Origin of the sequence: Vibrio sp. 10N.247.311.12 (assembly GCF_041467515.1) — a bacterium.
GTDB classification, from domain to species: domain Bacteria; phylum Pseudomonadota; class Gammaproteobacteria; order Enterobacterales; family Vibrionaceae; genus Vibrio; species Vibrio crassostreae_C.
The window spans coordinates 1-45,740 of record NZ_JBFSUV010000044.1 but is presented as its reverse complement, the minus strand read 5'-3'; the positions used below and the strand labels follow the sequence as shown (position 1 = coordinate 45,740).

Sequence of the window (45,740 nt, the reverse complement as noted above, 5' to 3'; positions counted from 1 at the left end):
TCTCGCTGAAGCCTTGTGGCGTCTGCCGTGTCAGTGAGGCGGCATTATAGAGATGTTCATCACATTGGCAAGTGTTTATTAAAGAAAGATGCAAAAATAACGATTACATGGCGAATAAACACTCAAAGTCTTATTTGTGCAAGTTTAACTACAGAGTACTTACAAAATAACCACAGACTTATCCACAATTGCTCTGATTTTCATCCTAGAAAACAAAAAAGCTGCCTCATGGCAGCTTTTTAAATGGCAACGAGTCTAAATCCCAGAACCATATTGCTCTCCATCATCTTCATGGAGACCACATTCGCGTTTCAACCCATTAAAACGAGTTTCCTCTTCAGTCATACCCGGTTCCCACTTCTTAGTTGTATGTGTATCTCCAACAGAAAGGTAACCCTGCTCTCGAAGCGGGTGATAACCGAGACCATGCTCTTCTAGGTAATAGTGAACATCTTTATTCGTCCAATCGATTACCGGCAAAAATTTAAACACACCATTTTGGATAGATAAGATTGGCAAATTTGCACGCGATTGAGATTGCTCTCTTCTTAAACCGGAAAACCATGTCCCAGCCTCGAGCTCATCCAACGCTCTTCTCATCGGTTCAACTTTATTAAGCTTGTTGTACTTCTCTATCCCTTCTATACCTTGATCCCAAAGTTTTCCATATTGCGCTTCTTGCCAATTAGGGCTCTGTTGGGCGCGAAAGACTTGAAGGTTTAGAGTCAACTTCTGACTTAACTCATCAATAAAGCGATAGGTCTCCGGAAATAGATACCCTGTGTCAGTCAAAATAACCGGAATATCTGGTTTTGCTTGGGTCACTAGGTGCAACATCAATGCTGCTTGGATTCCGAAACTAGAAGACACAACATGTGTCCCTTCTAAATTATCTAAAGCCCACTTAACTCTTTCTAATGCGGTTAGCTGCTCTAACTCTGCGTTGATTTGTCCAAGACGAAGTATTTGCTCCGTCTTAGTCAATGCGAGTAGCTCTGCTAACTTCAGTTTTGAAGCGACAGAATTATGCATGCAGATCCCTCTTTGAAATTATCACCTCTTCGATGATGCCAGCTCGGATTGTAAAATCACCGAACCCTTCATTGTCGTTACGTTCCGTAGCCCAACGTCCCACCAGCGAATCAATCTCTTCTAAGATCTGAGCTGAAGTGATGTTCTCTTTATACATCTTAGGGATACGAGTTCCGGCTTTGTTGCCACCTAAGTGCATGTTGTAACGCCCCGGAGCCTTGCCGACTAAACCAAGCTCAGCCAACATTGCACGACCACAACCGTTTGGACAACCTGTGATTCGAAGGATGATGTTATCTTCTTCTGGTAATCCATGTTTTTTCAGAATGTCTTCAACATCCGTTACAAACTCAGGAAGAAAGCGCTCAGCTTCTGCCATTGCTAAAGGACATGTTGGGAAAGCCACACACGCCATTGAGTTTTTACGTTGCTCTGAAACAGCATCATCCATCAAGCCATATTGACGCGCCAGTTTTTCAATCTTGGCCTTTTGACTCGTCGACACACCCGCAACAATTAGGTTTTGGTTTGCAGTCATGCGGAAGTCACCTTTGTGGATCTTCGCTATTTCAGCAACACCTGTTTTCAGAGCTTTACCCGGAAAATCAAGTAAACGACCATTCTCGATGAATAACGCCAAGTGGTGCTTACCATCAATGCCTTCCGCCCAACCAATGCGATCACCACGGCCAGTAAACTCATAAGGACGGCTTTCAGAAAATTCTACGCCTGCACGCTTTTCTACTTCTGCTTTGAATACATCAATACCAACACGGTCTAGTGTGTATTTGGTTTTTGCATTCTTACGGTTTGAACGGTTACCCCAGTCACGCTGAGTCGTTACCACCGCCGCTGCTACATCTAACGTTTTATCTAATGGCACAAAACCAAAGTCGTCAGCTTTACGTGCATAAGTAGAGGTATCACCATGTGTCATAGCAAGACCGCCACCGACTAACACATTAAAGCCCACCAGCTTTCCGTCTTTAGCAATCGCGATGAAGTTAAGATCATTCGCATGCACGTCCACGTCATTTTGTGGAGGAATGACAACTGTCGTCTTGAACTTACGCGGTAAGTAGTTACTACCTAGAATAGGTTCTTCATCTGTTGTTTCTAGCTTTTCACCATCTAACCAAATCTCTGCGTAAGCACGAGTCTTAGGTAATAGATGTTCACTGATTTTTTTTGCCCACTCATAAGCTTCTTGGTGGAGCTCAGATTCAACCGGGTTTGTCGTACACAAAACATTTCGGTTTACGTCACCCGCTGTCGCAATCGAATCAATACCGATATTGTTTAGGGTTTGGTGCATTAACTTAATGTTCGGCTTCAACACACCATGAAACTGGAAAGTTTGACGGGTTGTAAGACGGATAGAACCGTAAGAGGTACTTTCATCTGCAAACTTATCAATCGCCAACCACTGTTTAGGAGTAATAATGCCACCTGGCATACGAGCACGTAGCATTACATTATGCAAAGGTTCTAGTTTTTGCTTTGCACGCTCGTTACGAATATCACGATCATCTTGCTGATACATACCGTGGAAGCGGATCAACTGAAAGTTATCAGCAGTAAAGCCACCCGTAATTCTATCTTGAAGATCTTGTTCAATCGTACCGCGAAGATTTTTACTTTCACGCTTAAGACGTTCATTGTCAGCCAAAGGTCCAAGTACTTGACCTAGCACTTCTTGCTCTATTACTTGCTTGCTCATTAGTACACATCCCTTTGGTAACGTTTCGCTTTACGTAAATCATTAATATATTGTTCAGCTTGCTCGCGGCTCTGGTTGCCATGCTTTTCCGCTATCGAAACTAACGCTTCATGAACATCTTTAGCCATTCGAGTCGCATCGCCACAGACATAGAGGTACGCGCCCTCTTGCAGCCATTGCCACACCTGCTCTGCTTGTTCGATTAAACGGTCCTGAACATAAACCTTTTCTTTTTGGTCACGGCTAAAGGCAACATCGAGCTTAGTTAGCGCGCCAGACTTGAGGTACTTTTGCCATTCAACTTGGTATAAGAAATCTTGAGTAAAGGTACGGTCACCAAAGAACAACCAGCTTTTTCCTTCAGCATCATTGTTTTCACGCTCTTGAACAAAACTGCGGAACGGTGCGATACCGGTACCCGGGCCGACCATGATGATTGGTGTATTGTCGTCTTGTGGTAATTTGAAGTTATTGTTGTTCTCAACAAACACCTTCACTTCACCACCCTCTTCAAGACGTTGAGCTAAGAAGCTAGAAGCTCCGCCTAAACGAGACTCTTCGCCTTTTTGGTATTCAACCAAACCAACCGTCAAGTGAACTTCTTCATCTACTTCTGCTTGGCTTGATGCAATAGAATAGAGACGCGGTGTCAGCTTACGTAACAGGCCAATTAACTCATCAGCCGATAGCTTAGTTTTCTTCTCAGCTAAAACATCGACAACTTGAGTATTACCCGCGTATTCACGAAGCTTGTCTTTATCTTCCACCAGCTTGATTAACTTCTTGCTGCCCGATAACTCAGCAAACTTAGTCACAAGTTGAGGGTTTGAAGTGGTAATCTCAAATTTACTCACTAGCGCACTATGGATAGATAGATTCTCACCATCGACATCGACACTTTCGATACCCGATAACCCAACCTTAGAAAGAATCTGATTTGCGAGTTCTGAACTGTTTTCATACCATACGCCTAGCGCATCGCCGGGTTGGTAGGTAATGCCCGACTCATCAAGATCAATCTCGATATGACGAACATCTTTACCCGAGTCACGACCCGTGATCTTTTGACTGGTTAATAGTGTCGCTGTATATGGATTTTGTTTGGTGTATTGCGAATGACCGGCAGCTGCTTGGCCTACTGGTAACTGAACGATATCAGCCTCGGCACCTGTCGATAGCGTCTCTTTTACTTGCTCTAATGCTTTAGCGCGCCATTCCGTTGCTGATTCTTCGTAATCAACATCACAATCAAGGCGATCGACAAACGATTTCGCACCAAGCTTAGCGAGGAAGTTATCGAAGTCTTTAGCCGTTTGGCAGAAGAACTCATAGCTTGAGTCACCTAAACCAATCACACCGTATTGTAGGTTTGATAATTTTGGCGCTTTCTTCGATTGAAGGAATTCATGCAACTCAATCGCGTTATCAGGGGCTTCGCCCTCACCATTGGTTGAAGCGACGAAAATGACGTGTGTCTCTTTGGCTAAGTTCTTACCTTTATAATCACTCGCATCGAAAAGCTCGACGGCGATACCTAAGGCTTTTGCTTCTGCCTCGAGCGATTCAGCGACGCCTTTAGCATTACCGGTTTGAGAAGCGAAGATAATGCTGAGCTTACCCGCTGGCTTAGCCGCTACTGCAGCGGCCGCTTGAGCGATTGGCGCAGCAGCACCGACAGGCTGAGCTTGGCTCACTCCCCAAAGGTAACCACTGACCCATGCCAGTTGCTGTGAAGACAGTTCAGAAACAGTTTGCTGAAGATGACCCAATTGTTGGTCATTAAGTGGTGCTGCTAGCCCAGGTAACTCATTAGCCCCAGACTGTGCATTATTATTTTGTGAAGACTCTTTCTTATTTAAAGACATGGTCACGACATCCCTAATCATTGCGTGACGATAGATTAACCACTCCTTTTAATAACAAGAAAGAATAGAAAAGTATGTTTTATAACTTTTTGGAAGTAAAAACCGATTGAAACGTAAATTGTCTTACTGGTTTTCAATGCGTACTTGCTGAAAGCCAACCGCCATTGCCGACTTAGATGCCAAGTCTAAATCCGCGTAATGACATTCTTCACCATGAACATCAGTAAGCAGAACGAAGCCACCACCCATATGACGAAACTCCACAACCCAAGACCCTTCTTGAATTGAGGGCTCTATGATGGCTTCAACTAACAGGTTTTCTCTATATAAATTTCTCAATTCATTGAGTGTCATATTCCATCCCTTGCTTTGACCTCACTACATAGACCTTATAAGAATAGACGCAAATTGGCTCTCTGTATTAAGGATGGTCGAAAGTGATGAATGTGCTAACTAATTCCAGAAAGATATATACTCAAGTAACCAATAGATATAAAAAAACGCCACTTAATAAAGTGGCGTTCTTAAAATTCGTTCTAAATTTGCTTTATATGGCCTAGAAGCGCACTTCAGCACCAGCAAACCAACCATCGACCATGACAAAGCTCTTGCCTAGTTCTGAGCTAAAGAACTCATCCGAATCTAAATCGATAACACGGTAACCACCACGCAGGGCAATTTCAGATTCTAATACTGGAATTCGGTACTGAACACCCGCCATCAAGTCAGTGCTCTTAATACCACTGCTATCACCAAACTCCATCGTACCAATGATATCGAAGTTGGTGTCAGGAACGTTGATCTCTGCGTTGCCGTAGAAGCTCCAAGTGAATTCATCAAAGCTTGTTTGAGCGCCACCCGTTTTCGGTTCGATGTAATTCGAGTTTGAATACTGAGTAAACGTCACACCCGCATCGAAGTTCATCAGCTTGTGATCTAACAACGTGTAATAGAAGGTGTAATCGTACTTATCGAAAGCCAATGAATCTGCATCAACAGAAGTATAGCGAAAGCTAGCGTTTGGTAGCATCGGGGCATTATGCTCAAATGCGAAATACAACGAAGGTGAGTTAGAGTCATCATCTTGTCTAACTTCGTTTAGCTTTGTACTTCCCCACCACATATCGGCACCGACTTTAGCCGTGTAAGAAAACTCTTCTTCAGCAGACACTGCTGAACTTAAAGATAGCATTCCCACTAAAGCAATTAATGGCATTTTATTCATTTGAGATAGCTCCAATTCCATATCGTTGTGCTAATTGTATGCACATTCATAGATTATTGGGGAAAATTCTATCACACATCTTAAATTCTCAAACGATAAACCGCTGACGTTCAAAGATTTGACGACACCATGATCTTAGTAACGTCTTTGGTTAGAACTGTGTACAAAGTTTTTGAAAAACCACACACCGATTGCAATCACGATCAACCAAGGCAGTAACTTAAACACGACCCCCATCATACCTAAGACCAACATGACTAATAACGCTACTCCGGTTGCAGCCAATACCGTCATAAACGTGATACCAGTGACAAGTAGAGTTGCGACGAAAATAAGAACAAAGATTAATTCAAACATAATGGTCTCCCTAATGAGTTAATGACCTATCTTTCCTACTTTCTAACATTGCAGCTTCCATACCAAGTGTGCCAAACCAATAAAACCCTTATTTATCAGATAAATAAAAAGCCACACATCTTCATGCGTGGCTTTTCAGAAACTTACAGTGGTAAATTTAGCCTCTAATGGCGAATTTAACCTTAAGTTTTTAACTTAGAGGGAGCTTAAACATTTAGCTCTTTAGGGATCTTAGCCAATGCTGTTTGCATCACTTCAATACCTGCACCTTTCTTATGTGCGTTTTCACTGATGTAGCGACGCCATTGTCTTGCACCAGGCATGCTTTGAAACAAACCAAGCATGTGACGAGAGATGTGACCTAAACTTGCGCCATTTGAAAGTTCACGCTCGATGTACGGGTACATCTCTTCGACAACCTGTGAGCGCTTCTTAATTGGTGTGTCTAAACCAAAGATCTGTTGATCAACTTCAGCCAAAATAAATGGGCTATGGTAAGCCTCACGACCAATCATCACACCATCAAGGTGTTGCAAGTGCTCCTTAGTTTGCTCAAGAGTCGTAATGCCACCATTCACGGCAATCACCAGATCAGAGAAATCTTTCTTGATTTGGTATGCACGATCGTAATCTAGCGGTGGGATCTCACGGTTCTCTTTCGGGCTAAGGCCACTCAACCACGCTTTACGCGCGTGAATAGTAAATTGCTCACAGCCACCTTTTTCAGAAACCGTCGAAACAAACTTAGTTAGAAACTCATAAGAGTCTTGGTCATCGATACCGATACGCGTTTTCACGGTAATTGGAATATCAGTGACTTCTTTCATCGCCGACACACAATCTGCCACCAACTCGGGCTCAGCCATCAAGCATGCACCAAATCGACCATTCTGAACTCGGTCTGAAGGGCAACCTACGTTAAGATTCACTTCATCATAACCGCGTTCACCAGCAAGCTTGGCACAAGCAGCAAGATCAACCGGGTTTGAACCACCGAGTTGAAGTGCAAGAGGATGTTCTTGCTCGTTATATTCTAGGAAGTCGCCCTTACCATGTAAGATCGCGCCCGTTGTTACCATTTCCGTGTACAGAAGAGTCTGCTGAGAAAGCAAACGGTGAAAGTAACGACAGTGGCGGTCAGTCCAATCGAGCATGGGTGCAACAGAAAGTCGGTTACTAGCGTATTTACTGGTTTTATTAGTGTTTGTCATGATTCAGTCTCAATTAATACTGTACAAACATACAGTGAATTACCTAGAATTAAACGGAATTACTTCCTGTAGTACCCCTCAAGTACCCCTTTAGGAGTTGGACAATGGCAAGTTATACCATCGAGACCAGAAAGCTAAAAAGCGGTGAACCAAGGTTCAAGGTAACAATCATCGTTAAAAAGAATTCGCGCATTATACACAGGGAAAGCAAAACTCTAAAAAAGAAAGCACTCGCTAAAGCTTTCGGTAAAAAAAGGGTAGCTGAACTAGAGGCTCAAGGGGTACTCAATCAGCCAAAAACAGTCCCCCTTTCGGTACTCCTCGATTTGTTCATGGCCGAGCGTGACCTTTGGGACAATACAGGCCGCACCAAACGCTATGTGATTAAGATGCTTAGAGATTGCGATATCGCCCAAGTTGAAAGTAATCAGCTACGAACTAGCGACTTAATCGAGCACTGTAAAAACAGAAGAGGCGCAGGAGCCAAACCCGCAACGATTTATCATGATATTGCTTACCTACGTTCTGTAATGAAAAAGTCTAAGCCTGTCTTCAACATCGACACCAATCACCAGATTTTTGATGAAGCCGTCCCTGTTCTTATTGATATGGGGTTAGTCGGTAAAAGTCAGAAACGAACACGCCGCCCGACTTCTGAAGAACTCAAACGCTTAAAGCTTGGATTAGAACAACGTGAATCTTTCCGGCCAAATGGCACAACTCGAATCCCATTCACCGATATTCTTGAGTTCAGCATTCTTACTTGTATGCGAATTGGTGAAGTCTGCAAGCTTCGCTGGGAAGATCTCAACCAAGAACATAAAACGATACTCGTTAGAGATAGAAAAGACCCAAGGAAGAAAGAAGGTAATCATATGATTGTACCGTTGCTTGGTGAGTCATTTGAGATCGCACTGAAACAACCAGACAAAGGCGAACTTATTTTCCCGTACAACTCACGAAGTGTTAGTGCAGGCTTTCAGCGAGTAAGAAATGAATTGGGTATTGAAGACTTGAGATACCACGATTTAAGAAGAGAGGGAGCTAGTAGGTTGTTTGAAAAAGGCTACTCTATTGAAGAAGTAGCGCAGGTTACAGGACATAGGAATTTAAATATCTTATGGCAGGTTTACACTCAGCTGTTTCCGCATAAATTACATACAAAACATCTAAAGTAAGGTTGATTTCACTTTGTTATCTTACGGTAAAATAACGTACAAATTAGTTGACTTTTTATCCTATGCAGACGAGAATCCATTTTGTACGGAGAGTGACCGTACAAAATTTTATTCATAAAATAGTTAACCAAATAGATAATATTCCATTTAGGTATATACATATAGTTGGAGTTTCCGCTGCGCGTTAAGGCGCAAGGAGTAAAAGATGAGTGCATTAAAAAAAGAGAGAGTTGAATTTCGCCTATCTGAAAGTGAAAAAAGCGCTTTAGAAGAAGCAGCGCTACTTTCAAATACTACAGTTAGTAAATTTGTATCAGAAACAACAGTAGCTAGAGCTCAAGAAGTTATTAGCGAGAGAAAAAGGTTACAAATACAAGCAAAGCAATGGGATTCTGTCATGGAAGCGTTAGAAAATCCTGCAGACCCTACAGAGCTGATGCAAGAAATTATCGGAATGTCATTGGAGGAAACTTGGACGGTAAAGATCAAAAATTAGAAGTCGAACGCTTTGATCCTGAAGCAACGTATGATTTTACGCAATTTGATTGTGGTGTGTGTTCGTTAAATGAATATTTAACGAAGAACTTAGCTAAAGAACACGAACGAAGGGTTTCAATCCCGCACCTATGTGTCACACAAGGTGAAGAAGGACAACCGAAAAGAGTTGTCGGTTATTTCACTTTAGCTAGCAGTTCGTTTGAAAAGAAACACATATCAAACAAAGAAAGACGTAAATTCCCCTATAGTTCAGTTCCTTGCATACTGCTAAGTAAAATAGCAGTATGTAAGTCTGTTCAAGGGCAGGGTCTAGGCAAGTGGCTTCTTGGTCGAGCAATCCGTCAAGCATTCCTTTCCTCAAGAGATGTAGGTGTATACGCATTATTTCTTCATGCCAGAGAAGGGCGAGAAGAGTTCTATATAAAAGCGGGGATGATCCGCTCAAAAGAACAACCTAATATGTTTATCTACTCTTTGAAGCAATATGAGAACAGTTTGAAGAAAAAACTGCTAAATTCATAAGCTTAATTAACTTCTCAGATAAGCGACCTATAATAAGGTCGCTTTTTCATGCTTGTAATCATGTTGAAGTTCAAACTTTATTTTGTTCTTTCAAGCCGAATTAATCTCTCATCCATCTTTTCCATCATCAGGCGCAGCCACTTCACATCTGTTTTGAGTGTGATACCTACACCTACACCTACACCGCTAGATAAGGCACTGACCACAGCGATTATTAGTGTTTGATACTCAGCCATTACTTAAACTCATTGCGTAGGTTTTCCCATAGGCCAAATACTATTGGAGCACTTACGCCAATAATGCCACCGAATTGAACACCGTCTGCCGATACACTCGCGGTGATAAGTTCAGGGTGACCAGCTACCAAAGCAGCTCCCGCGCCAAGTAACGCTAAACCTTTTTTAGTGGAAGGAGCAGATCATTTTCTTCTGTTCACTTTCTATGACGCGGACTTAAATAACCAACTTTTCAAGTTCGATTCGGTGAGAGGCTTTTCCTTTACTGTGCTTTACCCATAAACGCTTTGGTTGGTATCCATTGGCACGGACCTCAACATCATAATTACCCTCTGGCAATCGCATACCGGCTTGGTACCTAGGCTTAATATTCATTATTCGAACCTTAAAACCCGGTTGGTTCTGTGCATTTGAATTGATGTACATAGGAAACTCCGTTTGGGCTTCATTATTGTTTTTAGCTGAACTCACCGGTTCGCTCTCAGCACGCTGAGTTAAATAACGAGCAAAAACACCATCCAACTCCGCTACCGAATGCTCCAAAGAGGTAGAAAACCCATCAGTAATACGCATACTTTTGTCTATTTGAGCGCCAAGTGGATGAATCAACGGTTGAGTATGTATCACCCAACGAACGGCATAAGAAGCCGACGGAGATAGTGTGTCACTGACTTGCTCTAAGAAAAAGCCAATCGTTGAGTCCGTTTGAGTGTACTTGGATGAAAATACATTCACAGGCACAACAAGAATAACGAATATGACGATAAACGAGCTGCCTATATTCAGAGCCTTGCTCTTCAAGTTCGGTGCTGGCCGTGGTTTATGGTAATTCATCAACACGATAAATTTTCCTGGCAGCTTAAACACCGTTAGGACAACGAGAAATAGCGATAGTCCCATTGATATTGGCGGCACAATGATAGAACGCAATGCCGCTTTGCCTTGTTCAGCATAAGGGCCATCATCAGCAAACTGAGCGCGTGACGCCTCAATATAACCTAGCCAATAATCTCTCTCACGCCTCACATTTGGAACAATAACCTGTTGGTAAAATTGCTTATTATTCCACGTCGCCATCATGGGCTCGACGTAATAACGTTCGCCCATACGATTCTTTATTTGTTGCTGAACTTCGGCTACTTTTTGAAAATCATTCCAAGATAAGTTCGGTTCAATGTCGTAACCCCGCTGCTTTGCCTCGGCATGCCAACGAGCTTTGGTGTCCTTCATAACTTTGTTTCTGACTGCATTTTTAAACACGCTAATTTGGTTTATTTGCCAATTGGAGTCTAAATGGATCCCCTTTCGATGAACTTGAGTACGAACCTTACTTGCTGTTGTAGAGTGGGAGCGAAACTCCGACATAGAGTCGATTCCCATAGGATAACCGGTCTCTTTTAAGAACTGTTTTTGCCACACTGCCAGTATTCGTGGTGTGTAATGAGCGACACTATTGGTATACGTTTTATCTTGAATGGCTTCTCCAGCTTGCCCTGTCGCCTGCTCAATACCGGCTTGGATAACTGATAAGCCTAGAGAACCGAATGCTTCCCCCCAAGATGTTTCACCTTTCGTTCGTCGAAAGGTTTTCTCTAACCAATAATCCATCGGTTGGTGGGGAATCGAGTTATCTTTTAATAAGCGTTCATAGCGATCTTCAATGCGGCTGATACAATTGGCTCTTGAGCTTCCTTTGCGTTTATAACAGCGTTCTTTATCATCAAATAGGTCAAAAATAGGTTGTGCAACTCTTTGTGCTCTCGCCTCTGCTCTCGTTAAATAGGCCTTACTCACCTGTTGATAATCACGATACCCCGTCGCGACGGTCGACTCGACCTCTTCCCACGCTTGATTGGCCTTTTGATGGCGAGACTCTACCGTCTGATTATACGCCCCAACATGTTTTTGATATTGATGCCACGATTGCTGAACTTCACTCCGTAATACTTTATAGTTCGCATAGTGCTCATCGAAATTGGCGTTTGCTCGATTTTGAATATAACGATCCAAAATTTGAACTTTCTTATCATCAATATGACTTAAGAATGCATCATTGCTGTAAACCAACCCACCGATCAAAGCGAGAAAAGTCATTTCTGACGACTCGGTACTCGCCTCTGAGTTATAAGGGATCCCTTCGATATTAATCGCATTCATCGCTAAACTAGATCGCAGTACAGAGGAAAAGAAAGCCTCCTGTCTCTGCTTTGCACTACTCGGTTCAATCAACCATTTATCTATTACCGCCTTTTGACCAAAAAAAACCGTTGGCCAAACCAAAGCTGTAATCACGACCAACGATGAAATAGCGCGAAACTTCGTCGTGGTCAGCCATCCTTTAAGTAGAAAATCCGCAACAATTAAAGTCACCCCGATCCCTGAGATGGTTCGGCCAAATAGCTCCGTTTTATGTAATTGAGCATCACTAACATCGATTCCACCCGCAATTTCAACCAACTTGGCGTTGAAAGCGACTTCAGGAAAAAGATAAAGAAGTGAACAAAAAAACAACAAAACAGCCAACCATTTCGGCTTCTTATTATTTGTGGTTATTACGTCCTGGCTAGGAACTGGTTTCATCTTAACGCTTCCATAATTTGTCTATCCCTGTTCTCATCAAACATCATTTTTCTGTCGGCATCGAAATGCTGATCGCATCGTTACTTAAATTTAAATCTTCATCTTGAATATCAAACAGCACTGCTGGCTTCGCGCTCTGCGTTGTTTGCGTTCTTTTTTTCACACCTTTCACGCTAGCAGGCTTGGAATATGACACACTCCTAATGAGACCTCGGTTAGTGATGTAATGGCCATCTTTGAGGTAATCTATTTGTTCATAGAGTCGGTGAAAATCAGCGTCATTGGGTAGGCCAGCAACGGTTTCGCCTGCTAACGTTGTGGGTTGGTAGCCATTTGATTGAACGACAAGCTGTGGAGCAAGCTGCTGACAAATAGAGAACTTACTGGTATCCATGATCGCCTCATCTGGCAGAGGTCGACCTGCCTTAGCTAACGAGACCAATTGATCTTGGTGGTAATCCGTTCCGTTAATCGTATAAGTCACCACCTTCATGCCTTGCGCTTTCGCACGGCTGTAAATTGTCGCATATTGTCGGTAACTTCTTATATCAACATGTAATCCACTATTGGGGCCAAGTATTCGTTTTACCGTTTTAGCGGAATGTTTGGGCTTATGCTTACGATAACGCCCCTCCATAGCAAAGGCGCGATCGATATTCTTTTTATTTTTCTGATAATAATCATCAGAACCCATGCCTCGTTTTGCATCCCGCTTAAACTGAGCAACCGACGCCGAATGAGGCTCCCATACATACCCAAGATAAACACTTGAATTGATTTCCCGCATTTTTTTCAGAACGTCCATATCCATTGATGAATAAAAATAGTTTCTATAGGGGAGACTTTGTCTGGCCATTTCGTCGAGTTTAAACAAATCTTCCATGGAGCCATCTGATGTTTTTATTTCAATATTAAGGGGTTGTTCAATCGTTGCGTAATGGTACCAATCATTCACGGCTTCATTGAAATAAGCGGGACGATACCCATCTAATGTTCCGTCAGGGCTCCTTCCACTCAGAGAGTTCCACTCACTACTCTTCATACGACTCACGCGATATCGCTTACCATCACTACGAGCGGTTGCTCTTCCTGTTTCTATGTCGTGATGTACAACCCAATCTTTATCACGCGTCAGCATCACATCAATTTCTGCTCCATCAAAACCACTTACCGCCGCCATTTGAATCGCATTACGAGAGTTTTCAGCATAATTAGAGCTGCCACGGTGGGCGATAACATCAATAGGGCACTGTCCTTTGATGTAAGAGATATCCCCTCCCATGGTTTGATAAAGATTGCGCGATTTTAACGCCAACTGCATATCACGAAACATTTCTCGCCCCTCTGCTGAGTTATGATTCGAGATTAGTTTTGCATCTGCAGGTAATCCAAGCCCTCGCTCCAAGGTTGGTTGTGGTGGTGTTACTTTATCTGTAGATGAACATCCCTGAATAAGAGCAATAGTAGTGACAAGCAGCCCTCTTGAAAGCGTGGTTACACGTGAAGGTGGTGAAAACATGAGATCCTTATCCGTTGGTAGCTTATATGTGACATAACTGGGTTTCACACGCTGAGCACGACAAAGTCGGCCTCCAAGCACGGAGACCGCAAAGTGCTAATATATGATGACTCCACCATTGATTTCGATTGTTGATATGTTGTTGGAGTGGACGTATTTAATGGTTCAATTTGATTGAAAGCAAAGGCTCAAAAACTCATAAATACAAATCATGATTACATTATTTCATCAAATAATAATTGAATAAGCCCTTGTTCATCTGGGATGTCATACCCCTTTCGACATGGATAAGCCAAACCATCTGTGAAGTTCAAAAACGAAAAGCTATTGTCTATGCTTTCGCTCCCCTCTTCATCCTGCCATGGTTCAATAGTACTGATCTGTTTAGTCACGATATAACCACACGAATTGACAGGCATCTCGGTCTTACGATTTAAGACTATCTTATGATTGGAATTATTGTAGTGATTTACTCGAATCTTACCGGCTAACGCTAGATATATCGCCCCTGCGGCGCCCAAAAGCAAAGTATGGCCGATAACTTTACCTGTCGCACTCGCTACGGCGATTCCAACATTAGCAGTCGCACTCGCGATGCTTTGACCTCGGTTTCCATAACGGTCTGTAGAATACACGTAATCCACGCTATGTTTTCTTTCAACGCGAGCACGTTGTCTGACAGGAGTATGGTTTATGTACTCTTGACCACCAAAAGCATCAAAGTTGTGTATTAATACCGGAACACAATGATAAGTTTCTCCATTCCAGTTCACTACACGAGCCTTCATTTGCCATGGATAATACTCTTCATCTAAATATTTCTTACATAAAGCTGGTAACAAATGGCTAAGTAACGCTGTGTTGTGATCGCTCTGCGCCATGTTGTACAGTCCTTGCGTTATTGATCGGGCCTGCTCTTGATCTCCTGATCTTGCGGCAACGATAAAGAGAATGACCTCGCCCCAAAAAGTATCGTTGATCAAGTAGTCAACCGGCAAATTATCGATTTCGATTAAAGCTCGTGGAACATCTTCATCGGACAAAGCCTCCAATACTGCAGACAAGTGATGCACGCGATCTTGAGGCTTTGCAATAGGTTCGTAATATGCGTCCCATCGTTCAACAAAGGTCTTCCAACGCATTATTTTTTTAAACTCCTCAGTTACTCCTTCCGTGGTGAGTAACTTAGGTTCAATATATTTTGCAATGTGCTTTTTATGACCGTCTCGCTTTTTCATCGCCTTTGTGTAAATTTTGCTATCAGACTTGAATAAGTGCAGTGCTAAACCATAGCTTTCATACCATTCACCAAGGTTAAGATGACTACTTTCTAATGAAGCTTTAGCCAAAGCGTCAAAATGCTTTTTCATTTTATTCCCTTCCAATTTGACGACTTAAATAAAGATAAAGGCGATGACTAAAATAATAGCTGCGGCTATAGCCAGTTTGATGTATAGCTCATTTTTTTTAACTCTTGGTTCTTCCACTTCTTCAAGCTTATCCCTCATGGCCTTAAAGTCATCCAAACGTTGTTGATAACGTTTTTCTCTTTGATTATAGATGGACAACAGTTTCAGAAATGATTCTTTGTTTACTTGCTCCACAGATTAACTCCAAGCATTTGAAATTAAAGACTAAAACTACAATACACCATGACAAGCTCATGTTGACAGGAGGGGTCAATAGTCTTCTTCTAGTCTATATTAGGCATCGATTTTAGCGAATAAGGAACAATATGCGATAAGAAATGTGATTTAAAACAGCACATTATTGTAAGAAAAATTAATTGAGCTAAATTGAACTCAAATGAAGATGTCATATCAACTTTACCTCATACTTTTTTATAAACCTATTCACCAGATCTCTAATTCAACCTCATTAATCAGTTATGCCTTGAGTCACACTGTCATTTTGAGTTACCTTGTCTTATTCAAAGTCGTGGGTCACAATACGCTCTGTACCTGACTTTAATAGAAATCATTGGCTCCCAAAACGTAGTAACCTAGAAATAAGGTTTGATTAGGGATGTCCGATTGAATGGTGAAAAATTTGGACCACACATTAATAGAGCAAGTTGAAGGGATATGCGCATCGCGAGGCGTTAGATTAACACCTCAAAGAAAGCGAGTGTTTGAGCTCATCCTCTCTAATAAAAAAGCCTCCAGTGCTTATGAATTATTAGAGCAGTTGAAAGTCAGTGAACCGCAAGCCAAGCCACCTACAGTATATCGCGCTTTGGATTTCTTGTTGGAGCAAGGTTTCATTCACAGAGTTGAGTCAACCAATAGCTTCATATGCTGCTGCTCTTGCAATGCCAACAAACATTTCTCCCAACTACTGATCTGCGATAAATGTGGCACTGTGATAGAACTGCAGGACGATGCGCTTGTCACCCTACTCGCCAGTAACGCTGAGAAGCATGGCTTTCAATTGACTAATCATGTCATTGAATCGCATGGCATTTGCCAATCTTGCTCCTCCGAGATGAAAGAATAAGATTATAGAAGAACATTATGCGCGCTGAATTTGTAAACCCGTTTTTAGCTTCTTTGATGAACGTATTAAAAACGATGGCTTCTCTAGAATTGAAGCCACAAAAACCGAGAGTTAAGAAAGATGAAATCGCTCGTGGTGATGTATCCGGCCTAATTGGTATGGTGGGTACACAATCTCGTGGCTCTATGTCGATCACCTTTGATGAAGGTCTCGCTCTCGAAATCATGGAAAACATGCTTGGTGAACGACCAAACGGCCTCAACGAAGAAGTGACCGATATGGTGGGTGAAATCACTAACATGGTGACTGGCGGTGCGAAACGTATTCTTGCGGAAAGCGGTTTTGACTTCGATATGGCAACACCAATCGTGGTTTCCGGTAAAGGTCATACGATTCGTCACAAGTGTGATGGGGCAATCATCATCATGCCTTTCTCATCTCAATGGGGTAATGCTTTCATCGAGATCTGTTTCGAATAACAGCTGTTTATTTCTAGCAGTACTGAGTATCAACTCAAAGAAGGTTGGCATCATGCCAGCCTTTTTTATTACCTGCGATTTAACCAATGCTTGCTATACAGATACAAAAGCGCCAACCCGAAGGTTGGCGTTTTTTTGGTGCTATCAACTCAATTAAGCTTTAAGCGCTTTAAATGCGTTGATTAGACCGTTAGTTGAGCTGTCGTGAGACGTTACTTGAGCATCGTCAGCAAGCTCTGGAAGAATTTGGTTTGCTAGTTGCTTACCAAGTTCTACACCCCATTGGTCGAAGCTGAAGATGTTCCAGATAACGCCTTGAACGAAGATCTTGTGCTCGTACATCGCGATTAGGTTACCTAAAGAGCGAGGGTTGATTTGCTTAACAAGAATAGAGTTCGTTGGACGGTTACCTTCAAATACTTTGAAAGGTACAAGCTCAGCCACTTCTTCAGCTGTTTTGCCAGTCGCTAGGAATTCAGCTTCCACTGTCTCTTTTGTCTTACCGAATGCTAGTGCTTCAGTTTGAGCAAAGAAGTTAGACATTAGCTTCTGGTGGTGATCAGATGCTGGGTTGTGACTGATTGCAGGAGCAATGAAGTCTGATGGGATCAGCTTAGTGCCTTGGTGAATCAGTTGGTAGAAAGCATGCTGACCGTTTGTACCAGGTTCGCCCCAGATGATAGGACCTGTTTGGTACTCTACCGGGTTGCCTTCACGGTCTACAAACTTACCGTTTGATTCCATGTTGCCTTGCTGGAAGTAAGCTGCAAAACGGTGCATGTACTGGTCGTAAGGTAGAATTGCTTCTGACTCAGCGCCGTGGAAGTTGTTATACCAAATACCGATAAGCGCAAGGATTACTGGAATGTTGCTTTCAAACTCAGTTGAAGCAAAGTGGTTATCCATCTCGTGAGCACCTTCTAGTAGCTCAACGAAGTTATCGAAGCCAACAGATAGTGAGATAGAAAGACCGATTGCAGACCATAGTGAGTAACGACCACCAACCCAGTCCCAGAATTCGAACATGTTGTCAGTATCAATACCAAACTCAGCGACCGCAGTTGCGTTAGTTGATAGTGCTGCGAAGTGTTTAGCTACGTGTGCGTTGTCACCCGCTTCAGCCAAGAACCAATCACGTGCAGAGTGCGCGTTAGTCATTGTTTCTTGAGTCGTGAATGTTTTAGATGCCACTAAGAATAGCGTTGTTTCTGGGTTAAGAGGCTTAAGTGTCTCAACGATGTGAGTGCCATCTACGTTAGAAACGAAGTGCATGTTTAGGCGAGTTTTGTATGGCGTTAGTGCTTCAGTCACCATGTATGGACCAAGATCCGAACCGCCGATACCGATGTTTACAACATCAGTGATCTCTTTACCTGTGTAACCTTTCCACTCACCAGAAACGATGCGGTGTGTGAACAGTTCCATTTTTGCTAGTACAGCGTTAACTGCTGGCATTACGTCTTTGCCGTCAACCATTACTGGCTTGTCGCTACGGTTACGTAGAGCAGTGTGAAGTACTGAACGACCTTCAGTCTTGTTGATTGCATCACCACCGAACATTGCTTCGATTGCAGACTTAACTTCAGTCTCGTTCGCAAGAGCAAATAGGTGCTGCATAGTTTCAGCATCGATAAGGTTCTTAGAGTAATCCACTAAGATGTCAGAACCGAAACGAGTAGAAAAGCTCTCGAAACGCTTTGCATCTTGAGCAAACAGCTCTTTCATATCCATATCTTGAGCAGACTCAAAATGTGCCGTTAGAGCTTTCCACGCTTGTGTTTGCGTTGGGTTGATATTTTTCAACATGGTATCTATCCCGATGTTACTGTAGGTTTTATTCTAAACGTCACCTGGGTGATGAATAGAACCCCCGATTAGGCGAAAGTTTATATTTTTCTGTGATGACCAAACCGCGTCACCACTGAAAGATTCTTTGTAATTTTTTTTCACGACGTATTATGCCGTATATGAAGAGCGCCACCTTGAGATAAATCAGGATTCGATTTCCTGATAGAGAGATCGATGCTGACTCAGGCTCTAACATAATTAAATGTGAGCGATAGCTGATAAATTCAAGTTCAAAAGATAGCGTTAAACCACTTTTTTTCCAAACACATTATAAAGGATGGCGTATGTGGATTCAGAAGACTATACACCTAAATGCAAGAAAGCGTGGATTTCATCTCATTACTGATGAAATTGAACAACAGATACACGATATCAATTCTCTATCTGTTGGTTTATTACATCTTTTTATCCAACATACCTCTGCCAGCCTCACGCTAAACGAGAACGCTGATCCTACCGTCCGTACCGATATGGAGTCGCACTTTAATAAGTTTGTCCCAGAGCGAGCGCCCTACTACAGACACACCTATGAAGGTGATGATGACATGCCTGCCCACATTAAAGCATCGACACTTGGCACCAGTGTGACAATACCAATTAGCAATGGTCGTTTAGCTTTAGGAACATGGCAGGGTATTTACTTAGGAGAGCACCGAGATTGTGGTGGAAGCCGAACTGTGATTGCTACGATGCAAGGTGAGTAGACTGCTTGAAAACAAGATCTCCTTAATAAAAACAATATCTTGTTAATAAAAAAGAGTATTTGGCCTACTGTAGGCCGAAAGGTTTAGAAGGGCTGGTTTATCATAACCCTAAAGGCCCCTTCGTCACCACCTCGCGCCAACTCAGCACGTACAACAATACCTTCCACTTGGAAACGCACCGCGCCACCTAAGCTCCATTTCATGTCCGAGTGCAGTGTTTTGATATCGTACTCATCAGCCACACGCCCTACTTCGGCGAATGCGACCCATTGCCACCAAGGCAGGTCGTAGTAGTTGATCAGCGGAATATCACCGAGTGGCTGCCAGTCAGGGAGCACTCGATACTCTGCAGAATAGTGAACAGCAGATCGCCCATGATATCGACCTCCGGTATAACCTCGTAAACGATACAAGCCACCCAATCGAGCTTGCTCCGTTTCTGGTGGGCGAGCACAATCTTGCCCAGAGCAGTTATCCCACGTTGGCGTGTCAGCCGTATAGAAATCGAATGCTAAAACTTGTTGATCGAATAAGTCCCCTAAAGGACCTAAAGCAAAGTACTGGCTATTTTGGAAGGTCCACTTAAGCCACAAGTCATCGTTAGACCAACTCTCTGCGCCAGTGGTGAACTCAAGGTTAGTGTGAGAACCTCTGGTCGGGTTGCGTGTGCTATCACGGTTATCCCAATCAAACGCCAAACTAAAGCCTGTTGCCTCCTCGGTATTATTTAAACCTTCCAACTCACGAGCAGTATAAAAAGGCGTAAATAGAATCGAACTGACACCCGATTCGATTGGCGAAGCAAAGCTCACATCTTTGATTGGCTGAAAAGCACCGAGTAAACCGTGTTCTGCAACGTTGCCCCAAGGTAGCAAATACTTAAACTCAAACTGATAGTTTTGCTCTAAGCCATCAGCAATGGTTTTGTCATCGATAGATGAATCATTATCGCCTTGAGAACCAATGTAATACGGGTTGTCGTTGAAGCGCGCTTGATACATCTGAGTGCTAAACAATACGTTCTCAGACAAGGCATAGTTAAAAGCCGATAGAAAACCGACGTAACTGTCTTTGTCTGAATAGAGTGCCATACCAAACAGAGCGGCTTGAGGTTGCCAAACACCCTTTGCGACACCCGCAACCCCAAAGGTGTTACCCATGGTTTCGGTGCTGAAGTAGAAAGGAACAAAGGCTGAATCTTTTTCTTCACTCACAGCGGAAGAAGAAAAGCTGACACCGAGTAATGTCATTGCAGACATTAGCCAGCTTCGAGTCGTTCGCTTGAACATAATTTACTTATCAAGATCCATGATTACTTCACATATTCCATCGCAACACGCGAAGTCAGCTTAGTGACTAACTCGTAAGCGATAGTGCCGATATGTTCAGCCACTTCTTCTGAAGGTAAACCTTTACCCCACAGAGTCGCTTCATCGCCGACTTTATCTGCCGCATCAGGGCCTAGATCAACCGTTAGCATGTCCATTGATACACGTCCTGCGATCGGTACTTTTCGACCGTTAACGAACACTGGAGTACCGTTAGGTGCAGTACGAGGATAACCATCACCGTAACCAATCGCGATAACACCAACCTTGGTATCACGTTCACTGGTCCAGTTTCCGCCATAACCCACACTTTCACCGGCTTTCACATCGCGAACGGCAATTAGGTGTGAGGTCAGGGTCATCACAGGCAAAAATCCAAGCTCTTGCGCTGATTTATCAACAAACGGAGAGACACCGTAAGATATGATTCCCGGACGAACCCAATCAAGGTGGCTGTCTGGCCAAGCGAGTAAACCCGCAGAGGCAGCAAGTGAACGCTCCCCTTCACAACCTTCAGTAAGCGACAAGAAAAGCTCTGTCTGTTCAACGGTGGTTGCTCTATCCAGTTCATCAGCACAACCGAAGTGGCTCATGTAACGTAGAGGTTTGGCAACATTCGCACATTGATGCAAACGCTCAACAAAGTTTTGGTATTGCTCAGGGCGAACACCTAATCGGTGCATACCACTGTCGACTTTTAGCCATACCACAACGGGTGTTTCCAAATCCGCATTCTCTAGCGCGCTTAATTGCTCTTCACAATGCACCACCGTTTGAATGTTATTGGTCACCAAGATTGGCAAATCGCCCGAAGAGTAAAATCCTTCCAGCAACAAAATAGGTTTAACAATGCCACCAGCACGAAGTTGTAACGCTTCTTCAATACGCGCCACACCAAAAGCATCAGAGCTTTTTGAATGCTTGGCTATATGCAGTAAGCCGTGTCCGTAGCCATTGGCTTTCACAACAGACATGACCTTGCACTGAGGAGCCTTCGACTTTATCTGGTTCAGGTTATGTTCGAGCGCGTTTAAGTCAATGCTCGCCGTCGCCGCTTTCATGTAAGTCATTAGCGATTACTCATCATCAAATGCAGGGCCTGCATAGTTATCAAATCGGGAGTGTTGGCCTTGGAACGTAAGACGAACAGAACCGATCGGACCGTTACGTTGCTTACCAAGGATGATCTCAGCAATGCCTTTCAAGGAACTATCTGGGTTATAAACCTCATCACGATAGATGAACATGATCAAATCGGCATCTTGCTCAATCGAACCTGATTCACGCAAATCCGAGTTTACTGGGCGCTTATCAGCACGTTGCTCTAGGGAACGGTTAAGCTGAGAAAGTGCCACAACCGGAACGTTGAGCTCTTTTGCTAACGCTTTCAATGAGCGAGAAATCTCGGCGATTTCAAGAGTACGGTTATCAGATAACGAAGGTACACGCATTAATTGAAGGTAATCTATCATGATCATAGAGATACCATCGTGTTCACGAGCGATACGTCGAGCACGAGAACGCACTTCTGTTGGCGTTAGACCCGAGCTGTCATCGATATACATATTCTTCTTATCCATCAGAATACCCATACTCGACGAGATACGAGCCCAATCTTCATCGTCTAACTGACCAGTACGAATCTTGGTTTGGTCTACGCGAGAAAGTGACGCAAGCATACGCATCATCAGCTGTTCGGCTGGCATCTCTAGCGAGAAGATTAAAACCGGTTTGTCTTGCTTCATCGCCGCGTTTTCACACAAGTTCATCGCAAATGTGGTTTTACCCATCGATGGACGAGCAGCAACAATAATTAAGTCAGAGCCTTGTAGACCTGCTGTTTTCTTGTTGAGGTCGTTGAAGCCAGTATCGACACCTGTCACACCATCTTGCGGAGTTTTGTACAGGATTTCGATACGCTCTAGCGTCTTCTCTAGAATGCTATCAACGTTTTGTGGACCTTCGTTTTCACTTGCACGGCCTTCTGCAATCGCGAAGACTTTACTTTCAGCCAGATCAACAAGTTCTTCCGATGTACGACCTTGAGGATCATAACCAGAATCAGCAATCTCATTCGCGACACCAATCAGGCTACGAACAAGTGCACGTTGCGCTACGATATCCGCATACGCATTGATGTTTGCGGCACTTGGTGTGTTTTTCGCTAAGTCAGCAAGGTAAGCAAAGCCACCCACTTCTTCAAGTTGCTCACGCAGCTCTAAATGTTCAGAGAGTGTAATAAGATCCAGAGGAGAACTTTCTTCAAGGATATCCTTTACCGCTTCAAAGATCAGACGGTGAGGACGGCTATAAAAGTCTTTGGCCACAACCTTTTCGGCAACTGTATCCCAGCGTTCGTTATCTAATAACAAACCGCCAATAACAGATTGCTCAGCTTCTAATGAATGTGGCGGGACCTTGATGGCGTCCACCTGATCGTTGGCTGATTTCTGACTTTTGGTATCCACTATGACTACACTCAATAACTAATAATGATCGTTCATTATACCCAAGAACATCCGTTTGTAATCCGATCCTATGAGTTTGTTTTATTCTTCAGGAAGAATTTACCTATTGCTGACGGAATTAACCAAGGGTAGCATTACGATCCTGCCATTCACTCACTGTATAACTAGAGGTATGCGTGTCCAAATTATTGGCTCTAAGCACTGGTCTTCTAAGCACTGGTCTCCTGAGCGCTCCGATGGCCTTAGCTGATGATGCTAAAGACTCTGTTGATGCAATCCTCGACTCTATAGTAGTTTCAGAACCTACTTCTGAGCCGATCGTCGTTGCACCGACACCTGAAGAAAAAGATATGGATATCGCACCGAGTGATACAAGTGATACAGAACTACCGAGCCCGCTAAAAACGGAAGTCGAATTTGGATATCAGTCGCATACTGGTAACTCTGATTCACGAGCGCTTAACGCACGCCTTAACGGTGAGTACACGGCTGGCCGTCATAGAACCAGTGGTGAATGGAAATACTACAACCTCTACAAAGATGGCGAAGAAGATAAAAGGCAATCGACTTACTCAGCTCAGAGTGACTACAAGTTAAGCCCTAAAACCTACCTTTACGGCAGTTTCAAAGGAGTCGACTCGAGATACAGTGCTTACTTTAAGGACTACACAATTTCGAGTGGTCTGGGTTACCAGTTTTCGAATACCGAAGAGTTTGTATTGGAAGTCGAAGTGGGCCCAGGTTTTCGTTACCAAGAGCCAAACCTCGATGAGATCGACGATGATGACATCATCTTCCCTGAGATTGTTGAAGAAGCGATTTTTCGTGGCAACGTGAATACGTCTTGGCAGGTGTTGAAGAATTTGCAGCTCAAGGCAGACGTGACGCTTGTCTCTGGTCACAGTAACCTAAAGTTTGATACTGAGTTAGAAGCCATCAACGATATTACTGACAATATCGCGCTGAAGATCGCTCACTCTCGCCAGTACCACGATAAAGTGCCTGAAGGGTTAAGCAAACAAGACTCTGTTCTATCGATCAACTTGCTCTTCCAGTTCTAATCTTAAGACTACTTCTAACCTTGAGAACAGCCTGTTCAGCAATAACAGCTTATGGATCACCGTAAGCTTTTTACCTACTGTAGCCCTCCCTTGTACTTTCCTATATTTCAGACATAAAAAAACACCAGCCGAAGCTGGTGTTTAAAACTTTCAAAAGAAAGAATTCGTCTTGGTACTGAAATTACTCAGCTGCAACGATTGCGATTTTCGCAGTAGCAAAAACTTCAGAGTGAAGTTGGATGCTTACTTCGAATTCGCCGATGTTACGTAGAGCGCCTTCAGGTAGGCGTACTTCGCTCTTAGCTACTGCAACACCTGCCGCTGTAATAGCGTCAGCGATGTCACGAGTACCGATAGAACCGAATAGTTTACCTTCGTCACCAGCTTTAGAAGCGATTGTAACGCCTTCTAGAGTGTTAACGCTCTCTGCACGAGCTTCAGCAGCAGCTAGTTGCTCAGCAACTTTAGCTTCTAGTTCAGCACGACGAGTTTCGAACATAGCAACGTTGTCTTTAGTTGCCATAACTGCTTTACCCTGTGGGATAAGGAAGTTACGAGCGTAACCAGATTTAACGTTTACTTGGTCGCCAAGGCCACCTAGGTTACCGATCTTATCAAGTAGAATAACTTGCATTATCTTAGTCCTCTTAAACTATTATTAACTATTACCGATTACTGATGCTTGTCAGTGTACGGTAGTAGAGCTAGGTAACGAGAACGCTTGATAGCGCGAGCTAGTTGACGCTGGTACTTAGCGCTTGTACCAGTGATACGGCTAGGTACGATTTTACCAGCTTCAGTGATGTAGTTTTTAAGAGTTGCTACGTCTTTGTAGTCAATCTCTTGTACGCCTTCTGCAGTGAAACGGCAGAATTTACGACGACGGAAGAAACGAGCCATGGGCTATCTCCTGATCTTAAATTTAGTAAAGCGGTCTTTCACAATTATCGAAATAACTATCAATGACCTAAAACAAGTTGAGAATTTTTTAAGGCGTTAAGCCAAAAAAGAATTACTCAGCAGCTGCTTCTGGTTTAGCTTCTGTACGCTCTTCACGACGAGGAGCACGCTCTGCACGCTCTTCTTTTTGCTTAAGCATAATAGATTGCTCAGTCACAGCGCCTTTAGTGCGCATGATCATGTTACGTAGAACTGCATCGTTGAAACGGAAAGCAGTTTCTAGCTCGTCAATCACTTCTTGACCAGCTTCAACGTTCATAAGAACGTAGTGAGCTTTGTGAAGCTTGTTGATTGGGTAAGCCATTTGACGACGACCCCAGTCTTCTAGACGGTGGATAGTACCGCCAGCTTCAGTGATAGAACCAGTGTAACGCTCGATCATGCCAGCAACTTGCTCGCTTTGATCAGGGTGAACCATGAATACGATTTCGTAATGACGCATTTGGTTGCTCCTTACGGATTATTAGCTTCCACGAGTGGCCCGGTCGTCCAGAGGAAGCAAGGAACTAAAGATAAATGACCGAGTTTTAAGGACGGCAAATGTTATAGAAAGAACCCGGTATTGGCAAGCGCTATTTGGTGAATAATGAAACAGTTTTTCTGTCGCCATCTAGCCATCCGACAAACCGATGGATTTTGCTATAACAGCCTAAAAAGAAACGCCCACCAGCAAGTGGTGAGCGCTAATAAATTCATAGACTTAAAGCAGCGTTAACGCATTACTGAGCTAAACGCTGTCTTACCGCTTCGAACAGGCAAATACCCGACGCCACAGAAACATTTAAGCTCGATACGCTACCTGCCATTGGAATCTTAATCAGATCATCGCAAGTTTCACGAGTTAAACGACGCATACCGTCACCTTCTGCACCCATAACTACCGCAAGAGGACCCGTTAGCTTCGCTTGATAGATATCATGCGTTGCTTCACCTGCCGTACCCACAAACCATACGCCCTGCTCTTGCAGTGCACGCATTGTGCGAGCTAGGTTGGTTACGCGCACGAGAGGAACCGTTTCAGCTGCGCCACATGCAACCTTGCTTACCGTTGCTGTTAACGGCGAAGAGCGATCTTTAGGTACGATAACAGCAGCGACACCTGCGGCATCCGCGTTACGTAGACAAGCGCCTAGGTTATGAGGGTCTGTTACGCCGTCTAGAACTAACAGCAAAGGCTGTTCGTGCTGCGCTAGGATATCGTCTAGGTGAGTTTCATTAAGCTGCTTAGCAGGCTTCACCTTAGCAATAAGACCTTGGTGATTCGCACCTTGTGCTTTTTCATCCAACGGCTTACGACCCATCTGTTGAATCGACACACCAAACTGTTGCAGTTGGTTCAGTAATGGAAGAAGACGCTCGTCTTGGCGACCTTTCAATACATACGCTTCGATAAACCGTGCAGGATCTTTTTCTAGTACGGCTTTCACCGCGTGAATACCGTAAATAAATTCGTTACTCATTGTCTCAAGTTACTCTTATTGCTCAGAGAAGAATGACATCAATGCCGATGCATCCCTCTCTGTGTTGTTCATTTCGAGAGTAGCGTCTTACGCCTGATACTCTCGCATTAAATTAAATCAGTTAGGCGCTAAACCTGATTAGCAGAGCGCCTTATTTAGCCTTAAGATCTATCAGTCTTAAGAGTTATCAGCCTTTGGCTTACGGCTTGCAGCACGCTTTTTCTTAGCGCGAGCTTTAGCAGCACCGGTTTTATTCGCTGGCTTTTTCTTCTTAGCAGGGCCTTCGCTGCTTCCGTCAGGTCGCTTAGTTGGCTCAACCATAGGCTTCGCTGATACACCTGGCTTATTACTCTTCACTGCTGAGCGCTTCTTGCTTTTCGCCTTTTTCATCGCTTCTGCTGCACGCTTCTTGGCTGTTTTGCCTTTGCCACGCGGCTGACGATCAGTGTCTTCTAAGTCAAAGTCGATTTGGCGAGTTTCTAAATTAACCGCAGAAACCTTCACTTTAACCGAATCACCCAAGCGGTAGATATTACCTGAGCTTTCACCCACTAGACGCTGACCAACAGCATCAAATTGGTAGTAATCATTCGCTAGCGCTGAGATGTGTACCAAGCCATCAATGTGCAGTTCAGTTAGACGAACAAAGAAGCCAAAACCAGTCACGTTGGCAATCACACCATCCATCACCTCACCGACATGGTCTTGCATGTATTCACACTTCAACCAGTCGTTTACTTCACGCGTTGCGTCATCAGCACGACGTTCAGTCATTGAACACTGCTCGCCGTAGAAATCCATATCATCGAAAGTGTAGTGGTAACCACCAGTTGGCGTCCAACGCTCGCTGTTACGACCGCATTCTTTCGCAATAAGGTACTTAATCGCACGGTGCAATAGCAAGTCAGGGTAACGACGAATCGGCGAGGTAAAGTGAGCATAGCGTTTAAGGGCTAAACCAAAGTGACCCGCGTTATCCGCGTTGTAGACCGCTTGCTTCATTGAACGTAACAGCATGGTTTGGATTAACTCACGGTCTTCACGCTCGTTAATCTGCTGCATCAGTTGTGCATAGTCTACTGGTGATGGCGACAGACCACCTTCCAGTGTTAAACCTAATTCACTTAAAAAGCTCTTGAAGCCCATTAAGCGCTCTTCGCCCGGAGTTTCGTGAACACGGTACAGAGCAGGCTCTTTCGCTTTCTCTACGTAAGATGCCGATGCGATGTTCGCCAGAATCATACACTCTTCGATGATCTTGTGTGCATCGTTACGAATTACCGGTTCAATACGGTCGATCTTACGATCCGCATTGAAGATAAACTTAGTTTCTACCGTTTCAAATTCAATCGCACCACGTTCGTCACGCGTTTTCTTAAGCACCTTATACATCTTATGAAGCTCTTCAAGATGTGGTACTTCAGGTTCGTAACGCTCACGTAATTCTTCATTGCCATCTAAGATCGCGCCTACTTTGTTATAAGTAAGACGAGCATGAGAATTCATTACCGCTTCGTAGTGCTTGTAGCCTGACAGTTTACCTTTGTCTGAGATAGTCATCTCACACACCATACATAAACGGTCTACCTGAGGGTTCAATGAACACAAACCATTTGAAAGCACTTCTGGCAGCATTGGCACGACTTGTGACGGGAAGTATACCGAGTTACCACGGTTAATCGCTTCTTTGTCTAGCGCTGTATCTGGGCGAACGTAGTAACTTACGTCAGCAATCGCTACCCATAGACGCCAGCCGCCGCCTTTCTTCGCTTCACAGTAAACCGCATCATCGAAGTCACGCGCATCTTCACCATCAATGGTAACCAATGGCAGTTTACGCAGGTCTACACGTCCTTCTTTTGCTTCTTCAGGAACATGTTCACCTAGGTTTTCGATTTGCTTATCTACCGCTTCAGGCCACTCTTGTGGGATCTGGTGAGTACGGATCGCAATCTGCGTTTCCATACCCGGCGCCATGTTTTCACCAAGAACTTCGGTTACTTTCCCCATCATGTTACGAGAACGACCACCGCGATCCGTAATTTCAATCACAACCACATTACCCATTCGAGCACCGCCTTTATGCTCAGTAGGGATCTGGATGTCGTGACTAATACGCGAATCATCAGCAACAACGTAAGAATGGCCGTACTCTAGGAAGAAGCGACCAACAAGTGGCGTTTTACGCTCTTCAAGCACACGAACCAAGCGACCTTCACGACGGCCACGCTTACTGTTGTCAGTAGGCTGAACCAATACGTAATCACCGTGCATGATGGTTTTCATCTGGTGATGCGGCAGCACGATATCATTGTCTTTACCCACACTGCCGTCTGGGCGAACCCAACCATGACCGTCTTTATGACCAATCACATAGCCTTTGATCAGTTCCATCTTCTCAGGCAATGCGTAGCACTGACGACGAGTAAAGATAAGCTGTCCATCACGCTCCATTGCACGTAAACGACGACGCAGCCCTTCATATTGTTCCTCTCCAGCAAGACCCAAAGCTTCGAATAGATCGTTGCGGTTCATCGGAATATTCGCGTCTGTTAAAAACGAAATAATGAACTCTCGGCTTGGTACTGGGTTATCGTAATTTTTCGACTCTCGGTCGGCAAAAGGATCAACAGTGGTTGTCGCTGTCGTGTTTTCTGACGTTGGTGTGTTTTTTGACATAGGCGGGCCTGCTTAAGCAAGGAAGGTATATACCCCTAGTATATCTGATGCTAGGGGTAAGCTACAGATATGCTTTAGAAAACACTCAAATAACCTCAGATTGATACATATCTTCACTTTGTGAAACATCGCTTCATAGACGTGGACTATCATCAAAATTTCAAGCAAACGATAAAACAAACGTTTGTGCCATGAATGAAATACACTATTATCCACGCACTTTACCAACTCCTGTTCTGGGTATGATATGAAACTAAAACGCACTTTATTGGCTTCAGCTATGGCGAGCCTAGCGCTGTTCCCATTCGCAAGTTCGGCAATGGAAAAGGCTGACCTGATGATTACCGATGCGATGGTTCTAACCATGAACCAAGACAAAACGGTTTATGAAAGCGGTACTGTTGTGGTCAAAGACAACAAAATCATTGCGGTTGGTGATGCTTCACTAGAGAAGCAGTACCAAGCTAAGCAAGTGTTAGACGTTGATGGCGATATCGTTATGCCAGGTCTCATCAATACCCATACTCATGTATCAATGACAGTTTTCCGTTCGTTAGCCGATGATGTGCCAGATCGCCTGCACCGTTACATCTTTCCGCTAGAGAAGAAGCTAGTATCGCGAGACATGGTACGCATTGGTGCCAACCTAGGTAACGTTGAAATGGTGAAAGGCGGTGTGACCACTTACGCCGACATGTACTACTTCGAAGATGAAGTCGCAAAAACCGTCGATAAGATCGGTATGCGTGCCATCCTAGGTGAAACGGTGATTAAGTTCCCTGTAGCCGATGCGGCCAACGCCGAAGAAGGCATTAAGTACGCGTTGAACTTCATTGAAGAATACAAAGATCACCCGCGAATCACACCAGCGTTTGCACCGCATGCGCCTTACACCAACACCACAGAGATCCTGCAGAAAATATCTAAGCTCTCCCTAGAGTTAGATGTTCCAGTAATGATTCACCTTGCAGAATCACACCGTGAAGAAGAGAAAATCGCAGAGCGTTCTGATGGATTGTCCCCGGTTCAATACATGGACAGCATTGGCGCACTCAACAAGAACTTGGTGGGTGCACACATGATCCTCGTTGACGAACATGATATCGAACTGGTGAAGAAATCGGATATGGGTGTGGCTCATAACATGAGTGCTAACATCAAGTCAGCAAAAGGTGTATCACCTGCCCTTAAGATGTATGACGAGAACGTGCGTATCGGTTTAGGTACTGATGGCCCAATGTCTGGTAACACACTGAGCACCATTGATGAGTTCAACCAAGTCGCTAAAGTTCACAAGCTAGTTAACAAAGATCGTGCTGCGATGCCGCCGATCAAAGTGATCGACATGGCGACCATGGGCGCAGCAAAAGCGCTGCACATGGAAGATAAGATCGGCTCTCTTGAAGCAGGCAAACTGGCTGACATCATAGTGATCGATACTAAGGCGCCAAACATGGTTCCAGTCTACAACCCATACTCAGCACTGGTGTACTCAGCTAACTCAGGCAATGTTCGTCACTCCATCGTTGATGGCAAGATCATCATGCAAGATCGCGACATGCTAACGGTAGACGAAGATAAGATTCGTCAAGAAGCACTCGATTTCACTAAGGTTGTTCGTGAAACGGTGATTGAGTCTGGTGAGGTGGTTCAATAACGCTACCGAATTAGATAAACGGTTTTCCGTTCAGATCAAAAAAGGCCTCGCTGATGAATCTCAGCGAGGCCTTTTTAATACGAGTTTTTTAGATGATTAACGAGTGCAGTCATTAATCATCATTGCTCATTCAATAATCTGTCTTACCAGAACACGTCTCGACGCTTTGCTCGAGCAATAATATTGTCTGGCATTCTCTGTTCCAGGCCGCTACGAAGCATAGTGATACGTCTGTGTTGTCTTTGGTCTGCGGTTACCGAATTATACAACCAACGGTAAGCATCTTCATAATCCAATGGGCTACCGTAGTCACGTAACAAGAGTTCCGCTAAGTGAATGCTCGCACTTAAGTTGCCCATAGAGGCCGCTTCACGTAGATACGGAATCGCACGCTCTTGATCTTGTTGTACCAAAGTACCACGAGAGTAATAACGACCTAACTGCTCTAATGCAGCGGGTAAACCTTGATGTGCCGCGTTCTCCATATAGTAAAGGCCAAGCTCTACATCTTGTGGAACACACACACCCCAAGCCAACATATCACCGTATAAAAACTCATAAGAAGGCAAGCTAATACGCGTTGCGCGAGCAACGATATCTTCAACTAACTGGCACTTATCAGCTTTCACTCGCTCTAGATGTTGATTATTTTCGATTAAATTAATCAGTTCAGCTTCTGTATATATTGGAACGGGCTCTCCCACATCAGCCAAATTAGCATGACTCAAGGGTGAGCTCAGCGCCATTATTAATGAAGCTGCCACAATTCGTAGCTTCATACCTGCACTCTATTATCTGTCGCTAAAGTTATCTATTGAGGGGTGCAGAGGATTTCTACACGCACAAAACAGGGTGAACTTCACTTTCCATGATATCTGTATCGGCAATAACCCCGGCGGCTTTAGACAAAACTTGCCGCTAATGGGCAATATTTTGCCTGATGACGCTTAAAAGATCACCATCAAAGAGTGAACGGCTAAATTGCAGGTATTAAAAAGCCGACTTAATAAAGTCGGCTTTTAGAAAACTATTTTATTATCAAAGCACTGTTCGTGCCTGGTAATCACTCAGCAGGCATTATGCGCCGTATGGGTGAACCTTGATGATAGTTTCGTTACGATCTGGGCCAGTTGATACGATATCAATTGGAACGCCAGTTAGGTCTTCGATACGCTTGATGTAATCTAGAGCAGCTTGTGGAAGCGCGTCGATAGATTTAGCACCAAATGTGTTTTCAGACCAACCAGGCATTGTTTCGTAGATTGGCGTCGCTTCTTCGAATGACTCAGCAGCCATTGGAGAAACTTCTAGGATAGAACCATCTTTCATCTTGTAACCAGTACAGATTTTTAGTTCTTCTAGGCCATCTAGAACGTCTAGTTTAGTTAGACACATACCAGATAGAGAGTTGATTTGGATTGCACGACGCATAGCAACAGCATCGAACCAACCAGTACGACGTAGACGACCAGTTGTTGCGCCAAACTCGTGACCAACATCGCCTAGGTGTTTACCAACTGGGTCTTGCTTCTCAAGGCCATCGTATAGCTCAGTAGGGAATGGACCTGAACCAACACGAGTACAGTAAGCCTTAGTAATACCAAGGATGTAACCGATGTGACGAGGACCGAAACCAGAACCTGCAGCAACACCACCAGCAGTCGTGTTAGAAGACGTTACGTATGGGTAAGTACCGTGGTCGATATCTAGTAGCGTACCTTGAGCCCCTTCGAACATGATCTTGTCGCCGCGCTTACGTGCTGCGTCTAGTTCGTCAGTTACGTCGATAACCATCGCAGTTAACATATCTGCGTAGCTCATCGCTTGCTCAAGAACTTCTTCGTAGCTTACTGTTTCAGCTTTGTAGAAGTGCTCTAGTTGGAAGTTGTGGAATTCCATCACTTCTTTTAGCTTCTCAGCAAATGCTTCTTTATCGAAAAGGTCGCCAACGCGTAGACCGCGACGAGCAACTTTATCTTCGTAAGCAGGACCGATACCACGACCCGTTGTACCGATAGCTTTAGCGCCACGAGCGATTTCACGCGCGTTGTCGATTGCAATGTGGTACGGAAGAATTAGAGGACAAGCTTCAGAGATGAAAAGACGTTCACGTACTGGAATACCGCGATCTTCAAGAGGCTTCATTTCTTTTAGAAGTGCGTCAGGCGATAATACTACACCGTTACCAATAACACATTTAACGTTATTACGTAGGATGCCTGATGGAATTAAGTGAAGAACGGTTTTTTCACCGTCAATTACAAGTGTGTGACCTGCATTGTGACCGCCTTGGTAGCGAACCACGTATTTTGCATCTTCAGTTAAAAGGTCAACGATTTTACCTTTACCTTCATCACCCCATTGGGTGCCTAGAACGACTACGTTATTTCCCATCTTTCCAATTTCTGTTGCTAATTAAAAATGGATTCTAGCACTGAATCACACTTCTTGCAGTCACTTTTTGTTCATAAACGTTAACGCTGTACAAAAATAAACCAGCCATAACTGGGGGCAGATGTGTAAAGATACTGATATCATTGCTTTTTTACAGACAAAAGGCAGAACCATGTCTCAATCAATTTGGCTCGCTATTGGGCTCGTACTTATTGTGGAAGGGCTCGGCCCCTTGATTGCACCCAATGGCTGGAGAAACATGGTCGCGCAACTGAGCGAGCAACCAGACACGCAACTGCGCCGCATTGGAGGCTGTCTTGTGGTGGCTGGAGCGGTTATCGCTTTCATGACCTACCGTTAGTTTCTATAAGTACTAATCTGTTTATAAGTACCACTCTGTTAAGCGCCTTCCCTCGCGCCCCAATAGTGAATCCACAAACATGTCTCCTCCTGAAAGAAGTCATAGAAAACAAAAAGGCTCCCACAATGGGAGCCTTTTAAGTTTTAACGTATTTTGCTTATTAAGCTAAGCATTCGCTAACGCATCAGCTTATTTTGCTGGAGCGCCGCTTGCTTGATTCATGTATTGGAAGAAGTCAGTCTTCGGATCCAGTACTAGAATGTCGCTCTTATCGCTAAATGATGTCTCATAAGCTTGCAATGAACGCATGAAGCCGTAGAACTCAGGATCTTTGCTGAACGCATCAGAGTAGATTTTCGCTGCTTCTGCATCCGCATCACCACGAGTGATTCGAGCTGTACGGTCAGCTTCAGCAAGAACTGTTGCCACTTCTAGCTCAGCTTGAGCACGGATAACTTCCGCTTTCTCACGACCTTGAGAACGGTGTCTACGAGCAACCGATTCACGTTCTGCACGCATACGGCGGTAGATAGATTCACTGATTTCGTCAGGAAGGTTAATCTTCTTCATACGAAAATCAACAACTTCAACACCTAAATCAGCCATCGCACTTTCTGCCGTTCCAGACAAAACGTTTTCCATGATCTTATCGCGTTCGCCATCAACTTCTAGTGCTTCTGCAGCCGCTACCGTTGTGACGACTTCGCTATCAGCAGAGTCTGGCAGGATGTCCTTGTTACGAGGGCCTGACACGATCTGCTTAATTTCACGAGAACCAATTTCAGAACGAAGAACATCTGTCACTTTACGCTCAAGAAGTGCTTCTGCCGTCATGATATTACCGCCACCGGTACTCAGATAGAAACGTCCAAAATCAGCAATACGCCATTTTGCGTAAGTATCAATTAGAACGTCTTTTTTCTCTGATGTTACGAAACGGTCAGAACGGCCATCCATCGTTTGAATACGAGCATCAAGTACTTTTACGCGATCAAACATCGGTAGTTTAAAGTGCAGACCTGGTTCATAGATTCGTGATACGCCGTTGTCATCGAGAACTCGACCAAAACGAATTACCATGCCACGCTCACCTTCTTGAATCACAAACACTGACATCAATAGAAGGGCAATCGTCACAACTAATACAGGGATCATTAATTTACGCATTATTAGTATCTCCCTTGGCGTGAACTGTCTGAACGAGTTTGAGTGCTAGGCTTTGGATCCGCTTGAGTTTCTAACTCAATTTGATCGTAAGTTGATGATGCTTTTGCAGGGCGAGAGCCCGACTGAGAACCACCTTGTGCGCCTAGCTTATCAATTGGTAGGTATAGCAAGTTACCGCTTGATTCAGAATCAATCAGGACTTTCGATGTGCTTGAGTACACTTTTTCCATTGTATCTAGGTACATACGGTTACGTGTTACTTCAGGAGCAGCTTGGTATTCAGGTAGCAGTTTCTCGAATTGAGCAACTTGACCTAGAGCACCATTAACTGTGCGCTCTGAGTAACCCACCGCTTCTTTCTTCAAACGCTCAGCACGACCTGTTGCTTTTGGAAGAATGTCATTTCGGTAAGCTTCAGCTTCACGCTCGAAACGCTCTTCATCCTCACGAGCCGCGATAGCATCATCAAATGCATCTTTCACTTGCTCAGGTGGACGTGCTGACTGGAAGTTCACATCAACAATCAGAATACCCATATCGTAGCTATCAATAATACGGTTCAACGTTTCTTGAGTGCTTTGACGAATCTGCTGACGACCACTTGTCAGGATACTATCCATTAGTGAGTCACCAATTACCGCACGAAGCGCGGAATCGGTTGCTTGACGTAAACTGTCGTCTGCATTCGTTACACGATACAAGTACTTGTATGGGTCAGAAACACGGTATTGAACACCCATTTCAACGGTCACAACGTTTTCATCTTTCGTTAGCATCGTGCCAGCAGCACGTAGAGAACGAATCGCTTGAACGTTTACTAGTTGCTCATCACTGATTTCATCGATGAAGCGTGGGTGCCAGTTAAGACCAGGTTCTTCGATACGGTCGAACTGACCCAGTCGAAGTACTACTGCTCTTTCTGCTTCGCCAACGGTGTAGAAACCAGCGAAGAACCAGATAGCAATAGCAATAACGGCAATGACACCAAAGCCAATTGCACCGCCACCACCAATAGATGGCCCGTTACCGTTGCCACCCTTTTTACCAAACTTGCCACCTAACTTTTGACTTAGTTTATTAAACACTTCGTCTAGATCTGGCGGTCCTTGATCTCGGCCGCCGCGATTATTTTTATTACCCCAAGGGTCATTATCGCGGCCGTTATTATCGCCGTTGTTGTTATTTCCAGGCTCATTCCACGCCATTAGAAAGCTCCATCATTTGATATGACGTTATACTGTAGCAGTCTCTTTGGTAACGATAAAGTCACCTAAGAGCGCCCCTTCTCTTTTTTCAAGTTTAGACCAATCTATTTGTTGCATTCGGATATCTATCAACAAGTTACCATTTTCATCATACTCTTCCTGTTGAATACATTTCATCTCGAAGAATAAGCTGCGAATGCGACCCTGATGTTGATGTGGAATACACAACCGGAATTGAACCATCTGGCTAGCTAAACGCTCAGTTAAAGCTTCAAACAGTAGCTCAATACCTTCTCCTTCCATTGCAGAAACCCAAACAGCGCGAGGTGCGCCCTCTTCGTCTCTTTCAATTCGAGGTTTTTGGTCTTCCATGCAGTCAATTTTGTTCATGACTACAAGGGTTGGCACTTCATGAGCATCGATTTCTTCTAATACTTCATGAACAGCCTGAATGTTCTCACGAAAACGGTCATCACTGGCATCAACAACATGTAACAAAATGTCAGCTTCCTGCGTCTCTTGTAATGTTGCCTTGAACGCAGCGACCAAGTCGTGTGGTAGATGACGGATAAAACCTACGGTATCTGCGAGAATTGCAGGCCCGACATCTGCCAAATCAATCTTACGTAGTGTTGGGTCTAGGGTTGCAAACAGTTGGTCTGCCGCATAAACACCAGCACTTGTGATGCGATTGAAAAGTGTTGATTTCCCTGCGTTGGTATAACCAACCAAAGAAATTGTTGGGATTTCAGCTCGATTACGAGCACGTCGTCCTTGTTCACGCTGTTTAGCAACTTTCGCTAAACGACGTAGTATTGCCTTTATACGGTCACGCAACAAACGTCGATCGGTTTCCAGTTGAGTTTCACCTGGACCACGAAGACCAATACCACCTTTCTGCCTTTCAAGGTGAGTCCAACCACGAATCAATCGGGTAGAGATATGACGAAGCTGAGCGAGCTCAACTTGTAGCTTACCTTCATGAGTTCGCGCACGTTGTGCAAAGATATCTAAGATCAAACCCGTGCGATCAATCACACGACATTTACACAATTGCTCGAGGTTGCGCTCTTGGGCAGGAGAGAGGGAGTGGTTAAAAATCACAATTTCAGCACCGGTTAGCTGAACAGCTTGTGCGATTTCTAGGGCTTTACCTTCTCCAACGTAGTATTTAGGGAGTGGGGATTGTCGGCTACCAGTAATCACTTGTAGCGTTTCTACCCCCGCTGAGGAGACCAGCATTTCACATTCGCTTAGATCTTCCCATTCTCCCTCTTGCGTGAAGTTGATATGAACAAGTACGGCTCGCTCGCCGGATTCATAACGGTCAAACAAGCAACCAACTCCTTATTACAGCGCAAGCTGTACAAATTGAACGATTAATCTTCAGTCTTCTCTGGACGATCAGATGGCGTGCGTTGCTCGCCGCTGTGGTGACTAACTGCGCGAGCAGGTACCACAGTAGAAATCGCATGCTTGTAAACCATTTGGTTTACTGTGTTCTTCAATAAGATCACGAATTGATCGAAAGACTCGATCTGACCTTGCAGCTTAATGCCGTTAACAAGATAGATAGAGACTGGAATGCGCTCACGACGGAGTGCATTTAGGAATGGGTCTTGTAGCGATTGCCCCTTAGCCATTTTATTTTCCTTATTTGTATTTTGTTGTAATTATTTAGCTAGTGGTGCACAAAAAGGTGCGGCCTTTGCATCTGAGCTAAATGAATAAAAAAACTCCGTTGTTATTGAAAGGCTGTGATTTTTAAAAGCCTCAATAACGGATCCTTTCCAGAGTATATTCACGCAAAAGCGATCACATTATACACAGCAATACTAATCAGATGCTATTGCATCTGAAAGAGTTTCTAACGCTTGATCAATGTTTTCGCTATCTAACCAAGTTAAATCATCCCAACTGCGCAACCAGGTGATTTGTCGCTTGGCCAACTGACGGGTTGCACAGACACCACGGAAAACCGCTTCGTCTAAATCACAATTACCGTCTAAATAATCCCACATCTGCCTATAACCAACGCATCGGATCGATGGCAGTTCAGGGTGAAGATCTTCTCTCGCGTACAACGCCTTCATTTCATCTTCAAACCCAGCTTCTATCATCTTCTCGAAACGCAGCTCAATGCGGCGATGGAGTTCAGTCCTTTCCTTGGGAGCTATTGCAAATTGTTTTACACGAAATGGCAGGCTATCGCCTTTCGTTTGAGTTAGCTCTGTTAATGTTTTACCCGAAATTCGGTAAACTTCCAATGCCCTTGAAAGCCTTTGTGGATCATTTGGGTGTATTCTTTCAGCGGATACGGGATCTATCTCTCTTAATTGATCGTGCAATGCCTGCCAACCTTGTTCGATAGATTCCGCTTCAATCTGCTTACGAATCTCTTGATCCGCGGCTGGTAATGGCGATAAACCTTCCAACAATGCTTTGTAGTACAGCATTGTGCCACCAACAAGTAACGGGATTTTGCCTTCCGCTACAATCTTATTCATTTCATTGATCGCATCACGACGAAAATCTGCCGCAGAATACGCTTCGCTTGGATCCAAAATATCAATCAAGCGATGAGGCGCGAGCTCAAGCTCTTCCGCATCCGGTTTAGCGGTACCAATATCCATGTCTTTGTAGATCAATGCCGAATCGACGCTGATGATCTCTACAGGGTATTTCTGACGTAAGCGGATAGCTAAATCTGTTTTTCCTGACGCCGTTGGGCCCATTAAAAACAACGCTAAAGGTAATTTTTCAGTCATGATATTTTGTATTTGCTTCTCTGTTTTAGCGCTTTTTAGCAAAGGGCTTTGTGTCGCGACGTATTCAGCTAAAAAGACAAAGGTCGTCGCGAAAAAATTAAACCGTAAACGCGGCTATAGTCGCTGAAAAGTCGATAGGATTAACAAACTCTGGATCATCTAATGGAAGTAGACCATGCCAAAGTTGTTCTAGTTCCCCAACTAGTTGAACCGCTTCAGATAAAGTGTAGTCGCTTTTTACTTGTGCGGTTTGAATCCCGATCCAGTTAACCAAAGCTGACAACATGTCATTAGGTTGCTTCACTGCACCCTGGGCATTTATTGAAGCCGCGTAAGATAACAGATCTGGGATCAAAATTTGTAAGTTTTGCTGCCTTAAAGGAGAAGGCACGCCCATCACCATTACCGCCTCGCTGTTTCGCGCCTTAAGCTCAATCCCCAGTAATGCCAGAGTTTGACTCAGCGCCTTAGCAACTTCGACAAGTTCACTACCCAGCTTAATCGATAAAGGCACCAATAGTGGTTGGCTTTTTAACGCACCACCTCGAGTATCAAGCTGACCAACAACACGCAATAACTCAGCCTTAGCTAAGGAAACCAGCACACTGCCGTTCTTATTGCCCATTACCAGATACTGACGTTCCACAATCGAGACCGCTTTGCCCAAGTCCGTTACAGGTGCTCTTGGCTTTAAATGAACAGGATTCTGTTGAGCAGGCTTAGCTTCTTTATTTTCTTTATTTTCTAAGTTGTCTCTGGTTTCTACTGGTGCCACATGCTCTTGAGAAAGTGAAGGCTGTACAACTTGCTCATCAAAATCTGGCGTTTTCAGAAGCTCTGTATAGGCTTTCACTTCTCGCTTAGATGGCGCGGGTTCACCATGATGTTGGTGTGGCTCTTTCTCTTTTTTAGGTTCAGGTCGAGACTCAATCCACTCTTGGCGAGGAGAGCCTGTAAAGTTGCTTTCACTAGCAGACGAGCTTCGGCCAGCTAATGAACTTGGACTGGTTGATGAGCTTGGGCTAATTGATGAAACATAATGTCGCCCACCATCATTAACGCTGTGTTGAGGCTTATCAAAAGCGTGCTCTGATTCTGCTTTTCTCGGGTAGGCAGGCGTTTGCTCAATAGCGTGTCGCACCCTATCCGAAACTTGGGTTTGATCCGAACTGCTAGGCATTACGCTTTCTGGCTCAGCGAAACTTGCAACACCATCAACTGCAGAGCTCGTACTATCTTGCTGATGATGAATCACTTCTGACTGATGAAAAGCCGACTGATTGATTGGTGCAGCATCGATCTGCTTGCTCTGTGCTAAACCATCACTCAATGCTTGGTAAATAAAGTCATGCACAAGGCGCGCTTGATGAAAACGCACTTCATGTTTTGCAGGGTGGACATTCACGTCCACCTGATGTGGGTCGAGTTCAATGAACAACACATACGTCGCGAATTGGTCTGGACGCAGGCTGGTTTCGTAGCTTTGACGAATCGCATGGTTGATCAGCTTGTCACGCATCATACGACCATTCACATAGCAGTATTGCAGGTCGCTTTGCTGTCTGGCCCCTTCAGGTGTGGTGATCCAGCCATGAAGTTTTAGGCCTTGATGCTCAAGTTCGATCTTAAGCATATGACGAACAAAAGGATTGCCACATACCGCAGCGATTCGCTTTTCTGCTTGAACTTGTGTTTTTGCAGCGCGGTACTGACGAATCATCTTGCCGTTATGACGAAGGTTGATCGTCACATCAAAACGACTCAATGCGATGCGTTTAAGCAACTCATCAATATGGGTGAATTCAGTTTTCTCGGTGCGTAAGAATTTGCGGCGTGCTGGCGTATTAAAGAACAGGTCCAACACCTCAACCGAAGTGCCAATAGGATGCGCCGCAGGCTGCAGTTTCACCTGCATATCACGGCCTTCACTGTGTGCTGCCCAAGCTTGATCTTGAGTGGCAGGGCGTGAAGTCATGGTCAAGCGCGCAACCGAGCTAATACTCGCCAGCGCTTCACCACGGAAACCGAGGCTGACGATCGCCTCTAGGTCATCAAGAGTGTGGATTTTGGAGGTAGCATGACGACTCAGTGCCAAGGCAAGCTCATCTTTTACGATGCCTTTACCATTGTCACGAACGCGGATCATCTTGGCGCCACCTTTCTCGATATCAATATCGATACGAGTGGCACCCGAATCCAAACTGTTCTCAACCAACTCTTTTACAACAGAAGCGGGTCTTTCTACCACCTCACCCGCTGCGATTTGGTTAGCTAACCGAGCTGGCAGTATTTTGATCGTCATATTTATAGCTACCTTACTGCCATTGATGGAAACGCTGCTACGTTTGCACTAGTTCTTATTTTTTATCATTGATATACCTGAAGCTGTTTAGCATTCCCAAGACTACTTGTGAGGAATAATCAACACTTGGCCGATAGCTAGACTGTCAGATCTTAGCTTATTCGCTTGGCGAATGCTGTTGACGCTCACGCCGTATTTCGAAGCTATCTTGCCAAGGTAATCACCTCTTGCAACTTTGTGTTTGCGCAGAGGAACATCTTTAACTTCAACCGTAATACGTAACTTTTGGCCTACTCTCACCGTCTCTGATTTCAAACGGTTCTCACGTTTAATATCAGCCACCGACACTTTATAGCGGCTGGCGATCTTACCTAGGTACTCTCCAGACTTAACCGTGTGAGTGATGGTCTTAGTTTTAACCGCACTGCTTGATGATGAAGTTGAAGCACTGCCTGGAATCTTAAGTACTTGACCAATTGCTAGGCTGCTCGATTTCAGATTGTTGAACTTCATCAACGTCTGTGTCGACGTACCATACTTGCTCGCAATCACAGACAAAGACTCACCACGAGAGACTTTATGTTGGCTCACGCTGCCCGTTGATGACGTTGCGTTAGACAAGATAATCCCTTCAGGCGGGTTAGCCTTCAAATACTTAACCACCGCTTTAGTCACTGCTCGTGCCAATTTATCTTGGTGCGAACGTTGGAAAAGAAGCTTCTCTTCCGTCGGATTCGAAATAAAACCTGTCTCTACCAGTACTGATGGGATCTGTGGTGAACGTAATACTGCTAAGCTGGTGTTAATCGGCTTGCTATTGTGCAGTTTCGCAACCTTACCCATTTCAGACAGAATTGCCGTTGCCAGTTTGTAGCCCTCTTTTTGAGAGTGGCTAAACTGCAAATCAAGCAGGGTTTGGTTTACGTTCTTATCATCAATATTGCTTGTGAACGCTGCACCGCTACCACCAAGCAATTCAGACTGTTTCTCTTTATTCTCAATCCAACGAGAGATCTCTGTATTTGCGCGTCGAGTGTTCAATACAAACACTGAACCACCTCTTGGTTGAGGCGTCGTAAAGGCGTCGGCGTGAATAGAGATCAACAGGTGAGCTTCATTCTCTCGAGCAATCGCAACACGTCGATTCAGGTTCACAAAGTAATCAGCATTACGAGTCATACGAGTTTTGATCCCCGGGACCGCATTCAGTTGAGCTGCTAACTTCTTAGAAATACTCAGAGTCGCGTCTTTTTCGTATTTACGCGTAGGACCAATCGAACCTGGGTCTTCACCACCGTGGCCAGGATCAATCACAATTAGAATATCTTTCTGGCGCTTAACCTGATTAATGTTCTTACTTACCGTTGGCTTACTCGGTGTCGATGTCGCTTTACTTGCCGCACCATGAGGTAAGTCGATCACCAAACGGTGTCCATACTGACCACCTGGGGTCGGGCTCAGTTTGAATAATTCTGCTTTAGACGACTTCTTTAACTCAAAAACCAAGCGATAGGTGTTTTTGTCTGGCGGTGAGCTCTTACGAATCTTAGATAGAACAGGGCTGTCTTTCACCTCGACCGGTAACTTAGTCGCAAGACTGGTATTTTTTAAATCAACCACTAAGCGACTCGGGCTACTCAGGGTGAAATAGCTAAAGTCCGCTTCTGATTTTAAGTCGATAACCACACGAGTTTCTTCTGGAGAAGGCCAAACCCTTAAACTTTTCAGTGAGTTTGCAGAAACAAGTGAAGAAAACAGTATAGAAAAAACAGCAGCCATCATGGCCACTGTTGAAATAAGGCGTTTAGAAATCAACATAACTCCAACTGACTAAGTAAGCGCTGTCCGTATTCACTATTAGCGGTTAAAGAAACAATACGGTGATCGTCTTGGTAACGAATATCAATATCCAAATCGGCTTCTGGTAGCATCCCATAACCTTTCTCAGGCCACTCAACCAAACAGATAGCATCCGGCGTAAAATAGTCACGAATTCCCATAAACTCTAACTCTTCAGGATCTGCTAGGCGATAAAGGTCAAAGTGGTACACCTGCCAATCTGCAAGTTGATAAGGTTCAACTAGAGTATACGTTGGGCTTTTTACATTTCCTTGATGGCCAAGTGCTTTTACAAAGCCACGACTAAAGGTCGTTTTGCCTGCGCCAAGATCACCATGCAGATAAATAGTCGTCTGCTGTGAGCAAAGATTCGAAAGCTCCGTTCCTAATTGAATCGTTGCTTGTTCATCTTTCAAAGTAAATTGTTTCGTGCTCATGAATACGTTCTCTAAAAATCGATCGTTGACTATATAAAAATCAAAAGAACAAGAATAGTAAACCGTGATGCTTTTGGGAGACAAGCACTCAAGTGTAAGTTCTATGAAAAATACTGCTCAAAACGCGTCTGTTCTGGTCAACACCACTAAGATCCGTTAAGATCCGCCCCCATTTTTGCCGAACCTAATTTTAATTAGCCTTATCTCTAATTGTAAAACAGAGAAAATAAGAAATAAGCCATGAATCTAGACCATCTTGCTGAAAAAATTAAAATCTGGGGAAAAGAGCTGGGCTTTCAAAAAGTTGGCATCTGCGATGTTGATTTAAGTGAACACGAAGCCCCTCTTCAAGCATGGCTAGATGCTGGCAACCACGGCGAAATGGATTGGATGGCTCGACATGGGATGATGCGTGCACGTCCTGATGAACTTCACCCAGGCACAATTCGAGTGATCAGCGCTCGAATGAACTACCTACCACCAGAAGCTCAGTTCGCCTCTAACCTAAGCGATACCACTCAAGGCTACATCAGCCGCTATTCTTTAGGCCGCGACTATCACAAATTGTTCCGTAACCAGTTGAAAAAGCTAGGACAAAGAATTGAAAAAGAGGTCGAGGGTTTAGATTCACGCCCTTTCGTCGATTCAGCGCCCATTTTGGAAAGACCACTCGCTCAAAAAGCAGGGTTGGGCTGGACAGGTAAACACTCATTAATTCTTGATAAAGACGCTGGCTCTTGGTTCTTTCTAGGGGAGCTGTTAGTTAACATCCCTCTTCCCACGGATGAACCCAGTGTTGATGAGTGCGGCAAATGCACCGCATGTATCACTTCTTGCCCAACGGGTGCCATTATTGCTGATGGCGTAGTGGATGCTCGCAAATGTATCTCGTACTTAACCATTGAATATGATGGTGTGATCCCTGAAGAGTATAGAGATGCCATTGGTAACCGTATCTACGGTTGCGATGATTGTCAGTTAGTTTGCCCGTGGAATCGTCATGCCGAACTCACAGAGCAAACAGACTTTCACCGCAGAGAAGATTTCCAAGAAGCCGATCTGGTTTCACTTTCAAGTTGGGACGAAGCAACCTTCCTAAAGAAAATGGAAGGCTCAGCAATCAGACGTATCGGCCACACCCAGTGGTTACGCAATATCTTTGTTGCGATGGGCAATGCACCATTTCAACAACGCATTATTGAAACCCTGGAGTCTCATCAAGGCAAAAACGAAATGCTTGATGTGCATATTGAGTGGGCTTTGAATAAACAACTACAGCAGTTACCCAACGCTAGCAGTGTGCAAGAAGATAGCTCTACGCAGAAAAATAGCTGTGTGCAAAAAAGTAACAGCAAAATCTCCACCAAAAAGCACAGACTGATACGTATAGTAGAGAAAGGACTACCAAGAGACGCCTAGCCCTTTTGGTATCAACGATTGACAGCGACACCCACAACGATAGTCCAATATTTAAGACAACTCGTTGCACATAATTTTAGAACAATGTTTGACCTTGTTCTCAATTCTAACAATGTGGAAAAAATTCAGAACTCTCGTAAACTTCCGACACCCGAGCAAAGTTAAACACAGTACCGATAAATGATTAAGATCAAAAAACAACAAGTTAACGATCTTTTATTAAATCCAAGATAGGCATCCAACTTGATAAAAAACAACAAGTTACGATCTCTGCAATTCATCTAATATATTGAAAACAAGAAAGATCTTTTAGGGATATGTAAAGAATTAAGACTGAAATAACTTTATCAACCAAGTTATCCACACCTAACATTTTGTGGATAAGTCTGTTTATAGATGTGAAAAACCTCAAGTATCTGCTTCAGAGACCTGATGTTTACTAGCATTCCAGTTGCTAAGAAAAATTTAAGACAAAAAAATATCCACCATGATGGAGGATTATTTGCTTTTTGGGGGGATTATGCTTCGCAGCATTAAAGAAAGAGCGTGACCTTTGTGGTCGCCTTTAAACACAGAGGTTTAAAGTACTTATTAGCTTTTTTAGAAGAAAGCTGGAGCGATACATCGGGTTCGAACCGATGACCTCAACCTTGGCAAGGTTGCGCTCTACCAACTGAGCTAGTATCGCATAAGTTAACCGCTATCGCGTTTAACTGTAATGTGGTTGCGGGAGCCGGATTTGAACCGACGACCTTCGGGTTATGA

At 44.1% G+C, this 45,740-nt stretch carries 42 protein-coding genes and 1 tRNA gene; 10 read left to right on the top strand and 33 right to left on the bottom strand.

Annotated elements, in window-relative coordinates:
• Nucleotides 1-255 precede the first annotated feature (255 nt).
• The 7 genes from AB6E30_RS17950 to dusA form a co-directional block, all read right to left on the bottom strand.
• Nucleotides 256-1,032 carry a phosphoadenylyl-sulfate reductase gene (locus AB6E30_RS17950; RefSeq protein ID WP_017059954.1) on the bottom strand — a complete coding sequence of 259 codons (777 nt, stop codon included), beginning with the start codon at nt 1,030-1,032 and terminating at the stop codon, nt 256-258.
• Nucleotides 1,025-2,752: an assimilatory sulfite reductase (NADPH) hemoprotein subunit gene (gene cysI, locus AB6E30_RS17945; RefSeq protein WP_372104704.1), complete on the bottom strand. Its 1,728-nt coding sequence runs from the start codon at nt 2,750-2,752 to the stop codon at nt 1,025-1,027. Before cysI ends, AB6E30_RS17950 begins: the two co-directional genes overlap by 8 nt.
• Nucleotides 2,752-4,617: an assimilatory sulfite reductase (NADPH) flavoprotein subunit gene (locus AB6E30_RS17940; RefSeq protein WP_065584778.1), complete on the bottom strand. Its 1,866-nt coding sequence runs from the start codon at nt 4,615-4,617 to the stop codon at nt 2,752-2,754. Before AB6E30_RS17940 ends, cysI begins: the two co-directional genes overlap by 1 nt.
• Nucleotides 4,618-4,740: 123 nt before the next feature.
• Entirely contained in the window at nt 4,741-4,971 is a 231-nt protein-coding gene (locus AB6E30_RS17935) for a hypothetical protein (RefSeq protein WP_004735813.1), read from the bottom strand.
• A 202-nt stretch (nt 4,972-5,173) separates the two neighbouring features.
• The gene (locus AB6E30_RS17930) at nt 5,174-5,842 is read right to left on the bottom strand and encodes a TIGR04219 family outer membrane beta-barrel protein (protein WP_372104702.1); all 669 of its coding nucleotides are present in this window, start codon (nt 5,840-5,842) and stop codon (nt 5,174-5,176) included.
• Nucleotides 5,843-5,977: 135 nt separating this feature from the next.
• On the bottom strand, nt 5,978-6,199 hold the full coding sequence (gene pspG, locus AB6E30_RS17925) for an envelope stress response protein PspG (protein ID WP_017059950.1): 222 nt from the start codon (nt 6,197-6,199) through the stop codon (nt 5,978-5,980).
• Nucleotides 6,200-6,405: 206 nt separating this feature from the next.
• Nucleotides 6,406-7,410, bottom strand: a complete 1,005-nt coding sequence (gene dusA, locus AB6E30_RS17920) for a tRNA dihydrouridine(20/20a) synthase DusA (RefSeq protein WP_019822275.1) — start codon at nt 7,408-7,410, stop codon at nt 6,406-6,408.
• Between the two features lie 104 nt (nt 7,411-7,514).
• Here dusA and AB6E30_RS17915 point away from each other — a divergent pair, with 104 nt between their 5' ends.
• The 3 genes from AB6E30_RS17915 (at nt 7,515) to AB6E30_RS17905 (ending at nt 9,608) form a co-directional block, all read left to right on the top strand.
• Nucleotides 7,515-8,588 carry a site-specific integrase gene (locus AB6E30_RS17915; RefSeq protein WP_137002288.1) on the top strand — a complete coding sequence of 358 codons (1,074 nt, stop codon included), beginning with the start codon at nt 7,515-7,517 and terminating at the stop codon, nt 8,586-8,588.
• Between the two features lie 205 nt (nt 8,589-8,793).
• On the top strand, nt 8,794-9,084 hold the full coding sequence (locus AB6E30_RS17910) for a DUF1778 domain-containing protein (protein WP_086050176.1): 291 nt from the start codon (nt 8,794-8,796) through the stop codon (nt 9,082-9,084).
• Nucleotides 9,060-9,608: a GNAT family N-acetyltransferase gene (locus tag AB6E30_RS17905; protein ID WP_170963322.1), complete on the top strand. Its 549-nt coding sequence runs from the start codon at nt 9,060-9,062 to the stop codon at nt 9,606-9,608. Before AB6E30_RS17910 ends, AB6E30_RS17905 begins: the two co-directional genes overlap by 25 nt.
• 77 nt (nt 9,609-9,685) lie before the next feature.
• On the opposite strand, the gene AB6E30_RS17900 is transcribed toward AB6E30_RS17905, so the two are convergent.
• The 6 genes from AB6E30_RS17900 to AB6E30_RS17875 all read right to left on the bottom strand — a co-directional run bounded on the left by AB6E30_RS17900 (nt 9,686) and on the right by AB6E30_RS17875 (nt 15,547).
• The gene (locus AB6E30_RS17900; protein WP_372104699.1) at nt 9,686-9,844 is read right to left on the bottom strand and encodes a hypothetical protein; all 159 of its coding nucleotides are present in this window, start codon (nt 9,842-9,844) and stop codon (nt 9,686-9,688) included.
• Nucleotides 9,844-9,975 carry a hypothetical protein gene (locus AB6E30_RS17895; RefSeq protein WP_372104696.1) on the bottom strand — a complete coding sequence of 44 codons (132 nt, stop codon included), beginning with the start codon at nt 9,973-9,975 and terminating at the stop codon, nt 9,844-9,846. Before AB6E30_RS17895 ends, AB6E30_RS17900 begins: the two co-directional genes overlap by 1 nt.
• 85 nt (nt 9,976-10,060) lie before the next feature.
• Nucleotides 10,061-12,424, bottom strand: a complete 2,364-nt coding sequence (locus tag AB6E30_RS17890) for a hypothetical protein (protein WP_372104693.1) — start codon at nt 12,422-12,424, stop codon at nt 10,061-10,063.
• Between the two features lie 43 nt (nt 12,425-12,467).
• A complete protein-coding gene (locus AB6E30_RS17885; RefSeq protein ID WP_017065767.1) occupies nt 12,468-13,943 on the bottom strand; it encodes a glycerophosphodiester phosphodiesterase in 1,476 nt (491 codons plus the stop codon).
• A gap of 215 nt (nt 13,944-14,158) precedes the next feature.
• On the bottom strand, nt 14,159-15,313 hold the full coding sequence (locus tag AB6E30_RS17880; protein WP_372104690.1) for a hypothetical protein: 1,155 nt from the start codon (nt 15,311-15,313) through the stop codon (nt 14,159-14,161).
• A 24-nt stretch (nt 15,314-15,337) separates the two neighbouring features.
• A complete protein-coding gene (locus AB6E30_RS17875; RefSeq protein WP_017059942.1) occupies nt 15,338-15,547 on the bottom strand; it encodes a hypothetical protein in 210 nt (69 codons plus the stop codon).
• A gap of 433 nt (nt 15,548-15,980) precedes the next feature.
• Between AB6E30_RS17875 and zur the strand changes: the two genes are divergently transcribed.
• Both zur and AB6E30_RS17865 read left to right on the top strand, forming a co-directional pair.
• Nucleotides 15,981-16,439 (top strand): zinc uptake transcriptional repressor Zur, encoded by a 459-nt coding sequence (gene zur, locus AB6E30_RS17870; RefSeq protein WP_017059941.1) that lies wholly within the window; start codon nt 15,981-15,983, stop codon nt 16,437-16,439.
• A gap of 17 nt (nt 16,440-16,456) precedes the next feature.
• A complete protein-coding gene (locus AB6E30_RS17865; protein ID WP_017059940.1) occupies nt 16,457-16,918 on the top strand; it encodes a chemotaxis protein CheX in 462 nt (153 codons plus the stop codon).
• Nucleotides 16,919-17,071: 153 nt separating this feature from the next.
• Here the strand turns inward: AB6E30_RS17865 and pgi are convergent, their stop codons facing one another.
• Nucleotides 17,072-18,724: a glucose-6-phosphate isomerase gene (pgi, locus tag AB6E30_RS17860; protein ID WP_372104688.1), complete on the bottom strand. Its 1,653-nt coding sequence runs from the start codon at nt 18,722-18,724 to the stop codon at nt 17,072-17,074.
• Nucleotides 18,725-19,050: 326 nt separating this feature from the next.
• Between pgi and AB6E30_RS17855 the strand changes: the two genes are divergently transcribed.
• Entirely contained in the window at nt 19,051-19,470 is a 420-nt protein-coding gene (locus tag AB6E30_RS17855) for a secondary thiamine-phosphate synthase enzyme YjbQ (protein WP_017059938.1), read from the top strand.
• An 83-nt stretch (nt 19,471-19,553) separates the two neighbouring features.
• Here AB6E30_RS17855 and AB6E30_RS17850 read toward each other — a convergent pair whose 3' ends face one another.
• From AB6E30_RS17850 to AB6E30_RS17840, 3 genes are read right to left on the bottom strand one after another with little or no spacing between them, the layout of a single operon-like run.
• Nucleotides 19,554-20,759, bottom strand: coding sequence for a BamA/TamA family outer membrane protein (locus AB6E30_RS17850; protein WP_372104685.1), 1,206 nt, complete (start codon nt 20,757-20,759; stop codon nt 19,554-19,556).
• A 23-nt stretch (nt 20,760-20,782) separates the two neighbouring features.
• Nucleotides 20,783-21,868: an alanine racemase gene (gene alr, locus AB6E30_RS17845; RefSeq protein WP_017063183.1), complete on the bottom strand. Its 1,086-nt coding sequence runs from the start codon at nt 21,866-21,868 to the stop codon at nt 20,783-20,785.
• Between the two features lie 6 nt (nt 21,869-21,874).
• Nucleotides 21,875-23,266, bottom strand: a complete 1,392-nt coding sequence (locus AB6E30_RS17840) for a replicative DNA helicase (RefSeq protein ID WP_016767560.1) — start codon at nt 23,264-23,266, stop codon at nt 21,875-21,877.
• A gap of 176 nt (nt 23,267-23,442) precedes the next feature.
• Here AB6E30_RS17840 and AB6E30_RS17835 point away from each other — a divergent pair, with 176 nt between their 5' ends.
• Nucleotides 23,443-24,327, top strand: coding sequence for a DUF481 domain-containing protein (locus AB6E30_RS17835; protein WP_017071573.1), 885 nt, complete (start codon nt 23,443-23,445; stop codon nt 24,325-24,327).
• 181 nt (nt 24,328-24,508) lie between these two features.
• Here AB6E30_RS17835 and rplI read toward each other — a convergent pair whose 3' ends face one another.
• The 5 genes from rplI to rnr all read right to left on the bottom strand — a co-directional run bounded on the left by rplI (nt 24,509) and on the right by rnr (nt 29,426).
• Nucleotides 24,509-24,961, bottom strand: a complete 453-nt coding sequence (rplI, locus tag AB6E30_RS17830; RefSeq protein ID WP_010434182.1) for a 50S ribosomal protein L9 — start codon at nt 24,959-24,961, stop codon at nt 24,509-24,511.
• A gap of 38 nt (nt 24,962-24,999) precedes the next feature.
• On the bottom strand, nt 25,000-25,227 hold the full coding sequence (gene rpsR, locus AB6E30_RS17825; RefSeq protein ID WP_000090472.1) for a 30S ribosomal protein S18: 228 nt from the start codon (nt 25,225-25,227) through the stop codon (nt 25,000-25,002).
• 112 nt (nt 25,228-25,339) lie between these two features.
• Nucleotides 25,340-25,729, bottom strand: a complete 390-nt coding sequence (gene rpsF / locus AB6E30_RS17820) for a 30S ribosomal protein S6 (protein WP_004741278.1) — start codon at nt 25,727-25,729, stop codon at nt 25,340-25,342.
• A gap of 277 nt (nt 25,730-26,006) precedes the next feature.
• Entirely contained in the window at nt 26,007-26,747 is a 741-nt protein-coding gene (gene rlmB, locus AB6E30_RS17815) for a 23S rRNA (guanosine(2251)-2'-O)-methyltransferase RlmB (RefSeq protein ID WP_017063180.1), read from the bottom strand.
• 177 nt (nt 26,748-26,924) lie between these two features.
• Nucleotides 26,925-29,426: a ribonuclease R gene (rnr, locus tag AB6E30_RS17810; RefSeq protein ID WP_372104682.1), complete on the bottom strand. Its 2,502-nt coding sequence runs from the start codon at nt 29,424-29,426 to the stop codon at nt 26,925-26,927.
• 247 nt (nt 29,427-29,673) lie between these two features.
• Between rnr and AB6E30_RS17805 the strand changes: the two genes are divergently transcribed.
• Nucleotides 29,674-31,083, top strand: coding sequence for an amidohydrolase (locus tag AB6E30_RS17805; protein WP_017065627.1), 1,410 nt, complete (start codon nt 29,674-29,676; stop codon nt 31,081-31,083).
• 143 nt (nt 31,084-31,226) lie between these two features.
• Here AB6E30_RS17805 and motX read toward each other — a convergent pair whose 3' ends face one another.
• Complete coding sequence (gene motX / locus AB6E30_RS17800) at nt 31,227-31,862, bottom strand: flagellar protein MotX (RefSeq protein ID WP_372104680.1); 636 nt, start codon at nt 31,860-31,862, stop codon at nt 31,227-31,229.
• Between the two features lie 298 nt (nt 31,863-32,160).
• Nucleotides 32,161-33,477, bottom strand: coding sequence for an adenylosuccinate synthase (locus AB6E30_RS17795; protein WP_010434108.1), 1,317 nt, complete (start codon nt 33,475-33,477; stop codon nt 32,161-32,163).
• Between the two features lie 172 nt (nt 33,478-33,649).
• Here AB6E30_RS17795 and AB6E30_RS17790 point away from each other — a divergent pair, with 172 nt between their 5' ends.
• The gene (locus tag AB6E30_RS17790; RefSeq protein WP_010434105.1) at nt 33,650-33,838 is read left to right on the top strand and encodes a DUF2065 domain-containing protein; all 189 of its coding nucleotides are present in this window, start codon (nt 33,650-33,652) and stop codon (nt 33,836-33,838) included.
• A 189-nt stretch (nt 33,839-34,027) separates the two neighbouring features.
• Here AB6E30_RS17790 and hflC read toward each other — a convergent pair whose 3' ends face one another.
• The 8 genes from hflC to tsaE all read right to left on the bottom strand — a co-directional run bounded on the left by hflC (nt 34,028) and on the right by tsaE (nt 43,556).
• Complete coding sequence (hflC, locus tag AB6E30_RS17785) at nt 34,028-35,005, bottom strand: protease modulator HflC (RefSeq protein ID WP_017059930.1); 978 nt, start codon at nt 35,003-35,005, stop codon at nt 34,028-34,030.
• Between the two features lie 2 nt (nt 35,006-35,007).
• Nucleotides 35,008-36,210 (bottom strand): FtsH protease activity modulator HflK, encoded by a 1,203-nt coding sequence (hflK, locus tag AB6E30_RS17780; RefSeq protein WP_017063176.1) that lies wholly within the window; start codon nt 36,208-36,210, stop codon nt 35,008-35,010.
• Nucleotides 36,211-36,237: 27 nt separating this feature from the next.
• Nucleotides 36,238-37,545, bottom strand: coding sequence for a ribosome rescue GTPase HflX (gene hflX / locus AB6E30_RS17775; RefSeq protein WP_017059928.1), 1,308 nt, complete (start codon nt 37,543-37,545; stop codon nt 36,238-36,240).
• A 44-nt stretch (nt 37,546-37,589) separates the two neighbouring features.
• Nucleotides 37,590-37,853: an RNA chaperone Hfq gene (gene hfq, locus AB6E30_RS17770; protein ID WP_017059927.1), complete on the bottom strand. Its 264-nt coding sequence runs from the start codon at nt 37,851-37,853 to the stop codon at nt 37,590-37,592.
• Nucleotides 37,854-38,045: 192 nt separating this feature from the next.
• Nucleotides 38,046-38,978 carry a tRNA (adenosine(37)-N6)-dimethylallyltransferase MiaA gene (gene miaA, locus AB6E30_RS17765; protein ID WP_017059926.1) on the bottom strand — a complete coding sequence of 311 codons (933 nt, stop codon included), beginning with the start codon at nt 38,976-38,978 and terminating at the stop codon, nt 38,046-38,048.
• 97 nt (nt 38,979-39,075) lie between these two features.
• A complete protein-coding gene (gene mutL / locus AB6E30_RS17760; RefSeq protein ID WP_372104678.1) occupies nt 39,076-41,280 on the bottom strand; it encodes a DNA mismatch repair endonuclease MutL in 2,205 nt (734 codons plus the stop codon).
• 102 nt (nt 41,281-41,382) lie between these two features.
• The gene (locus AB6E30_RS17755) at nt 41,383-43,098 is read right to left on the bottom strand and encodes an N-acetylmuramoyl-L-alanine amidase (RefSeq protein ID WP_017067933.1); all 1,716 of its coding nucleotides are present in this window, start codon (nt 43,096-43,098) and stop codon (nt 41,383-41,385) included.
• Nucleotides 43,092-43,556, bottom strand: coding sequence for a tRNA (adenosine(37)-N6)-threonylcarbamoyltransferase complex ATPase subunit type 1 TsaE (gene tsaE, locus AB6E30_RS17750; RefSeq protein ID WP_004735870.1), 465 nt, complete (start codon nt 43,554-43,556; stop codon nt 43,092-43,094). The genes AB6E30_RS17755 and tsaE overlap by 7 nt, the downstream gene beginning before the upstream one ends.
• A gap of 240 nt (nt 43,557-43,796) precedes the next feature.
• On the opposite strand from tsaE, the gene queG reads away from it, so the two are divergent.
• Nucleotides 43,797-44,975, top strand: a complete 1,179-nt coding sequence (queG, locus tag AB6E30_RS17745; protein ID WP_017059922.1) for a tRNA epoxyqueuosine(34) reductase QueG — start codon at nt 43,797-43,799, stop codon at nt 44,973-44,975.
• Nucleotides 44,976-45,587: 612 nt separating this feature from the next.
• On the opposite strand, the gene AB6E30_RS17740 is transcribed toward queG, so the two are convergent.
• A tRNA-Gly gene (locus AB6E30_RS17740) sits at nt 45,588-45,663 on the bottom strand.
• Nucleotides 45,664-45,740 lie beyond the last annotated feature (77 nt).

Coding starts and splice junctions, on each gene's coding strand:
- AB6E30_RS17900 (WP_372104699.1), bottom strand. CDS start 9,844: ATGGCTGAGTATCAAACACTAATAATCGCTGTGGTCAGTGCCTTATCT.
- AB6E30_RS17790 (WP_010434105.1), top strand. CDS start 33,650: ATGTCTCAATCAATTTGGCTCGCTATTGGGCTCGTACTTATTGTGGAA.
- AB6E30_RS17935 (WP_004735813.1), bottom strand. CDS start 4,971: ATGACACTCAATGAATTGAGAAATTTATATAGAGAAAACCTGTTAGTT.
- rlmB (WP_017063180.1), bottom strand. CDS start 26,747: ATGAGTAACGAATTTATTTACGGTATTCACGCGGTGAAAGCCGTACTA.
- AB6E30_RS17915 (WP_137002288.1), top strand. CDS start 7,515: ATGGCAAGTTATACCATCGAGACCAGAAAGCTAAAAAGCGGTGAACCA.
- alr (WP_017063183.1), bottom strand. CDS start 21,868: ATGACTTACATGAAAGCGGCGACGGCGAGCATTGACTTAAACGCGCTC.
- AB6E30_RS17805 (WP_017065627.1), top strand. CDS start 29,674: ATGAAACTAAAACGCACTTTATTGGCTTCAGCTATGGCGAGCCTAGCG.
- pspG (WP_017059950.1), bottom strand. CDS start 6,199: ATGTTTGAATTAATCTTTGTTCTTATTTTCGTCGCAACTCTACTTGTC.
- AB6E30_RS17910 (WP_086050176.1), top strand. CDS start 8,794: ATGAGTGCATTAAAAAAAGAGAGAGTTGAATTTCGCCTATCTGAAAGT.
- motX (WP_372104680.1), bottom strand. CDS start 31,862: ATGAAGCTACGAATTGTGGCAGCTTCATTAATAATGGCGCTGAGCTCA.
- AB6E30_RS17950 (WP_017059954.1), bottom strand. CDS start 1,032: ATGCATAATTCTGTCGCTTCAAAACTGAAGTTAGCAGAGCTACTCGCA.
- queG (WP_017059922.1), top strand. CDS start 43,797: ATGAATCTAGACCATCTTGCTGAAAAAATTAAAATCTGGGGAAAAGAG.
- cysI (WP_372104704.1), bottom strand. CDS start 2,752: ATGAGCAAGCAAGTAATAGAGCAAGAAGTGCTAGGTCAAGTACTTGGA.
- hfq (WP_017059927.1), bottom strand. CDS start 37,853: ATGGCTAAGGGGCAATCGCTACAAGACCCATTCCTAAATGCACTCCGT.
- AB6E30_RS17865 (WP_017059940.1), top strand. CDS start 16,457: ATGCGCGCTGAATTTGTAAACCCGTTTTTAGCTTCTTTGATGAACGTA.
- zur (WP_017059941.1), top strand. CDS start 15,981: ATGGTGAAAAATTTGGACCACACATTAATAGAGCAAGTTGAAGGGATA.
- AB6E30_RS17890 (WP_372104693.1), bottom strand. CDS start 12,424: ATGAAACCAGTTCCTAGCCAGGACGTAATAACCACAAATAATAAGAAG.
- AB6E30_RS17880 (WP_372104690.1), bottom strand. CDS start 15,313: ATGAAAAAGCATTTTGACGCTTTGGCTAAAGCTTCATTAGAAAGTAGT.
- hflK (WP_017063176.1), bottom strand. CDS start 36,210: ATGGCGTGGAATGAGCCTGGAAATAACAACAACGGCGATAATAACGGC.
- dusA (WP_019822275.1), bottom strand. CDS start 7,410: ATGACAAACACTAATAAAACCAGTAAATACGCTAGTAACCGACTTTCT.
- hflC (WP_017059930.1), bottom strand. CDS start 35,005: ATGCGTAAATTAATGATCCCTGTATTAGTTGTGACGATTGCCCTTCTA.
- mutL (WP_372104678.1), bottom strand. CDS start 41,280: ATGACGATCAAAATACTGCCAGCTCGGTTAGCTAACCAAATCGCAGCG.
- AB6E30_RS17795 (WP_010434108.1), bottom strand. CDS start 33,477: ATGGGAAATAACGTAGTCGTTCTAGGCACCCAATGGGGTGATGAAGGT.
- rpsF (WP_004741278.1), bottom strand. CDS start 25,729: ATGCGTCATTACGAAATCGTATTCATGGTTCACCCTGATCAAAGCGAG.
- miaA (WP_017059926.1), bottom strand. CDS start 38,978: ATGACTGAAAAATTACCTTTAGCGTTGTTTTTAATGGGCCCAACGGCG.
- rnr (WP_372104682.1), bottom strand. CDS start 29,426: ATGTCAAAAAACACACCAACGTCAGAAAACACGACAGCGACAACCACT.
- AB6E30_RS17850 (WP_372104685.1), bottom strand. CDS start 20,759: ATGTTCAAGCGAACGACTCGAAGCTGGCTAATGTCTGCAATGACATTA.
- AB6E30_RS17855 (WP_017059938.1), top strand. CDS start 19,051: ATGTGGATTCAGAAGACTATACACCTAAATGCAAGAAAGCGTGGATTT.
- AB6E30_RS17930 (WP_372104702.1), bottom strand. CDS start 5,842: ATGAATAAAATGCCATTAATTGCTTTAGTGGGAATGCTATCTTTAAGT.
- rpsR (WP_000090472.1), bottom strand. CDS start 25,227: ATGGCTCGTTTCTTCCGTCGTCGTAAATTCTGCCGTTTCACTGCAGAA.
- AB6E30_RS17755 (WP_017067933.1), bottom strand. CDS start 43,098: ATGTTGATTTCTAAACGCCTTATTTCAACAGTGGCCATGATGGCTGCT.
- pgi (WP_372104688.1), bottom strand. CDS start 18,724: ATGTTGAAAAATATCAACCCAACGCAAACACAAGCGTGGAAAGCTCTA.
- AB6E30_RS17885 (WP_017065767.1), bottom strand. CDS start 13,943: ATGTTTTCACCACCTTCACGTGTAACCACGCTTTCAAGAGGGCTGCTT.
- tsaE (WP_004735870.1), bottom strand. CDS start 43,556: ATGAGCACGAAACAATTTACTTTGAAAGATGAACAAGCAACGATTCAA.
- rplI (WP_010434182.1), bottom strand. CDS start 24,961: ATGCAAGTTATTCTACTTGATAAGATCGGTAACCTAGGTGGCCTTGGC.
- AB6E30_RS17940 (WP_065584778.1), bottom strand. CDS start 4,617: ATGTCTTTAAATAAGAAAGAGTCTTCACAAAATAATAATGCACAGTCT.